The 56,836-nt window shown below is 61.0% G+C and carries 48 protein-coding genes (1 of these 48 only partly in view); 25 read left to right on the forward strand and 23 right to left on the reverse strand.

What is annotated here, in order from left to right; all coding sequences use genetic code 11:
• On the reverse strand, positions 1–216 hold the beginning of the coding sequence (uvrD, locus tag J2Y39_RS15690) for a DNA helicase II (protein WP_095181201.1). Its footprint begins 1,968 nt before the window's first position; the window shows 216 of its 2,184 coding nt (coding positions 1–216); its start codon is at positions 214–216; the stop codon falls past the left edge of the window.
• Positions 217–472: 256 nt separating this feature from the next.
• Between uvrD and J2Y39_RS15695 the strand changes: the two genes are divergently transcribed.
• The 3 genes from J2Y39_RS15695 (at position 473) to J2Y39_RS15705 (ending at position 4,777) form a co-directional block, all read left to right on the forward strand.
• Positions 473–3,346 (forward strand): GGDEF domain-containing phosphodiesterase, encoded by a 2,874-nt coding sequence (locus J2Y39_RS15695; RefSeq protein WP_056790975.1) that lies wholly within the window; start codon positions 473–475, stop codon positions 3,344–3,346.
• A gap of 127 nt (positions 3,347–3,473) precedes the next feature.
• Positions 3,474–4,340, forward strand: coding sequence for a transcriptional regulator HexR (gene hexR, locus J2Y39_RS15700; protein ID WP_007962240.1), 867 nt, complete (start codon positions 3,474–3,476; stop codon positions 4,338–4,340).
• Positions 4,341–4,573: 233 nt separating this feature from the next.
• Entirely contained in the window at positions 4,574–4,777 is a 204-nt protein-coding gene (locus J2Y39_RS15705; protein WP_080902479.1) for a PA3496 family putative envelope integrity protein, read from the forward strand.
• Here the strand turns inward: J2Y39_RS15705 and J2Y39_RS15710 are convergent.
• Positions 4,719–5,681 (reverse strand): LysR family transcriptional regulator, encoded by a 963-nt coding sequence (locus J2Y39_RS15710; RefSeq protein ID WP_252868494.1) that lies wholly within the window; start codon positions 5,679–5,681, stop codon positions 4,719–4,721. The genes J2Y39_RS15705 and J2Y39_RS15710 overlap by 59 nt on opposite strands.
• Positions 5,682–5,871: 190 nt before the next feature.
• Here J2Y39_RS15710 and J2Y39_RS15715 point away from each other — a divergent pair, with 190 nt between their 5' ends.
• Positions 5,872–7,287: an acetyl-CoA carboxylase biotin carboxylase subunit gene (locus J2Y39_RS15715; protein WP_024014853.1), complete on the forward strand. Its 1,416-nt coding sequence runs from the start codon at positions 5,872–5,874 to the stop codon at positions 7,285–7,287.
• Positions 7,288–7,298: 11 nt separating this feature from the next.
• Positions 7,299–9,107 carry a sodium-extruding oxaloacetate decarboxylase subunit alpha gene (oadA, locus tag J2Y39_RS15720; protein ID WP_310218668.1) on the forward strand — a complete coding sequence of 603 codons (1,809 nt, stop codon included), beginning with the start codon at positions 7,299–7,301 and terminating at the stop codon, positions 9,105–9,107.
• Between the two features lie 211 nt (positions 9,108–9,318).
• On the opposite strand, the gene J2Y39_RS15725 is transcribed toward oadA, so the two are convergent.
• A complete protein-coding gene (locus tag J2Y39_RS15725; protein ID WP_310218670.1) occupies positions 9,319–11,508 on the reverse strand; it encodes an autotransporter domain-containing protein in 2,190 nt (729 codons plus the stop codon).
• The gene (locus J2Y39_RS15730) at positions 11,411–11,698 is read right to left on the reverse strand and encodes a hypothetical protein (RefSeq protein ID WP_252878200.1); all 288 of its coding nucleotides are present in this window, start codon (positions 11,696–11,698) and stop codon (positions 11,411–11,413) included. Before J2Y39_RS15730 ends, J2Y39_RS15725 begins: the two co-directional genes overlap by 98 nt.
• A 179-nt stretch (positions 11,699–11,877) precedes the next feature.
• Here J2Y39_RS15730 and J2Y39_RS15735 point away from each other — a divergent pair, with 179 nt between their 5' ends.
• Complete coding sequence (locus J2Y39_RS15735) at positions 11,878–13,227, forward strand: HipA domain-containing protein (protein WP_256807556.1); 1,350 nt, start codon at positions 11,878–11,880, stop codon at positions 13,225–13,227.
• The gene (locus J2Y39_RS15740; RefSeq protein WP_041476582.1) at positions 13,224–13,502 is read left to right on the forward strand and encodes a helix-turn-helix domain-containing protein; all 279 of its coding nucleotides are present in this window, start codon (positions 13,224–13,226) and stop codon (positions 13,500–13,502) included. Before J2Y39_RS15735 ends, J2Y39_RS15740 begins: the two co-directional genes overlap by 4 nt.
• 7 nt (positions 13,503–13,509) lie before the next feature.
• Here the strand turns inward: J2Y39_RS15740 and J2Y39_RS15745 are convergent, their stop codons facing one another.
• Together J2Y39_RS15745 and J2Y39_RS15750 are read right to left on the reverse strand one after the other, a co-directional pair.
• Complete coding sequence (locus J2Y39_RS15745) at positions 13,510–14,346, reverse strand: amino acid ABC transporter permease (protein ID WP_256807559.1); 837 nt, start codon at positions 14,344–14,346, stop codon at positions 13,510–13,512.
• Positions 14,343–15,161 carry an ABC transporter substrate-binding protein gene (locus J2Y39_RS15750; RefSeq protein ID WP_252877138.1) on the reverse strand — a complete coding sequence of 273 codons (819 nt, stop codon included), beginning with the start codon at positions 15,159–15,161 and terminating at the stop codon, positions 14,343–14,345. The genes J2Y39_RS15745 and J2Y39_RS15750 overlap by 4 nt, the downstream gene beginning before the upstream one ends.
• Positions 15,162–15,274: 113 nt before the next feature.
• On the opposite strand from J2Y39_RS15750, the gene J2Y39_RS15755 reads away from it, so the two are divergent.
• Positions 15,275–16,177, forward strand: a complete 903-nt coding sequence (locus tag J2Y39_RS15755) for a homocysteine S-methyltransferase family protein (protein ID WP_310218676.1) — start codon at positions 15,275–15,277, stop codon at positions 16,175–16,177.
• 122 nt (positions 16,178–16,299) lie between these two features.
• Here the strand turns inward: J2Y39_RS15755 and J2Y39_RS15760 are convergent, their stop codons facing one another.
• From J2Y39_RS15760 to J2Y39_RS15770, 3 genes are read right to left on the reverse strand one after another with little or no spacing between them, the layout of a single operon-like run.
• Positions 16,300–16,971 carry a GNAT family protein gene (locus tag J2Y39_RS15760; protein ID WP_310218678.1) on the reverse strand — a complete coding sequence of 224 codons (672 nt, stop codon included), beginning with the start codon at positions 16,969–16,971 and terminating at the stop codon, positions 16,300–16,302.
• A 12-nt stretch (positions 16,972–16,983) separates the two neighbouring features.
• A complete protein-coding gene (locus J2Y39_RS15765; RefSeq protein WP_310218681.1) occupies positions 16,984–17,430 on the reverse strand; it encodes a GNAT family N-acetyltransferase in 447 nt (148 codons plus the stop codon).
• A gap of 10 nt (positions 17,431–17,440) precedes the next feature.
• On the reverse strand, positions 17,441–18,064 hold the full coding sequence (locus tag J2Y39_RS15770; protein ID WP_056791331.1) for an FMN-binding negative transcriptional regulator: 624 nt from the start codon (positions 18,062–18,064) through the stop codon (positions 17,441–17,443).
• 93 nt (positions 18,065–18,157) lie between these two features.
• Between J2Y39_RS15770 and J2Y39_RS15775 the strand changes: the two genes are divergently transcribed.
• Positions 18,158–19,708 carry a PLP-dependent aminotransferase family protein gene (locus J2Y39_RS15775; RefSeq protein WP_310218685.1) on the forward strand — a complete coding sequence of 517 codons (1,551 nt, stop codon included), beginning with the start codon at positions 18,158–18,160 and terminating at the stop codon, positions 19,706–19,708.
• On the opposite strand, the gene J2Y39_RS15780 is transcribed toward J2Y39_RS15775, so the two are convergent.
• The 7 genes from J2Y39_RS15780 to aspA form a co-directional block, all read right to left on the reverse strand.
• On the reverse strand, positions 19,665–24,269 hold the full coding sequence (locus J2Y39_RS15780; RefSeq protein ID WP_310218687.1) for a dermonecrotic toxin domain-containing protein: 4,605 nt from the start codon (positions 24,267–24,269) through the stop codon (positions 19,665–19,667). The genes J2Y39_RS15775 and J2Y39_RS15780 overlap by 44 nt on opposite strands.
• A gap of 142 nt (positions 24,270–24,411) precedes the next feature.
• Complete coding sequence (locus J2Y39_RS15785; protein WP_150637189.1) at positions 24,412–25,506, reverse strand: polyamine ABC transporter substrate-binding protein; 1,095 nt, start codon at positions 25,504–25,506, stop codon at positions 24,412–24,414.
• Complete coding sequence (locus J2Y39_RS15790; RefSeq protein ID WP_150637187.1) at positions 25,503–26,528, reverse strand: histone deacetylase family protein; 1,026 nt, start codon at positions 26,526–26,528, stop codon at positions 25,503–25,505. Before J2Y39_RS15790 ends, J2Y39_RS15785 begins: the two co-directional genes overlap by 4 nt.
• Positions 26,529–26,727: 199 nt before the next feature.
• Positions 26,728–27,720 carry an AraC family transcriptional regulator gene (locus J2Y39_RS15795; protein WP_095181211.1) on the reverse strand — a complete coding sequence of 331 codons (993 nt, stop codon included), beginning with the start codon at positions 27,718–27,720 and terminating at the stop codon, positions 26,728–26,730.
• Between the two features lie 245 nt (positions 27,721–27,965).
• Positions 27,966–28,970 (reverse strand): asparaginase, encoded by a 1,005-nt coding sequence (locus tag J2Y39_RS15800; RefSeq protein WP_252868484.1) that lies wholly within the window; start codon positions 28,968–28,970, stop codon positions 27,966–27,968.
• Positions 28,971–29,141: 171 nt separating this feature from the next.
• Positions 29,142–30,590 (reverse strand): sodium:alanine symporter family protein, encoded by a 1,449-nt coding sequence (locus J2Y39_RS15805; protein ID WP_016772471.1) that lies wholly within the window; start codon positions 30,588–30,590, stop codon positions 29,142–29,144.
• A 557-nt stretch (positions 30,591–31,147) separates the two neighbouring features.
• On the reverse strand, positions 31,148–32,572 hold the full coding sequence (gene aspA, locus J2Y39_RS15810) for an aspartate ammonia-lyase (protein ID WP_016772472.1): 1,425 nt from the start codon (positions 32,570–32,572) through the stop codon (positions 31,148–31,150).
• A gap of 180 nt (positions 32,573–32,752) precedes the next feature.
• On the opposite strand from aspA, the gene J2Y39_RS15815 reads away from it, so the two are divergent.
• The 5 genes from J2Y39_RS15815 (at position 32,753) to J2Y39_RS15835 (ending at position 36,569) form a co-directional block, all read left to right on the forward strand.
• Positions 32,753–33,661 (forward strand): LysR substrate-binding domain-containing protein, encoded by a 909-nt coding sequence (locus J2Y39_RS15815; RefSeq protein WP_024014837.1) that lies wholly within the window; start codon positions 32,753–32,755, stop codon positions 33,659–33,661.
• 335 nt (positions 33,662–33,996) lie between these two features.
• The gene (gene purE, locus J2Y39_RS15820) at positions 33,997–34,488 is read left to right on the forward strand and encodes a 5-(carboxyamino)imidazole ribonucleotide mutase (RefSeq protein ID WP_007920220.1); all 492 of its coding nucleotides are present in this window, start codon (positions 33,997–33,999) and stop codon (positions 34,486–34,488) included.
• 10 nt (positions 34,489–34,498) lie between these two features.
• Positions 34,499–35,581 carry a 5-(carboxyamino)imidazole ribonucleotide synthase gene (locus J2Y39_RS15825; protein WP_041476593.1) on the forward strand — a complete coding sequence of 361 codons (1,083 nt, stop codon included), beginning with the start codon at positions 34,499–34,501 and terminating at the stop codon, positions 35,579–35,581.
• Positions 35,582–35,693: 112 nt separating this feature from the next.
• On the forward strand, positions 35,694–35,939 hold the full coding sequence (locus J2Y39_RS15830) for a GlsB/YeaQ/YmgE family stress response membrane protein (protein WP_016772475.1): 246 nt from the start codon (positions 35,694–35,696) through the stop codon (positions 35,937–35,939).
• 93 nt (positions 35,940–36,032) lie between these two features.
• Entirely contained in the window at positions 36,033–36,569 is a 537-nt protein-coding gene (locus J2Y39_RS15835; RefSeq protein ID WP_056790934.1) for a DUF3299 domain-containing protein, read from the forward strand.
• 213 nt (positions 36,570–36,782) lie between these two features.
• On the opposite strand, the gene J2Y39_RS15840 is transcribed toward J2Y39_RS15835, so the two are convergent.
• Both J2Y39_RS15840 and J2Y39_RS15845 read right to left on the reverse strand, forming a co-directional pair.
• Positions 36,783–37,682: a D-hexose-6-phosphate mutarotase gene (locus J2Y39_RS15840; protein ID WP_305381793.1), complete on the reverse strand. Its 900-nt coding sequence runs from the start codon at positions 37,680–37,682 to the stop codon at positions 36,783–36,785.
• Between the two features lie 57 nt (positions 37,683–37,739).
• Positions 37,740–38,144, reverse strand: coding sequence for an acyl-CoA thioesterase (locus J2Y39_RS15845; RefSeq protein ID WP_003229628.1), 405 nt, complete (start codon positions 38,142–38,144; stop codon positions 37,740–37,742).
• Between the two features lie 377 nt (positions 38,145–38,521).
• On the opposite strand from J2Y39_RS15845, the gene J2Y39_RS15850 reads away from it, so the two are divergent.
• The 8 genes from J2Y39_RS15850 (at position 38,522) to J2Y39_RS15885 (ending at position 49,292) form a co-directional block, all read left to right on the forward strand.
• Positions 38,522–39,820: an MFS transporter gene (locus J2Y39_RS15850; protein ID WP_073470879.1), complete on the forward strand. Its 1,299-nt coding sequence runs from the start codon at positions 38,522–38,524 to the stop codon at positions 39,818–39,820.
• A gap of 240 nt (positions 39,821–40,060) precedes the next feature.
• Entirely contained in the window at positions 40,061–41,059 is a 999-nt protein-coding gene (locus J2Y39_RS15855) for a phosphate ABC transporter substrate-binding protein PstS (RefSeq protein ID WP_016772480.1), read from the forward strand.
• A gap of 220 nt (positions 41,060–41,279) precedes the next feature.
• Entirely contained in the window at positions 41,280–43,565 is a 2,286-nt protein-coding gene (locus J2Y39_RS15860) for an ABC transporter permease subunit (protein ID WP_310218704.1), read from the forward strand.
• Positions 43,566–43,581: 16 nt separating this feature from the next.
• On the forward strand, positions 43,582–45,252 hold the full coding sequence (pstA, locus tag J2Y39_RS15865) for a phosphate ABC transporter permease PstA (RefSeq protein WP_016772481.1): 1,671 nt from the start codon (positions 43,582–43,584) through the stop codon (positions 45,250–45,252).
• Between the two features lie 93 nt (positions 45,253–45,345).
• The gene (gene pstB, locus J2Y39_RS15870; protein WP_041476597.1) at positions 45,346–46,179 is read left to right on the forward strand and encodes a phosphate ABC transporter ATP-binding protein PstB; all 834 of its coding nucleotides are present in this window, start codon (positions 45,346–45,348) and stop codon (positions 46,177–46,179) included.
• Between the two features lie 119 nt (positions 46,180–46,298).
• Positions 46,299–47,060, forward strand: coding sequence for a phosphate signaling complex protein PhoU (gene phoU / locus J2Y39_RS15875; protein ID WP_016772483.1), 762 nt, complete (start codon positions 46,299–46,301; stop codon positions 47,058–47,060).
• Positions 47,061–47,249: 189 nt separating this feature from the next.
• Positions 47,250–48,188 carry a response regulator gene (locus J2Y39_RS15880; protein WP_310218707.1) on the forward strand — a complete coding sequence of 313 codons (939 nt, stop codon included), beginning with the start codon at positions 47,250–47,252 and terminating at the stop codon, positions 48,186–48,188.
• 207 nt (positions 48,189–48,395) lie between these two features.
• Positions 48,396–49,292, forward strand: a complete 897-nt coding sequence (locus J2Y39_RS15885) for a M23 family metallopeptidase (protein WP_041476599.1) — start codon at positions 48,396–48,398, stop codon at positions 49,290–49,292.
• Positions 49,293–49,464: 172 nt separating this feature from the next.
• Here J2Y39_RS15885 and J2Y39_RS15890 read toward each other — a convergent pair whose 3' ends face one another.
• From J2Y39_RS15890 to phoB, 3 genes are all read right to left on the reverse strand, one after another.
• On the reverse strand, positions 49,465–50,805 hold the full coding sequence (locus J2Y39_RS15890) for a hemolysin family protein (RefSeq protein ID WP_016772486.1): 1,341 nt from the start codon (positions 50,803–50,805) through the stop codon (positions 49,465–49,467).
• Positions 50,806–50,928: 123 nt separating this feature from the next.
• Positions 50,929–52,215, reverse strand: a complete 1,287-nt coding sequence (gene phoR, locus J2Y39_RS15895) for a phosphate regulon sensor histidine kinase PhoR (protein ID WP_264082210.1) — start codon at positions 52,213–52,215, stop codon at positions 50,929–50,931.
• A gap of 138 nt (positions 52,216–52,353) precedes the next feature.
• Complete coding sequence (phoB, locus tag J2Y39_RS15900; protein ID WP_007896474.1) at positions 52,354–53,043, reverse strand: phosphate regulon transcriptional regulator PhoB; 690 nt, start codon at positions 53,041–53,043, stop codon at positions 52,354–52,356.
• A 151-nt stretch (positions 53,044–53,194) separates the two neighbouring features.
• Here phoB and J2Y39_RS15905 point away from each other — a divergent pair, with 151 nt between their 5' ends.
• Positions 53,195–53,578 carry a hypothetical protein gene (locus J2Y39_RS15905; RefSeq protein ID WP_133335608.1) on the forward strand — a complete coding sequence of 128 codons (384 nt, stop codon included), beginning with the start codon at positions 53,195–53,197 and terminating at the stop codon, positions 53,576–53,578.
• A 115-nt stretch (positions 53,579–53,693) separates the two neighbouring features.
• Here the strand turns inward: J2Y39_RS15905 and ubiA are convergent, their stop codons facing one another.
• Entirely contained in the window at positions 53,694–54,584 is an 891-nt protein-coding gene (gene ubiA, locus J2Y39_RS15910) for a 4-hydroxybenzoate octaprenyltransferase (protein WP_122506247.1), read from the reverse strand.
• Positions 54,584–55,144, reverse strand: a complete 561-nt coding sequence (locus J2Y39_RS15915) for a chorismate lyase (protein WP_310218715.1) — start codon at positions 55,142–55,144, stop codon at positions 54,584–54,586. Before J2Y39_RS15915 ends, ubiA begins: the two co-directional genes overlap by 1 nt.
• A gap of 201 nt (positions 55,145–55,345) precedes the next feature.
• On the opposite strand from J2Y39_RS15915, the gene J2Y39_RS15920 reads away from it, so the two are divergent.
• Entirely contained in the window at positions 55,346–55,513 is a 168-nt protein-coding gene (locus J2Y39_RS15920; protein WP_305381791.1) for a rubredoxin, read from the forward strand.
• A gap of 19 nt (positions 55,514–55,532) precedes the next feature.
• Positions 55,533–56,681 carry an FAD-dependent oxidoreductase gene (locus tag J2Y39_RS15925; RefSeq protein ID WP_310218717.1) on the forward strand — a complete coding sequence of 383 codons (1,149 nt, stop codon included), beginning with the start codon at positions 55,533–55,535 and terminating at the stop codon, positions 56,679–56,681.
• The last annotated feature ends 155 nt before the right edge of the window (positions 56,682–56,836 follow it).

Here is a 56,836-nt window from a genome sequence, read left to right on the forward strand (position 1 = left end):
CATCTCGGCAGCGGCCTTGTTGGTGAAGGTCACCGACAGGATGGAGTGAGGTGAGGCGTTTTCGACCTGGATCAACCAGGCGATACGGTGCACCAGCACTCGGGTTTTACCGGAACCGGCGCCGGCCAGGACCAACTGACGGCCAACGGGGGCTGCTACGGCCTGGCGTTGGGCATCGTTGAGGGAGTTCAGCAGAAGGGAGAGATCATCGCGCATCGGGGCATTCTAGGGTGCGCCGCAGGCCCGGGCAAACCGCGCGTTGCATTAGCCGATGAAAGTGCTGCCGATGACGACCGGTCGGTCACTGGCTGCAGGCTTCGGCCCGTCTCGCCTGAGGGGTTGCAGCGGTGCGCAAGCGGCGGAAAATTTCCCCGCAATTGTGATCGGCAGCAGTTTGGCATCGGGATCGGCTTGTGTATGCTCCGTCCACGTTTCGGGCGCACGCCCTCCTATAAGAACAAGAACGTTGCCCATGATCCTCAGCGCCGAACTGTCGGGGCCCTCCGTGGACCCCCGGGTGATCCGCAAGCACTATGCCGTCGAAATGGCGGTGGAGCGCACGCGTCTGCTGTATCAGGGCTCGTTGTTGCCCACGCTGTTCATGTTGATCAATGGTCTGGTCTGCGCCGCTTTGCTCTGGAGCCCGCAGCGCTACTTCGTGGTCAGCGTCTGGCTGGTGTGGCTGCTGTCGCTGGTCGCGCTGCGGGTGATTCAGGTGGCCGCGTTCGATTCGGCGATTCCCGATCGTCAGGCCCAGCCAATCTGGTTCCGCATGTTCCTGCTCGGTTCGACCATGACCGGCCTGACCCTGGCCGGAGCCGGCATCGCTCTGGTGCCCGCTGACAACTTCATGCAGCAAGCCTGGGTGTTCGGCCTGATCGGCGCGGCAACGCTGTCGGCCAGCGTCGCCTACGCGGTGAGCCTGCCGGCGTTCCTGTCGTTTACCTTGCCGTGCCTGCTGCCAGCGATCGGCTACCTGTTCTGGGGCGGCGACGATCAGGCGCGGGGCTGGGGCTGGCTGGGGCTGATCCTGCTCGGTTCGCTGAGCGTGGTGGCATGGCAGGTCAATCGGCTGATCGACCGTGGATTGCTGCGGCGTTTCCAGAATCAGCACCTGATCGAGCATTTGCAGCAAGCGCAGACGCGCAGCGAACAACTCAATCATGAGCTTGGCAAAGAGATCGAACAGCGCCGCTGTGCCGAGGCGCAATTGCGTGAAGCGCAGGTCGATCTGGAAGATCGCGTGGCCCAGCGCAGCCGCGAACTGGATGCCGCCAATCAGGCCCTGAGCAAAAGCGAAGCGCGCCTGGCGCTTGCGCTCAAGGCCAGTGAGCTCGGATTGTGGGACTGGAACCTGCAGACCGACGAAGTCCATCACACACAGATTCAGGAACTGTTTGGCCTCGCCCCGGAGTACGTCACCGCGCTGCTGCGCGACCTCAAGCCACGACTGCACCCCGAAGACGTGCCGTCACTCAAGTTCGCCCTGGTCGAGCATTTGAAGGGGCGCACCGAGGATTATCAGGTTGAGTATCGCCTGCGCCACGGCGACGGCCACTGGGTGTGGATCGAGGACCGTGGCCGCGCCGTAGAGCGCAGCGCCAGCGGCCGGGTGATCCGCATGGTCGGCACTCGCCGCGATATCAGCGCCAGCAAAAGCCTTGAAGAGCAGCAGCGGCTGGCGGCCACGGTGTTCGAAGCGGCCAGCGAAGGCATCGTGATTCTCGACCCGAACTACGCGCTGATTGCGATCAACCAGGCGTTCAGCCGGGTCACCGGTTACGAGATCGACGACATGCTCGGGCGCAACGTCGTCGAGTTGCCCTGCAGCCGCGATGCCCATCGCCACTATGTGGCGATCCGGCATGCACTGGAGCAGCACGGCAGTTGGCAGGGTGAACTCGTGGAAACCCGCAAGAACGGCGAATTGTATCCGCAGTGGCTGCAGCTCAACGCGGTGCGCGACAGCCGGGGCAATGTCAGCCATATTGTCGGCTTCTTCGCCGATCTCTCGGCACGGCGTGCGTCGGAAGAACGCCTGCGTTATCTGACCCATTACGATGAGCTCACCGGCCTGGCCAACCGTTCACTGTTCCGCGAACGCCTGCACGAAGCCCATCAGCGGGTGCGGCAGGGCGGGCGCCGCAGTCTCGCATTGCTGCACATCAATCTGGATCGCTTCAAATTGCTCAATGACAGCCTCGGCCATGAAGTCGCCGATCAGCTGCTGCAAAAAATGGCGCGGCGGCTGGTCAATGCCTTGCCTGAGGCCGACACCATTGCGCGCTTGTCCGGAGACGAGTTTGCCGTGCTATTCGATGCCTACGGCAATCTGTCGAGCCTGGCGCGGGTGGCGACGCGGTTGTCGGCCAAGCTGCGTTTGCCGCTGAGTGTCGACGGGCATGAATTGGTAGTCAGCGCTTCGATGGGCATCAGCCTGTTGCCGGACAACGCGCGTGAGATCTCCGCGCTGGTCAGCCAGTCGAACATGGCCATGCAGCATGCCAAACATCTGGGTGGCAACAATTTCCAGTTCTTCACCGACAGCCTGCAAGCCAGCACACTCGAACGCTTGCAGCTGGAAAACCACTTGCGCCGAGCCATTGAAGAACAGCAACTGACAGTGTTCTACCAACCGAAACTGTGCCTGCAAACCGGCCGCATGAATGCCGCTGAAGCGCTGGTGCGCTGGGATCATCCGAGCATGGGCCAGGTGCCGCCGGCGGATTTCATTGGCCTGGCCGAAGAGACCGGTCTGATCGGGCCGATCGGCGAATTCGTTTTGCGTCAGGCGTGCTGGCAGGCGTGCGAATGGCAACGGCAGGGCCTGGCGCCGATCCGCGTGTCGGTGAACCTGTCGGTGCATCAGCTGCGCCAGGGCAAACTGGTCAGTCTGGTCCGGCAAGTGCTGGAAGAAACCGGGCTGGCGCCGCACTACCTCGAGCTGGAGCTGACCGAAAGTCATTTGCTCGACAGCGTCGAACACATCATTGCCACGTTCCAGCAACTGCGCGATCTGGGAGTGAAACTGGCGATCGATGATTTCGGTACCGGGTATTCGTCGTTGAGTTACCTCAAGCGCATTCCGGTGGATTACGTGAAGATTGATCAGGCGTTCATTCGCGGCTTGAGCGAGGGCAGTGCGGACGCGGCGATCACTCGCGCGATCATCGCCATGGCCCACGGACTGGCCCTCAAAGTCGTCGCCGAGGGTGTCGAGCGTGAGGATCAGCTGGCATTTCTGCGCGCCGAACGCTGCGACGAAGTGCAAGGTTATCTGATCAGCCGGCCGGTGGACGCTGCCCGTCTGGCCGGGCTTCTGCGTGATCAGGCAAATCCGCAGTAAGGGCTACATGCACCTCAGCGCGCCTGATGCCGGGACATCGAGTTACGCATTGAGCAGGCAAAATGCCCATTCATGTAGTATAACTACAAGCTTGCTACATCCTTGCCCACAAGAAGAGTCCAGCCCCTTGAATCTGCTGCAACACATCGCCCAGTCACGTCACCTGTTACGCAAGTCGGAGCTCAAGGTCGCCGACCACGTGCTGCTTGACCCTGCGGCAGTGATGCACAGCTCCATGGCCGACCTGGCTCACAGCGTCGGCATCAGCGAGCCGACCATCGTGCGCTTCTGCCGCGCCATCGGTTGTTCCGGCTTTCAGGATCTCAAGCTGAAACTGGCGCAAAGCCTGGCCGCCGGCGCCAGCTTCGGCCAGTTCGCGATCCACGAAGATGACTCCGTCGCCGACTACAGCCTGAAGATTTTCGACACCACGCTGCACACCCTGATGGAAGTGCGCGAGAAGCTCGACCCGGTGGAGTTACAGCGCGCGGTGACGCTGATGTCCCAGGCGCAGCGTGTCGAGTTCTATGGCTTCGGTGCTTCCGGAGCGGTGGCCGCGGATGCACAGCACAAGTTTTTCCGTTTGCTGCTGACCGCGGCGGCGTACTCCGACCCGCACATGCAGGCCATGTCAGCCGTTACCTTGAAACCGACCGATGTGGCGATCTGTATTTCCCAGTCAGGGCGCTCCAAGGATTTGCTGATCACCGCTAACCTCGTTCGCGAAAGCGGGGCATCGCTGATCACCCTGTGCCCGAGCCAGACGCCCTTGGCCGAACTGTCGACCGTCAATCTGGCGATCGATGTGCATGAAGACACCGAGATCTACACGCCGCTGACCTCGCGAATCGCCCACCTGGTCGTGATCGACGTGCTGGCGATGGGCGTGGCCATGGCGCGCGGGCCGAGCCTGGTCAATCACCTCAAGAGCGTGAAGCGCAGTCTGCGCAGTTTGCGTTTGTCGCCCAAGGCCGTGAAAGCGCTGGACGATTGAGCAAGGTCGTTCCGACCTTGTTCGCGAGCAGGCTCGCTCCCACAGGGGGGCTTCTGAGAACATAAATTCTGGGTCATAACGGGATCAAATGTGGGAGCGAGCCTGCTCGCGAAAGCGTCCTCAACAACAGCACATCCCTGCGCACATTTCATCACATTGTCATCCCCGCGCAGCCAAACCGTCATCCCCCACGCCTATCGTAAAACTCCCGTACTCGCCCTGGGAGACTCGAAATGGCTCAGCCCTACGAAGAACGCAACAGCGCCGCGAAAACCCGTCGTCAGCAGGAAGATCAGCGCCGCATGGAATTTCGCCGCGCAATCGAGGATCGCTTCGAACTTCGCCAGCTTCAGGCCGAGATCGGCGATTTTCCCGAGATCACGCACTGGCAGGCAGCGCCCGCCGCTTCCCGTCGAAACGCTCAACCAGCGCAATAATCTGCGCCCGCTCGCTGCGGATGAACGCCAGGAAGGCGTGCGCCACCGGTGACAGCCGTTTGGCTTTGGCTTGCACCAGACACCAGCTGCGCATCAGCGGCAACTCCTCGACCGGCAGCTCGATCAGGCCGCCGGTCGCCAGCTCCAGGTTCAGGGCGTGGCGCGTCAACAGCGCCAGGCCCAGACCCGCCAGCACGCATTCACGCTGAGCTTCGGCGGACGCCACCTCCTGGGTCTGAGTGAAGTGCACGCGCTTTTCCTTGAAGTATTCCTCGCAGGCCAGACGCGTGCCCGAGCCCGGCTCGCGTATCAGCAGCGTGTAAGGCTCCAGATCCTGCAAGCGCAACGGGCCCATGTGTGCCAGCGGATGATCCGGGCGCGCCACGGCGACAATCGGATTATTGAGAAACGGCAGGAATTCCAGGCCCATGTCCTGCGGCACCATCGACATGATCACCAGATCATCACGGTTGTCCGAGAGGCGGCGGATGACCTGGCCACGGTTGACCACGGTCAGCTGCAAATTGACTTCCGGATGCTGGCGCTTGAATGCAGCAAACAGATGCGGCACGAAATATTTGGCGCTCGATTCCACCGCCAGTTTCAGCTGACCCTGCAGTGAACCCTGCATGTCCGACAGTTGCATGTCGAGGTTTTCCAGGCGCCCGAAAATGTCGCGGCTGGCGCGCTGAAGCGCTTCCGCCGCCTCGGTCATGTAGAGTTTTTTGCCGACATAGTCGAACAGCGGCTGGCCAATCAGCTCTTCCAGCTGACGAATCTGTAGGCTCACGGCCGGTTGTGTGAGGGACATTTCCTCGGCGGCGCGGCTGTACGAGCGTAAATCACACACCTCATTGAAGATCTGCAATTGACGCAATGTCATACGCATCAATGACTTACGCATATTTTTCAGGCTCGGTCAGCGGTCAGTTGCTTCAACTATAAGTGTTTGCTTATGCCTGACCCAATTTTTATTCATTTTTGTTAATCCCTCAGCAGCGCTAGTGTGGACCTGCGACTGAATTGAAACATTTGGTCACGCGTCGACCTGGGTCTAGCAGGTCGTGGTGCCACCGGCTCAAGGGAACCTCCAAGTGATAAAAAAGATCCTGATCGCCAACCGTGGTGAGATTGCCGTACGCATCGTACGAGCCTGCGCCGAAATGGGCATTCGCTCGGTTGCGATTTTCTCCGACGCCGATCGCCATGCCTTGCATGTGAAGCGTGCGGACGAGGCCCACAGCGTGGGTGCCGAGCCACTGGCCGGCTATCTGAACCCGCGCAAGCTGGTGAACCTGGCGGTGGAAACCGGCTGCGATGCGCTGCACCCCGGCTACGGCTTCCTTTCGGAAAACGCCGAGCTGGCGGAAATCTGCGCTGAGCGCGGCATCAAATTCATCGGCCCGTCGGCGGAAGTCATCCGGCGCATGGGCGACAAGACCGAAGCGCGCCGCAGCATGATCAAGGCCGGCGTACCGGTGACGCCCGGTACCGAGGGCAACGTCTCCGGCATCGAAGAAGCCTTGGTCGAAGGCGATCGCATCGGTTACCCGGTAATGCTCAAGGCCACCTCCGGTGGTGGCGGTCGCGGTATCCGTCGCTGCAACAGCCGCGAAGAACTCGAACAGAACTTCCCCCGGGTCATCTCCGAAGCCACCAAGGCGTTCGGTTCGGCGGAAGTGTTCCTGGAAAAATGCATCGTCAATCCCAAGCACATTGAAGCGCAGATCCTTGGCGACAGCTTCGGCAATGTCGTGCACCTGTTCGAGCGTGACTGCTCGATCCAGCGCCGCAACCAGAAGCTGATCGAGATCGCGCCGAGCCCGCAGCTGACCCCGGAACAGCGCGCCTACATCGGCGACCTGTCGGTTCGTGCAGCCAAGGCTGTGGGCTACGAGAACGCCGGCACCGTGGAGTTCCTGCTCGCCGAGGGCGAGGTGTACTTCATGGAAATGAACACGCGGGTGCAGGTGGAACACACCATCACCGAAGAAATCACCGGCATCGACATCGTCCGCGAACAGATTCGCATCGCTTCCGGCCTGCCGCTATCGGTGAAGCAGGAAGACATTCAGCACCGTGGCTTTGCGTTGCAGTTCCGTATCAACGCCGAGGATCCGAAGAACAACTTCCTGCCGAGTTTCGGCAAGATCACCCGTTACTACGCCCCCGGCGGCCCGGGCGTGCGCACCGACACGGCGATCTATACCGGCTACACCATTCCACCGTTCTACGACTCGATGTGCCTGAAACTGGTGGTCTGGGCGCTGACCTGGGAAGAGGCGATGGACCGTGGCCTGCGCGCCCTCGACGACATGCGTCTGCAGGGCGTGAAGACCACCGCCGCCTACTACCAGGAAATCCTGCGCAACCCGGAATTCCGTAGCGGCCAGTTCAACACCAGCTTCGTTGAAAGCCACCCGGAACTGACCAACTACTCGATCAAGCGCAAACCCGAAGAGCTGGCCCTGGCCATCGCCGCCGCCATCGCCGCCCACGCAGGCCTGTGAGGAATACAAGAATGAGCAAGAAAATCTTCGTAACAGACACCATCCTGCGCGACGCTCACCAATCGCTGCTCGCCACCCGCATGCGCACCGAAGACATGCTGCCGATCTGCGACAAGCTCGACAAGGTCGGCTACTGGTCGCTGGAATGCTGGGGCGGCGCGACGTTCGACGCCTGCGTGCGCTTTCTCAAGGAAGACCCGTGGGAGCGCCTGCGCCAACTGCGTGCGGCGCTGCCCAACACCCGCTTGCAAATGCTCCTGCGCGGGCAGAATCTGCTCGGCTATCGCCACTACAGCGATGACGTGGTCAAAGCTTTCGTCGCCAAAGCAGCGGTGAACGGCATCGACGTGTTCCGCATCTTCGATGCGATGAACGATGTGCGTAACCTGCGCGTTGCCATTGAAGCAGTGAACGCTGCCGGCAAACATGCGCAAGGCACCATCGCCTACACCACCAGCCCGGTGCACACCATCGACGCTTTCGTCACCCAGGCCAAGCAAATGGAATCCATGGGCTGCGACTCGGTAGCGATCAAGGACATGGCCGGTCTGCTGACCCCGTATGCCACTGGTGAACTGGTGCGTGCTCTGAAAGCCGAGCAGTCGTTGCCGGTGTTCATCCACTCCCACGACACCGCCGGCCTGGCCGCCATGTGCCAGCTCAAGGCGATCGAAAACGGCGCCGATCACATCGACACCGCGATCTCCAGCTTCGCCTCGGGCACCAGCCACCCGGGCACCGAATCAATGGTCGCCGCGCTCAAGGGCACCGAGTACGACACCGGCCTGAATCTGGAGCTGCTCCAGGAAATCGGCCTGTACTTCTATGCCGTGCGCAAGAAGTACCACCAGTTCGAAAGCGAATTCACCGCCGTCGATACCCGTGTGCAGGTCAACCAGGTGCCGGGCGGGATGATTTCCAACCTCGCCAACCAGTTGAAAGAGCAGGGCGCTCTGAACCGCATGAGCGAAGTGCTCGCAGAAATCCCGCGCGTGCGTGAAGACCTCGGCTTCCCGCCGCTGGTGACCCCAACCTCGCAAATCGTCGGCACCCAGGCGTTTTTCAACGTACTGGCCGGCGAGCGCTACAAGACCATCACCAACGAAGTGAAGCTGTATCTGCAGGGCGGCTACGGCAAGGCACCGGGCGTGGTCAATGAAAAGCTGCGGCGCCAGGCGATCGGCAGCGAAGACGTCATCGACGTGCGCCCGGCCGATCTGCTCAAACCGGAAATGACCAAGCTGCGTGCCGATATCGGCGCACTGGCCAAATCCGAAGAAGACGTACTGACCTTCGCCATGTTCCCGGACATCGGCCGCAAGTTCCTTGAAGAACGCGCCGCCGGCACTCTTACGCCGGAAGTGCTTTTGCCGATCCCGGAAGCGGGCGCCGTTGCCTCGGCGAGCGGCGAAGGCGTGCCGACCGAGTTCGTCATCGACGTCCACGGCGAGACTTACCGCGTCGACATCACCGGTGTCGGCGTCAAGGCCGAAGGCAAGCGCCACTTCTATCTGTCCATCGACGGCATGCCGGAAGAAGTGGTGTTCGAACCGCTCAACGAATTTGTCGGTGGTGGCAGCAGCAAACGCAAACAGGCCTCGGCACCAGGCCACGTGAGCACCACCATGCCGGGCAACATCGTTGATGTGCTGGTCAAGGAGGGCGATACCGTCAAGGCAGGCCAGGCGGTACTGATCACCGAAGCGATGAAGATGGAGACCGAAGTCCAGGCTGCCATCGGCGGCAAGGTCACGGCGATTCATGTGGCCAAGGGCGACCGGGTCAACCCGGGCGAAATCCTCATCGAGATCGAAGGCTGAGATAACAGTCGCGATCCAATGCTTTAAACCTCGGGGGGGCATGTGCTCCCCTTTTTTTTGCCTGTGATTTTCCGACCTGTCAGGTCATTGTCAGGGACCGCATGTGGGAGCGAGCCTGCTCGCGAATGCGCCAGGTCAGCCAATAGCATCTTTTGTATGATGCACCGCTTTCGCGAGCAGGCTCGCTCCCACAGGAGGCGTGCTTAATCCATCAGAACGCCATGCGCCATTGACCCGCCACGCCATACGTTCGGCTGTCATTACCCAGCTCACCCGTCAAGCCCACGCCCAGTGTGTGCGCCGCCGAAAGACCAAGATCGAGCCCCGCATCCAGCGACAGACTGTTCCGATCCAGTGCCGCGCCGGTCACTTCGAAGCGCTTGCCGCCCTTGCGCAGTTGCTGGCGGGTGTCACTGTCGATGTCGCCGTAGGTATGTTTCCAGCCTGCGCTCAATCGCGGGGTCAAATGCATGCCGTTATCCAGCGTATTGACCAGCGCAACACGCAGACCGAAGGTGCTGCTGAAGTTGTCGCGGGTCTGGCCGTAGACTTTCAACGCCGCGTCGCCGCCCTTTTCGTTGTAGCTGTCGCGCTGATAGCGCTGATAGCCGAGGCTGGCGAAGGGTTCGAGGGTCACGTTGTTGCGGCCCAGGTTGAACCCGGCCTCGGCAAATGCTTGCTGAGTATTGGCGTCGTAATTGCCTTTGAGACGATCGCTGAAACCCTTGAACGCGACCCGCCGTGTGCTGCTGCCGTCATGGCTGGCGTAGGTCGCACCTAGGCGCAAAGACAGCGGGCCATCCTGACGCACGGCGTAGGCACCGAGGTGCCAGCTGTCGAGGTCGCCGTCGTACTGGCGGGCATCGAGTTTGGTCTGCGATTTGCCGCCAAGCAGGCCGACATGCCAGTGCTCGTCGAGTCGCCAGTCAGCGCCCACGACCAGCCCTTGCGTGGCATGTTGGAGGATGCCGTCAGCGTCGCGGTCAACCTTGCCGCCGTGGCCCAGCGCCTGAACCCACACCCGTCCGGAGTCTTCGTTGCCTGCGGCCTGACGCGGTGAACTGCGCGAGCCGTCAGTAGAGCCGGAACGGTTGTCCAGTTGGCGCATCGCCGAGAGCATGCTCGTACTGACCGGCGTGATACTGCTCAGCGTGGCTTTGGCGAGGTTGGCATTGCTGCCTGCGGCAAGTTGATCGAGGGCGATTGGCGCGGTGGTTTTATCGCTGGTCAGCAGTGCGGCGACGGCGGTGTTAATGGGCTTTGCAGGCTCCGACGCGGGCTGTGCGGTGGTTTGTGCAGTTACGATTTCGTCGGGCATCGATGATTCCACCGATGCGGAGTCTTCAATCAAGGTCGCAACTGAGGTCAGGGCGGGGGCTGGAGCTGCGATCACCGCTGTCATTGAAGCTGGAGCGGGCGTTGTCGCGATCGGTACAGCGGGAGAAGTCGGCTGCTCTGGCTCGATAATACTTCCTGCAAGTGCGCCTGCATTTTCTGTAGGAGCGAGGCTTTCAAGCGGTTCACCATTGCGAGCGTAAGTCAGCCCAACCGATTTCTTGTTGTATTGAGCCGTGGCCGTCATATACGCCAGATCGTTCTCGATCCGGCCAAACTCGCCTTTCACCTCACGGGCTTCGATGATTTTGTATTGGCTGCTCTGCGGATATTCTCCGGGAGCCGAAACAATCTTCAGGGTGGCACCTTCGAGTTGGGCGGTGCCATCGACCTTGATCGTCTGACCACCAGCGGGAGTGACCTCGTAAGCCAATTCGGCGCCAGGCGCCAAGTGCAAATTACCCTTCACTCGTGGTGCGCCAAGCGCTGCATTGACGGTGAGCAGCCCACCCACCTCAAGATTTCCCACCGTGCCTTTACCGGCGAAACTGCCGCCATTCTGGACATACACATCACCCTTGATGCTGCCGAGGTTGGTCAACGCTCCACCGCTGTCGACCAGAACACCTTCATGGAAATCGCCTTTGGAGCTCAATGTCCAGTCGCCTTGGGCGACGAATAACCCATTGAAGTTGCGCGTGTCGTTCAACGTGCCGCCATCCGCAGCATTCAGGAACAACACGTTATCGCCCTTGCCGCCATCCAGCCGGCCAGTGAAGCTTGCCCCGTCTGCAAGGGTGATCAAGTCGTTGACTTCAGTCCCTTTGAACACGGCTTCCGGTGTCGTAAAGGTAATCGGCACTGTGCTCGCGTCGTTGAGAAAACCCTGGAGCCGTTCCAAAGCCTGTTGCTTGGGGTTGGCTTCGGGCTGTTCCGTCGTTTCCATGCTTGGGGGCTGCTCGATTGCTTCAGTGGATTGCTCGGCGTTCGCCAGCGCTACGCAACCCATTGCCAATGAAATAGCCAGAGCCAGGTGTTTTGGTGCGAATAGGTGTTGAGTGGGCATCAGGTTCGATTTCCGTATCGAGAAAATCCAACTCTATTGCTGCCTGAAAAAAACCGATGTCGGCCGCTTCCCACATCCACGCAGGCGACATCGGATCGTTCTGTGGAAAATCCTCACTGGATTTCGCAAACAATTCTTTTGCGCGGCGCCACTTGTTCTTTTTCCTACAGCTTTCGCTTGAAGACGGCATTTTTATCAGCGTGAAGTTAAATGCTTGTCTGCATTATTTTGCATTTGGTAAGTCAGTGGCGAGCGCTAATGTGCATTTAGTTGCAGATTTGGGGCGTCTTTGGCTGCCAGAATGCACTATATTGCAATTGTCGAAGATTTCTCTTTCTTGAAACGCATTAAAATGCACACGGAATCAACATGTACAACCTGACACTCCAGATCTTCACCGCTGGGCAATGGCACGACGCGATGATTCTTGACTTCGATGATCCGGAAAAAGGCTTCGAAAGCCGCTGCAGTTTTGGCTATGAAGCGGACTATCTGGTGGAAAACATCGAGTTGATCGGGTCGCCTTTTTCCCAAGCCGTGAGTGCCCTGTATCCGCTGGATTGGGAAGGTCGGCGCGCGAAGACGCCGGCCTTTGTCCACGACATCGCACCGGCAGGCGCAGCCAAGCGGTTTCTACTCGCCCGCCTGGGTCAGGAAAGACCCGCCGAGATCAGCGCCGATCTCTTTCTGCTGGGTCGCAGTACACCGGCACCCATTGGCAACATGCGAATAAAGGAATCGGCGGAAGCAGTCGATGACAGGAAGCCGATCGGATTCAAGCGCGAGGAGGTCATTAGCCGCGACAACCGCTTTCTTGAATATGCCTACGAGCTGGGCGCGGCCATCGGTGGCGCGACGGGGGCAGGTGGGGAAGCTCCGAAGCTCTTACTGGCAGAGAACAGCGCCGGGCTTCTGTATCCCGATGCGGTATTGGACGATGAAGAAGTGCGACAGCACTGGTTCGTGAAATTCGCCAGAAACAGGGGCGGGCAGACCGACCAGGACATCCTGCGCAGCGAATTCCATTACTACAAAGCGCTGCAGACATTGGGCATCGCAACCGTCGCGGCAGAAGGCCTGGCCTTGGAAGAGGCGACCAAACCGAGTTTGTGGATGCGGCGTTTTGATCGACAAGTGAAAGATGGGGCGGTGTCGCGTTTCGCCGTCGAATCGATTTATTCGCTGGCTGAAGTGACGACGCCAGGCAGCGCCATGAATCATCTGGAAGTGATCCGCATGCTCGCCGGGCTCTGGAGCAAAGCGGGTCAGGCCAGCCAGATTCCCGGCCTCGTCGCCGATTATCTGCGTCGCGACCTGATCAATAAAATCCTCGGAAACTCCGATAACCACGGTCGTAACACGGCGATCATCCGGCAAGAGAATGCTTTCCAACTCGCGCCGATCTATGACCTCGCCCCGATGGTCATGGATGACGAAGGCGTGACTCGTACGACCAAGTGGCCAAAAGAGTTGGAGCGGGCGGGAGATGTCGATTGGCGAGGTGTCTGCCGCGTATTGGCAGATAGCGCAGATCCGCACGAATCTTTGACGGGGCTGGATGCCTCGGCGCTGTTCGAAGGCCTGCGCGCGGATGCCCGCCGTCTGGCCGCACTGCCGGATATTCTTGCGGCCAGCGGTTTGCCCGCCAGAACCATGAATCACCCGAGCGTTCATCTGAAAAACCTCGAGCAACGTTTGAAAGAGTGGGACCTGCAATGAGTCTGACCGTCCTCGAGCGCACGGCGCTCATCGAAAGCATTCAGCAATCACTGGCCGAAGGCACTCTGGAAATCGGTGACGCCGTGCGCCGTTTACGGGTCGAAGTCACCGGTCTGCATCAGACCCAGTTCGCGAAGATGTGCAAGATTTCAGTGCGCACGCTGGTGCATATCGAACATGGCGAAGGCAATCAGACCCTGAAGTCGCTGAACGCGGTGTTCCGCCCCTTCGGCATGAAAATGGGCGTAGTGCGGATTCGCCGGGACACCATTTGAATGCACCTCAACTACGGCGCACATACGCCTTGCCGAAATGCCGCTCCATCCGTGCCTGAATCAGCTCCAGCCCGATCGACATCAGCCAGTAGATGATCGCCGCCGTGGTGAGCATTTCGATGTAGCGATAGCTTGAGCGCCCGTAGGACTGGGCGAGAAACATCACTTCCCAGACGCCCATTACCGAGATCAGCGACGAGTCCTTGAGCATCGAGATGAACTGGTTGGTGGTCGGCGGAATAATCGTGCGCATGGCCTGGGGCAGGGTGATGCGCCAGAAGATCACGCTTTCGCGCAGGCCCAGCGCCAGGGATGCTTCGCGTTGGCCGTGATCGACGCCGAGGATGCCGGCGCGGAAGATTTCGCTCAGGTAGGCGCCATAGTTCAGCGACAGGGCAATGATGCCGGCGACGATGGCGCCGGGGACGATGCCCAGTTGCGGCAGGCCGAGGTAGATCAGCAGGATCTGGATCAGCAATGGCGTGCCGCGAAAGAACGAGGTGTAGAAACTGGCGATGCCAAACGCCACGGCGCTGCTCGACAGGCGCGCCAGCGCGGTGATGAAACCCAGCAGCGACGAGGCGATGATCGAGCAGGCGCAGAGAAACAGCGTCAGCGCTGCGCCTTGCAGGAAGCCGTTTGGCGCCAGCTTCAGGCCAACGAGGTTGGGCAGTTTGTCGAGGATGATCGCGAACTTCAGGTCGAAGCTGAGGAAGAATCCGGCGAACAGGCAGAACAGCGCCACCCACGTCAGGTACAGGCGCGTGCGGAAACCAAAGAGCTTTTGCAGGCGTGTTTCAGCCACCGGTTGCGGTGGCTGTGGCGGGGTCGGAAAAGAAGTCATTGGCTGATATCGGCGCCGATCCATTTCTGCGACAGCTTGCTCAGGGTGCCGTCCTGTTTCAGCTGGGCAAACACCTCGCGCACCTTGGCGTCCCACTGCGGGTCACCCTTTTCGATGGCCACCGAGTTCGGTTCCGAGTACAGCGGTTCGCCGGCCAATTTGAAGCGCTGGTCCTGATTCAGACGCGGCTGTGCGGTGACCAGATTGGTAAGGATTGCATCCAGGCGCACGCCGGCGCCCAGGCCCAGATCCTGGAAGGCGACGTTGTCGGTGTCATAAGGAGCGATCTGCACATCCTCGAACGGATACTGCAACTGCGTATCCTCGGCGCCTTCGATCACCAGATTTTTGTTCAGATAACTTTCGTAGCTGGAGGCGCTGGTCAGGCCGACTTTTTTGCCGCTCAGATCCTTGGCGCTGTGGATGCGATCGTCCTTGGCATTGACCACGATTACCGCTGGCGAGGCGTAGTACTCGACCGGGAAGTCGAACACTTCTGCGCGGGCCTTGCTCGGGGTCATCGAGCAGATGCAGATGTCGTAGCGCCCGCTCCAGCGGCCGGCGGCGATCACGTCCCAGGACGGCGTTTCCAGACGCAGTTTTACGCCAAGCTTGTCCGCCACCGCGTTGGCAACGTCGACATCGAAACCGTCGAGTTGATTCTGCTCATTGAGAAACGAGAAGGGCGGATAGCTTTCCATGAGCACGCCGACCAGCTCTTTTTTCTGTTCGACACGGTCCAGCGTCGCGCCGCCGAAGGCTTGGGTGGAGGCCAGAATGGTCAGGCCCAGGGCCAATAGCGGTTGGAATTTCACAGTCGCTTCCTGTTGAAAAAAGAGGTTGTTATTAACCGAGTGGTGCGTATTAAATAGTTATAAGAACGACTCTGATAGTGAGTTATTTTCATAAGCATATGAGTGAAAAGCATATGGGCGCAGCAAGTACGGTCATTCTCGATGGCGGCATGGGCCGTGAACTGCAACGCGCCGGGGCGCCATTTCGCCAGCCCGAGTGGTCGGCACTGGCGCTGAGCGAAGCGCCGCAGGCGGTCGAGGCGGTGCATGCCGCTTACATCAACAGCGGCGCCGACGTGATCACCAGCAACAGTTACGCGGTGGTGCCATTTCACATTGGCGAGGCGCGCTTTGCGGCTGAAGGCCAGGCGCTTGCGGCACTGGCGGGGGAGTTGGCGCGGCGGGCGGTGCAGGCATCCGGCAAGCCAGTGCGTGTTGCCGGTTCGTTGCCGCCGCTGTTTGGTTCGTACCGTCCGGATCTGTTCGAGGCTGGTCGCGTGACCGAACTGTTGACGCCTTTGGTTAACGGTCTGGCGCCACATGTGGACCTGTGGCTGGCAGAAACGCAAAGCTCGATCGTCGAGGCGCGGGCCATTCACGCCGGGCTGCCGAAGGATGGCAAACCGTTCTGGCTGTCATTCACGCTCAAGGATGAAGACACCGATGAAGTGCCGCGCCTGCGCTCTGGCGAGCCAGTGGCCGAAGCGGCTGCGGTGGCGGCTGAACTCTGCGTCGAAACCCTGCTGTTCAACTGCAGTCAGCCTGAAGTGATTGGCGCAGCAATCGACGCGGCGCGCGCAACCTTTGAGCGTCTCGGTGTGGATATCCACATCGGCGCGTATGCCAACGCGTTTCCTCCGCAACCGAAAGAAGCCACGGCCAACGACGGCCTCGACCCGTTGCGTGACGATCTCGATCCGCCGGGGTATCTGCACTGGGCGCTGGACTGGCAACAGCGCGGCGCCAGTCATCTGGGTGGCTGCTGCGGGATCGGGCCAGAGCACATTGCGGTGCTGGCGCAAGAACTGCGTCGTTAAGAAAGACCCCGCCAATTGTGGGAGCGAGCCTGCTCGCGAAAGCGGTCAGTCAGGCCACATTTGCAGTGACTGACACAGCGCCTTCGCGAGCAGGCTCGCTCCCACAGGGGTATCCGTGAAGTTCAGCTACGGCATTCGGCCAGACCTTTGAGTTGGCCAGCAGGCGTCTGGTTTTCATCGCTCAGCCAGCGCTCGAACCCTGCACCAATCGCCGGCCATTCCGCATCCAGAATCGAATACCACGCGGTATCGCGGTTCTGCCCCTTGACCACCATGTGCTGGCGAAACACGCCTTCGAAGCTGAAGCCCAGACGCTCGGCCGCGTATTTGGAGCGGGCGTTGCCGTTGTTGCATTTCCATTCCAGGCGCCGGTAACCCAGCTCGAACGAATATTTGGCCAGCAGGTACACCGCCTCGGTGCTTTTCGGCGAGCGCTGCATTGGCGCACCGAAAGTGACGTGGCCGATTTCGATGCGGCCCTGCACCGGGACGATCGACATCAGGCTGAGGATGCCTTGCACCTGACCAGTCGCACGGTCGATGACGCTGAAGAAGTACGGGTCGCTGTTGGCCGCATGATTGTTCAGCCAGTCGTTGAACGCGCTGCGCTCGGGAAACGGACCGTAAGGCAAGTAATCCCAAAGCTTCGGATCGGCACCCGGCCCTTCGAGGGCGGCGTAAAGCTCATCGCCATGACGCGCCGGGTCGAGTTTTTCCAGACGAATGAAACGGCCCTCGAGCAGGGTGGCGGAGGGGGCGGGGACGCCTTTCCAGTCAGCGAGTGAAGCAGTCATGTGCGCGTCTCCTTAAAGGGCTTTACGAAACTGGATGAAGCCCGGGCGTTCGGCAATGCGCTCGTAGAGCCGGATCGCCGTGGCGTTGGTTTCATGGGTCAGCCAGTGGACTTTGCAGCAACCATCGGCCTTGGCGGTAGCGTAGACATGCTCGATCAACAGCCGACCGACACCGGTGCCACGGGCTTCCGGCACCACCAGCAGATCCTGCAAATAGCAGGAATTTTCGATGCTCCAGTTCGAGCGATGATAGATGTAATGCACCATGCCCAGCGCTTTGCCTCCAGCCCAGGCGAGTGCGGCGTGGGTCGGTTCATTCGGGTCGAGCAAGCGTTGCCAGGTGCTCTGGGTGACGGCGTCCGGCAGTTCCGTGTTGTAAAAGCGCAGGTACGCCTGCCACAGCGGCAGCCAAGCGGCATGGTCATTGGCGCTGACCGGGCGAATGTCGATCTGGGTCATGGGTAGATCCTTAGCGCATCAGGCTGGCAAGGGTTTGGTCGTTGGCGTCGGGGCTGGCGGCGAGGCCTTCGCGCACGCCGGCAATGTCTTCAGCGCTGCGGTTCTGGCTGAGCTTGCGTTTGCCTTCGAGGCGGTCGATGGGAATGGCAAACCCGACGATGGCCTTGAGCATGCCGTCGATGTATTCGGCTGGCGCATCGTCCACCGACCACGGCTGCGCGCGGCCCGCTTCATGACGGTCGGTCAGGGTGCTGACAATGTCGAGCAGGCGCCCGCCGTCGCTGAAAGTCTCGGCATGACCGTAGGCGTGCACGGCGATGTAGTTCCAGGTCGGCACGACCTTGCCGTGCTCGGCCTTGCTCGGATAGAAGCCTGGGCTGACGTAGGCGTCTGGTCCGGCGAAGATCAACATCGCCTCGGCGCCGTCACGCAGGTCTTTCCATTGCGGATTGGCCTTGGCCAGATGCCCGTAGAGCGTGCCGTATTCGCCCTGTTCGCGATGCAGCAGCACCGGCACGTGGCTGGCTTGCAATCCGCTGTCACCGTGGCTGACCAGAATGGCCAGGCGCGTGGCGAGGATCAGTTCGTGCAGTTGGGACAAGTCTTCGATGGCAAAGGCGCGTGGCGTGTACATGGACAGATTTTCCTTGGCGAATGCCTGCATCCTAGGCAGGCTATTGGTCCGTTGTAAGAGCCATTGCCGAGCCATTTCATAGGTCCATTCGCCATGCCTGATCTGCCACCCTTGTCGATGCCTTTCAATCCGGCCGGAATCGAACTCGATCGCCGTCAGGGCCTGAGTCGCCAGCTCTATCAGTCTTTGCGCCTGCGGGTGCTTGATGGACGTCTGGCCAGTGGCACGCGATTGCCGGCCAGCCGTGACCTGGCCTCGGCGCTGGGCATTTCCCGTAACAGCGTGGTGCGCGCCTACGATCAGTTGTATGCCGAGGGCTTTATCGAAGGGCGCGTTGGCGACGGCACTTACGTGGCGCAATTGGCTCAGGCATCCACGCCTGAGAAAAAACTATCCACAAATTCATCCACAGGCTTGTCAACAGGCTTACCCACAGCCTTATCCACAAACTGGCTGGATTTACCTGTGAATCCATCCAGCAAAGTTATCCACAGTGGTGGCTTTTCTCGCATTGAAAAGCACCATTTACCTCGACCACCGAGCGGTCCGCCGCGCGCTTTTCGGGTGGGTGTGCCTGCATTTGATCTGTTCCCGTTCGAGGTCTGGGCCAAGCTGAACGCGGCTTTCTGGCGTAAACCGGATCTGCAGCAGCTGTGTTACGGCGACCCAGCCGGTGACGCGCGGCTGCGCGGCATGATTGCTGCGTATTTGCGCAGCTCGCGCGGCATGCAGTGCACGGCTGAGCAAATTGTGATCACCAGTGGCGCACAGCAGGGCATCAGCCTTTGTGCACAGTTGCTGGTCGAGCCGGGGGACGGGGTGGCGATCGAGAATCCGGGCTATCGCGCCGCCGGGCATGCCTTCGCTGTGGCGGGGGCGAAATTGCATGGGGTGGCGGTAGATAGCGACGGCATCGATTGCAGCGCCATGGCCCGGCTCATCGATTGTCGGGTGGCTTATGTCACGCCGTCTCATCAGTACCCGACCGGAGTGGTGATGAGTCTGGCCCGGCGTCTGGAATTGCTCGCCTGGGCCGAGCGTGTCGGCGGCTGGATCGTCGAGGATGATTACGACGGCGAGTACCGCTACACCGGCGCACCGCTGGCGCCGTTGGCCGCACTTGATCGTGAGGGGCGTGTGCTCTACGTCGGCACCTTCGGCAAGGTCGCTTTTCCGGCGTTGCGCCTTGGTTATCTGGTGCTGCCGCCAGCGCTGGTCGACGCGTTTGCGCAACGCCGCGCCGTCGATGTGCGGCACTCGGAGGTCAGCACCCAAGCGGTGATGGCCGAATTCATGGCTGCCGGGCATTTCCAGCGGCATATCCGCCGCATGCGCCGGGCTGCGCTGAGCCGACGCAACTGCCTGCTCGAAGGCTGGCCGATGATCGCCGGTGTCGGTCAGTTGCCCGCCGTGTCGGCCGGGCTGCACCTGACCGTCGCCGTGGACAGCATCGAGCGCGAGCAGCAATTGATCGCTCAGGCCGCTGATGTCGATGTCGAAATCAACGGCCTGAGCAGCTACTGGTTACCCGACTCGACTACGCCCATGGATCAGCGCGCCGGCCTGGTGCTGGGTTTTGCCGCCGTACCTGAGCCTGCGATCAAAGCGGCGCTGTCGCGTCTGCGGCAGGCTTGGAGAGATTGAAGAACAGCGTTTCGGCGCTGCGAGTGGAAATTTCGCTGCGATGGATTTCTATCAGCCTCTGATTATCCACACCCGTTATTTCGGCGACGCCCCCCATGCGGTGCTGAGCAAGCGTTTTCATATGTCCACGCACAAATGCACCAACGGGCGCGTCGACGCTGCTGTAATGGAAATGCGCATAGCAGAGGACCTTGTCGGTATGCGCATCACGAATCTGATACTCGTCGAGAAAATCGTTCTGATGGCGCCTCAGACGCCGTCGGGTCAGGGTTTTCGAGATGTTCACTTCGCCCTTGTCCTTGAGCCACTCGACCCCGGCAGCTGTTGGCAGTTGTTGCTTGACCAGGCGGATTCGCGTGCTGGTGCCTTTTTGCTCCAGTGTCGTAGCCGCAGCGTCGAGCTTGTGGTTGAGCTCTTCGGACGGTTCATGCAGAGCAGCGGTGAGGTTACTCGCCGTCAGCGCTTCATCGATCGCCGCACCGGCTTTGCGCAACAGGGCGGCGTGGTTGTGGTATTCCTCTTCGACCTCCACGGGGATGCGCGAGCCGCGTTTGAGACGCGCCTCGATGCGCCGATGAAACGCCGCCAGCCCGTCGATCAATGCCTGCCCTTCGCTGATGCTCTTGTTGAGGTTGGGCCGGGCTTTAGGCAACGGTGCAGGCCGTGCACTCTGTTCGACCCAGATACCTGGCGACTCCTCTTTGAATGTCGCGATCACTCTCGTCAGTGCCGTACCGACTTCGACCAGATCGGTGTTCTTGCCGTCGAGGCTTTTTTTCCGCTGGCCGACCAGGGTGCCCTTGTTGCGTGTCCTGATGATCTGCCGATTCGAGGCTGACGTTGCGGGTCTCGACGGACCGGCTTGCGGCACCAGTAAGTGCCGGTAGCGCAACAGATCGGCGAGTCGGTTGTCGGCGCTATCCTTGAATGCGGCCACGCGCGCCTGCAATTGCCTGAGTCGTTCCGTGTGTATGTGTTCGGAATATTCACTCGCCAGGTCATCGAAACGCTTGTCCACGGAAGCGAACTGTTCGCTCACCTGACTCAGGGCGTCGATGCGTATGCGCAGATCACTGAGGCTTTCATCGGCGCTCAGGTCCCGGGAACTCTGAACGTTCAGCGCAGCATCTTCGAACAGACTGGCCAGCGCTTGTTGCGCCTCGACATGAGCGGTGGAATCGCCGGGCTTGATGCAGGTGTACTGGCCGAGACTGATCTGCAGAGTCTTCAGATCATCCAGCGGGTAGGGCGCCAGGCTGATGTTGTATTTCTGCTTTATCTCCAGGCCATCAGGTCCCAGCCTGGTCAGTTCATCCAGGCAGGCTTCAGCCGACTCCATTTTCTCGATAATGGTTTGAGTGGCATCGTTCAACTGTTCGAACGCAGAGGTGACCGCCTGCGATTCGCCGCGCAGTTCGTCGTCCAGTATCGCCTGCACCCTCAGTACGCGTTGCTGGTAATCCGAAGCGTTATTACTGAGCCACTCCTGCCCCAGAAACAACTGCATGTCCAACCGCTCCGGCATGACCGTGCGGTAGTTGGGAATCGATTGCTTGCAGTTGAGTGTCTTGATCAGCTGAATGTTCGCGGCATATTCGTTGTGCTGTGAATCGAGCGTGGCGAGGTACTGCGCAAGCGCTTGTTCGCGTGCCTGCGCAGGGGCATCGCGCAGGCTGTTGCGTTCGGTATCGAGAAGGCTGCCTTTGCTCTCCATCGTCAAATCGAACGCGGTGATCTGCTCGGACAATACGGCCACCTCCTGGTTTTTTTTGCCTTGCGCCACCTTGCGACCGTCCTCCAGCCCGCCTCCGCGCAGGCGCAAACGCAGATCTATCACCCATTGGCCATTGGCGGTATAGGCAAGCCTGGGCCCGGCTGGTCGGGTGGGCTGACGCGTATCGACGATGTGCACATCGCCATGCACGTTGCGCGCGACTTCGAACCAGCGCTCACCGACCCGGGCGTACCATTTGTCTGCCTGGGCGTAGAGGTCTCGGTACGCGCCTTCCCGGGTGGCTGCGCCAAGGGCTTTGGGCTTGCCGACCTTGAACCCGTCCAACAGCGTGGCGAGTGCCGTCGGGGATCGTTTCAGCGCCGTGATGCTGTCGATCGATGTGCCATGGAATTGGGTTAACTGCGGGCCGGTGATATCGGGCTGGCGCAGCGCTTTGACGATTCTGGCGGCAGGTCTGGTCGTCGCTGGGTCCTCTTCGAGCTCCGTGGCCACGGGTGTCGATGGCGCATCGCCCACCGCCGCACGGTGGGCGAGCACCATGCCCAGCGCCAGGAGAATATCGGCGATGGCCGTCCAGGCGATCTTCCCCGATTGCTCGTTGGCGCCGTCGGTGATTTCCTGCAGATCATCCATGATCTGCCAGATCCACGCCGCTGTGCCTACGCTGCGGCCCAGGAACGGCAGCGCGGCATTAAGCATCACCCAACCGCCCTGTTTCAGCGAGGCCCAGCGTGCTTCGGCATCGGAGACCGACTGCCGGTCGGCTTGAGTGACAAGCGCCTTGACGTTGCGTTCGTGCAGGGTTGCGAGGACATCGCTGGCGATCACCTGAGTGCCCAGCGCGACCGCGCCTGACATATCCAGCGCAGTGGTCGGATTGATCATCAGTTGCGGGATCGTCCACACCGACGGCAGCCTGGCGGTGAAGACGAACTGGCTGTAATTGAAGCGCACATCGTCCGGCAACCAGGCCAGTACCGAGTCACGCAAATGTCGCGAATGCTGGATCGCAAAAAGCAGATTCGCGGGCCCCGGATATTGCAGCAGAGTCTTGTCGAACAGCGGTCGATACAGCACGCACGGTCCTTTGTCGGCATCGCGCGGGCCTATGACATACATGTTGTCGACAGTGTCTGCGGTGGAGCGGCTGCGATGAGCGACGAAGGCCAAAGGGCGAATGACGATTTCCTCGCCATCGACGTAGCGTTCCGCGCCAGTCGTGGCGAATGCGGCGACCACGTATCGATAACCCGATTCATCGAGGCCGGCTCTACCCCGGATCTTGTGCTGCAACGCCAGCAATGGCAGCTCAATGCGCAACTGACTGGTGTAGAGCCCTTGCAACAGCGGCGCTTGCACGGGGTCGTCTAGCAGCATGGCCTTGAGATGCGCCGGGTAGGTCTTGCCGATGTCGACCGTGCTGACCAGTTTTTCCAGAAAAGTCGCGCTCATCCACTCGGGTACCGGGCTGCCATCCTTGTACCGCACAGTCTTGTTGCCCAACGGCAGGCCTGCGAGGTTTTGCAGGGCAAGCTCGGTCAGCGTCCATGTCTGAGCCTGAGTATTTCCCGGCAATACAAACGTGCCCCAGACCACGAGACTGGTGATGGTGATTTCGATGTTGTCGATGTTCACGTCTTTGGCGCCGGGCTGCTCCTTGAGAATCTGTTTGATCAGCGCTGCACGAGTGAACGCCTGCAGGCTGGTGATTTCGCTTTGAAAGGATTTGCCGTTGTTCTCGTGCTGCAGCGTTGTCAGATCCAGCAGGTGCCGGCTGTAACGCGCCTGATCCATGGGCAGTGCGTCGTTCAGCCAGTCCGGAAGCATCGGCTGCAAACGCTCGAAGTGCGCTTCGAGGCGCGGTGTCGGTTGAGCCGGTTTGCCGGCCGTGCCGGTATGCGGATAGACGCGTTTACCAGGGGAATCCTGAAAAAAACTGATTTCGCCCAAGGCATCCGCTTCCATGGAAATCAGCGTGCACGCCTGCTGGTCGAAGAAATTGCCCTGGGGTTCGACCAGCCGCCACTTGAGATCTTCGCCCGAGGCGCTTGCGCCATATATCCGCAGCAGAGCCTCGCCGAGCTCCTCCAGTGAATCGAAACGCTGAAAGCCCTGGGTGACCGCGTGGGTGAGAATCAACTTGCGGTCTGCGATTGTGCCGATCACTACTGCGGCATCGACCAGGGTCAAGTGCGATGACTTGTCGGAGCTACCGCGATCGAGGTCAATCAGATATGCCTTTGCCGAGTACGGGGCGGGGGCCAGGCGTTGTTGCGGGTCGGGCTGTTTGAAAATCGCCCGGGCCATGGCGATCTCGTCAGCGTCCCAGCCGACGCTGGCATCGACGTTCCACAGGTTGCGCAGTGCCTCGGACAACTGCTGCCAGCGCGGTTGCCCGGGGTAGGTGAACTCGTCCCAGTATTCGACGTGCTGCTCCTTGTAGGCGATGAACAGCAGTGGCGCCAGTTCGTTGAGCAACAGGCCGATGGCATCGATCTTTACCGGCAGATGCGCGGGTGCGGGCATGCCGGGTTGCAGGGTCAGATAATGCTCGCCATCAAGGTACGTCACCGTGGTGCCGGACAGGCCGAGCCGCACCAGGGCGTTGGTCAGCGATCCAGCCTGATACCCGTCGGGTACGACTCGACCATCCACAATAGCCCAGGTGGGTTGCACGACCATCGCCAGACGCGGGTCTATGTCGAGATTCGGATACAGCGTCTTGAGGGCATCGCGCAGCGTTTTTGAAGCGACTTCCTGCAGTGAGGGGCCAGTAACCAGCTGAGTCACGATATCGACGGCGCTGGCTTTGGGAATGGCGGTCATGGTGGTTTCCTGCTCTGTCGGGACGCCGCAAGGGCGGCGGAGCAGGGCAAGTTAAAAGGCGCAACAGCGACCCGTGCGGTAGATAAAGCTGCCAGGCAAAAAAAAGACCCGCCGAGGCGGGTCTTGAGCAAACGAGCCGGTTTCAGGTCCCGGACTTGATTTTCGTCCACGCTCGCGTGCGTGCGCGTTCGGCATCCCGAGGCAGCGGCTGCAAGGTGTAGAGCGTGCTCATTGCCGCGTCGGTCGGGTACAGGTTCGGGTTGTTGCGAATGGCTGGATCGACCAGGCCGGTGGCGTCCTTGTTCGGGTTCGGATAGCCGACAAAATCGCTGACCGGGGCAATCACCGCCGGTTGCAGCAGATAGTTGATGAAGGTGTAGGCGTCCTCGGTGTTCTTCGCGCCCTTGGGAATGGCGAGCATGTCGAACCAGATCGGCGCGCCTTCTTTGGGCAAGCGCATTTCCACCACCACGCCGTTTTTCGCTTCCTTGGCGCGGTTGGCCGCTTGCGAGAAGCTGCCGGAATAACCGACGGCCACGCAGATGTCGCCGTTGGCGATGTCGGCCATGTACTTGGACGAATGGAAGTAGGTCACGTAAGGACGAATCTTCATCAGCAGCGCTTCGGCCTTGGCGTAATCCGCCGGCTTCTTGCTGTTGGGGTCCAGGCCCAGGTGTTGCAGAGCCAGCGGCAGAATCTCCGACGGTGAGTCGAGCAGGGCGACGCCGCACTGCTTGAGCTTGCTGATGTTCTCTTCCTTGAAGATCAGGTCCCAACTGTCTACCGGCGCGTTATCGCCCAGGGCTGCTTTGATCTTGGCGGGGTTGAAGCCGATCAGAATGGTGCCGTACATGTACGGCACGGCAAATTTGTTTCCAGGATCATTGGCTTCGATCAGCTTCATCAGCTTCGGATCGAGATGATTCCAGTTCGGCAACTTGCTGCGATCAAGCGGCTGGAACACTCCGGCCTCGATCTGCTTGGCGAGGAACACGTTGGACGGCACTACCACGTCATAGCCGGAGTTGCCGGTGAGCAGCTTGGCCTCGAGCGCTTCGTTGGTGTCGAAGATGTCGTAGATCAGTTTGGTCTGGCTGTTCTGTGCCTTGAAGTCGTCCAGCGCCTTGGGCGTGATGTAGTCGAACCAGTTATAAACGCGCAGCGTGCGTTCTTCGGCGTGGGCGCCAGCGCTCAGCATGGCTGCGCACAGCGCCGAGGCGATCAGTCGCTTTTTCATTGTTCGAAACCTTCCAGCACGTTCACTGCGTTGATGCCGATTTCTTCCACCGCGTAGCCACCTTCCATGACGAACAGGGTCGGCTTGCCGAGGGCGGCGATGCGCTTGCCCATGGCCAGGTAATCCGGGCTGTCGAGTTTGAACTGCGAGATCGGATCGTCCTTGAACGTATCGACGCCGAGGGAGACGACAACGATGTCCGCTCCGTAGCGATCAATCTCGTCGCAGGCCTGATCCAGCGCTGCACTCCAGACATCCCAGCCGGAACCGGCCGGCAGCGGATAGTTGAAATTGAACCCTTCACCGGCGCCTTCGCCACGCTCGTCGTCATAGCCGAGGAAGAACGGAAACTCCGCTTCCGGGTGACCGTGGATCGAAGTGAACAGGACGTCGCTGCGTTCATAGAAAATCGACTGAGTGCCGTTGCCGTGGTGGTAGTCGACGTCAAGGATCGCGACTTTCTTGTGGCCCTGATCGAGGAAGGCCTGAGCGGCGATGGCGGCATTGTTGAGGTAGCAATAACCGCCCATCAAGTCGCTGGCGGCGTGATGTCCCGGCGGACGGCACAGGGCGAAGGCCGCGCGTGCGCCACGCTGGATTTCAGCCTGCGCGGTAAGCGCCACTTGCGCCGCGCTGTAGGCCGCTTGCCAGGTGCCGGCGGTAATCGGCGCGCCGCCGTCGAAGCTGTAATAACCGAGCTGGCCGTGCAGGCTGGTCGGTTTGATCGCACGCAAGGTCCGCGCCGGCCAGGTGTAGGGCAGCAGGTCGCCGTCGGTGTTGAACTCGGTCCAGCGTTGCCATGCACCTTTGAAAAATTCCAGATAGTCGCGGCTGTGAATGCGCGCGATCGGCTCCAGGCCGAAATCCTTCGGCGCTTCGACCGCACCGAGGTTTTGCTTCTGCACGCGTTGCAGCACATGGTCGGCACGCGACGGCATCTCGAAGCACGGCTTGAGCTGGCCATCGATGAGTTCGCAGCGGCCATGGTGCAAGTGGTGATCGTCTGAGTAGATCGTCAGCATTTGTTGTTCTCCGCAAGGCTGATTCGGTGGTCTTCAGTGTTGCGGCGCAACTTGAATCGGAGAACGTCGGGAGCGGCCAAAAGGGGATCGATATGGCCAAAACCTCTGACCGCAATTCGCCCCTCACAACCAAAGATCGCAGCCTTCGGCAGCTCACCGATCCCTGTAGGAGCTGCCGAAGGCTGCGATCTTTTGATCTTCAGGATCTGAACTGACTCGGCGCCACGCCACTCCAGCGCACAAATGCATGACGGAAACTCGCGGTCTCGCTGAAGCCCAGCGTCTCGGCGATCCGATAGATTGGTAACTGGTCCTCACACAGCATCTGCTTGGCCCGTTCGAAGCGCAGTTCATCGAGCAGTTCCTGATAGCTGCTGCCCATGTCTTTCAAATGCCGGCGCAGGGTGCGCGGTGAGCACTTCATTTGCTGCGCGAGCCCCTCGAGCCCCGGCGCGGCATTCAATTGTGCGCTGAGCAACTGACGAATCCGCCCCAGCCAGGCCTGACGTCCGGTGAACTCAAGATTCTGCTTGCGGCAACGTTCGGCCATGGCCTGATGAGTGATCGCGTCGGCCAGCGGCAGCGGCTGATCGAGCCAATGGCGGTCGAAGGCGAAGGCGTTGTCTTTGGCCGAGAAGTGCAGTGGCGAGTTAAAGGGTTCGGCATAGCTGTCGCGGTAGTCCGGCGCTGCATGTTCGAAGCGCGTGGCGCGCAGCGGCAAGGAATGGCCGAGCAAGTCGTCGCAGATGACTTTCAGGGACACCAGACAGAATTCGGCGTTGAACACCGCCATCGCCGCGCTTTCACGGTAATCAGCAGCGACGAACCAGACCTGCTCGCCATCGTCTTCCAGGCTCAGTTCGAACAACGTGCCCAACAGCGCCGGATAACGGATTGCCAGACGCAAAGCGTCACCGAAGGTGGCACAGGTCAGCAGGGCGTAACCGAGCATGCCGTAACAGGACACGTGCATGCGCCGGCCCAATTCGAGACCGATGTCACGCTTGAGCGCGACCGCGTTGGTGCAGACCTGCATCTCTTGATGGGTGGTGATGCGCGTATCGGCCCGCTGCAGATCCGCCGCCACGATGCCGCTGCCGGCCAGTAACGCCTCGCTCGACAGGCCTTCGGCCTTGAACGTGTTGAGGATCAGCGAGACCGCGTTGAGGGTGGTGAGGTGGGAGTGGAGCATTGGATCTTCCAGCCTGGAGGTGGCTGGAACGCAGCAAGTTGCATGCCGCAGGCCCTCACCCCAGCCCTCTCCCAGAGGGAGAGGGGGCCGAACGGGGGATATTGCAGAACTACACCGACGTGAGACACCGCCGCCGAATCCATAATCGACACTGTTTATAAGGTCGGTGTATAGCGCAAGACACTACGGTCAGTTCCCTCTCCCTCTGGGAGAGGGTTAGGGTGAGGGGCAATCCAGCGCCGAGCTCAGTTCAACTCACCACACAAATCCAGTTCGATCAATCGGCGCACTTCAGCCGTTTCCAGCCCGGCCCCCAGCAAGCCATGCAACTTGCCGAACGCCGCCTCGCGGGTCATGCCGCCACCGGACAACACGCCCACCCCACGCAAGCGGCTGCCAGCCTCGTAGACATCCAGCTCTACCCCGCCTTCATGGCATTGCGTCACTGCCACCACCACCACGCCGTTATCCCGTGCACGGCCAAGGCTGGCGAGGAACTTGGGGTTATCGCTCGGCCCGGTCCCGCTGCCGTAGCATTCCAGCACCAGACCTTGAATGCCGCTGTCGAGCAGGCCGTCGAGGACTTCGGCACTGATGCCGGGAAACAGCGGCAACACCGCGACTTTCGCCAGTTGCTTCGGCTGGTTGTAGTTCAGCGCGCCTGGAATCGAAGGCGCCTTCACACCACCGCCCTGACGCTCCAGGCGTTTGAACGGATGGCGGCCGAAGCTGCGCACTTTCGCGCAGCGGGTCGGTGCCAGCAGTTCGCCGTGGAAGTACAGGTGCACGCCTGGCGCCAGGCCCTGGCCGAGGGCGACCAGCGCGCCGCCGAGGTTTTCCCAGGCATCACTGTCGGTCACGCCCGCCGGCAGCATCGAACCGGTGAAACACACGCGGGCATGCAGGCCGAGCAACTGAAAACTCATCGCCGCCGCGCTGTAGGCCAGGGTGTCGGTGCCGTGCAGGATCAGCACGCTGTCGCAACCTTGCACATCCACGGCATCGACCACCGCTTCGCGCAGTTGCTGCCAGTAGGCCGGGGTCATGTTGGCGCTGTCGATCAGCGGCGACATTTCCCGAAATTGCCACTGCGGCACTACCAGCTCAGGCTGACTGTGCAGGTAGTCGCGCATCCGCGCTTCGAAACCGGACGCCGGGGCCAGACCGTTGGCGCTGGCCTGCATGCCGATGGTGCCACCGGTGTAGAGCACCATGACGTGTTGAGCGGCGGGATAGGTCGACGAGCTCATAGGATTCTCCGAAACGATGAGGGCCCTGTGGGAGCGAGCCTGCTCGCGAAAGCAGTGTGTCATTCAACAATGATGTTGGCTGAAAGTCCGCCATCGCGAGCAGGCTCACTCCTACAAGTTATTGCATCACAATAACTGACGGGCGCAGGGGATGCGCCCGTCATTCACCTGTCAGCGTTGCGCTGCAGGTACGCCTTGCGGCGCAGTTTCAGTCTGGCCCGCCGCTGCTGGCGGGTTCACCGGCCAGGCGTTGCGATCCAGATCCAGATCGGCGAATTTGCTCGAATCAAACACTGGCTGTTTGACGCCGGCGCGACGCTGCTCATCGTAGTCGCGCATCACCCGCAGGCCGACCTTGAACAGCATGGCCAGGGCCACCAGGTTGACGAAGGCCAGGCAGGTCATGGTGATGTCGGCAAAGGCGAACACCGTCGTCAGGTCCTGCATCGAACCCCATACCACCAGCGCCAGCACCAGGCCGCGGAACAGCATCAGCAGGGCGCGGTTGCGGCTGAGGAACTGCAAGCTGTTCTCGCCCAGGTAGTAGTTGTAGAGGATGCAGGTGAAGACGAACAGCGACAGCGCGACGCTGACGAACATGCGGCCCCAGTCACCGACCACGGCCGCCAGCGAGTTCTGGGTCAGGACGATGCCGTCACCTTCGAAGCCCGGGGTGTAGAAGCCCGACAGCAGGATCAGCAGCGCGGTGCAGGTGCAGATCACGAAGGTGTCGAGGAATACGCTGAAAGCCTGGACCACGCCCTGCGCGCCCGGGTGCTTGACGGCGGCCACGGCGGCAACGTTCGGCGCACTGCCCAGGCCCGCTTCGTTGGCGAACACGCCACGCTTCACGCCCATGACAATGGCGCTGCCGAGCAGACCGGCAAAGGCCGGGTCGAGGCCGAAGGCGCTCTTGAAGATGGTTTCCAGCATGGCCGGTACGTGTTCGATCTGGGTGCCGATCACGTACAGGGTCACGCCGATGTAGGCCAGGGTCTTGATCGGTACCAGCAGGTCGGACACCGAAGCGATGCGCTTGATCCCGCCGATAAAGGTGATGGCCAGCAGCACCGCGAGGACGATACCGGTGTGTTGCGGGTTGAAGTCAAAGGCGTTCTGCAGCGAGTGGGTCACGGTGTAGGACTGCAGGCCGATGAAGGCGAAGCCGTAGGTGACCAGCAGCAGAACGGAGAAGACTATCGCCATGCCTTTGAGCTTGAGCCCGTGCTGGATGTAATAGGCCGGACCGCCACGGTACAGGCCGTCGCCATCCGCGCGCTTGTAGACCTGGGCCAGGGTGCACTCGAAGAAGCTGCTGGACATGCCGACCAGTGCGGTCACCCACATCCAGAACACCGCACCCGGACCACCGAGAGTCACGGCGATGCCGACACCGGCGATGTTGCCTGCACCGACGCGGCCGGCGAGGCTGAGCATCAAGGCCTGGAACGAGCTGAGTTGCCCGGCGCTGCCTTTGAGGCTGTCGCGGAACACCGCGAACATGTGGAAGAAATGACGCAGTTGAACGAAACGCGAGCGAATCGTGAAGTAACTACCGAGCCCGACAATGAGCACGATCAGTACTTTCCCTGAGAGGAAGTCGTTGATGACTTCGAGCATGGATTTATCCTCGCTGTTTTTTGTGGGTGCAAATGCTGGATCGGAGAAACATCGTGTTACACCGGTCTGCGCGCGGCACGACGGGTGAGGCGAAGGTTTCGTCCCGGATCCATATCGCGGGTTTTGTTATTAGTTCGGGTTTCGCATGGGTTATGGCCTCGTTACCGACGACCGCTCACGCGAAGAGGGGCGGCACTATACCGATCAGTGGCGCGCCCGTCTGCACGGTAGTGGTGCAAGCGACGAAACGAAGCTTTGAAACACTTGGCGTTTGTGGCGAGGGGATTTATCCCCGTTCGGCTGCGAAGCAGTCGTAAACCATTGAACGCGGTGTTTCTGGTACATCTTTATTGTTGGTATCGGGGCCGCTTCGCAGCCCAACGGGGATAAATCCCCTCGCCACAAAGGCTCACCTCCATATTGTTCAGTCCTCTACGTTCGGGTCTCAGGATAAAGAGTTAAAAAAAAGGGCTCGGGGACAAAATCCCCAAGCCCTCAAAAGGTGAGAGGTGTCTAGTCCCTCGACCTGGTGAGCGGTGCTACAAGTTCGCGTCGGCTCAGGCTTTGAGCGGAACCAGACGCGGGGCAATCATGTTTTCCGGGCGCAGGATGTCGGCGAGCATAGCTTCGTCGAGCAGACCTTCTTCGCGCACCAGTTCCAGCACGCCGCGGCCGCTTTCGAGAGCGATACGGGCGATGCGGGTGGCGTTTTTGTAGCCGATGTACGGGTTCAGTGCGGTGACCAGACCGATCGAGTGCTCGACCAGTTCACGGCAGCGCGCTTCGTTGGCGGTGATGCCGACGATGCAGTGCTCGCGCAGCATGTCCATGGCACGTTGCAGCAGGCGGATCGAGTCAAGGATCTTGAAGGCGATCAGCGGCTCCATCACGTTCAGTTGCAGCTGGCCGCCTTCGGCTGCCATGGTCAGCGCCAGATCGTTACCGATGACCTGGAACGCGACTTGGTTCACGGCTTCCGGGATCACCGGGTTGACCTTGCCGGGCATGATCGAGCTGCCTGGCTGACGCGCTGGCAGGTTGATTTCATTGATGCCGGTGCGTGGGCCGCTGGACAGCAGACGCAGGTCGTTGCAGATCTTCGACAGCTTGACCGCGGTGCGCTTGAGCATGCCGGAAAACAGCACGAAGGCGCCCATGTCGGAGGTCGCTTCGATCAGGTCGGCGGCCGGTACCAGCGGTTGGCCGCTGATCAATGCCAGGCGTTGAACAGCCAGTGCCTGATAACGCGGGTCGGCGTTGATGCCGGTGCCGATCGCGGTGCCGCCGAGGTTGACTTCGGTCAGCAGTTCCGGGGCCAGCGTCTTCAGGCGCGCGAGGTCTTCGCCCATAGTGGTGGCGAAGGCGCGGAATTCCTGGCCGAGGGTCATCGGCACGGCGTCTTGCAGCTGGGTACGGCCCATTTTCAGGACGTGGTCGAACTCTTTGCCCTTGGCCGCGAAGGCCTGAATCAGGCTGTCGAGACTGGCCAGCAGCGCGTCGTGACCCAGCAGCAGACCCAGGCGGATCGCCGTCGGGTAGGCGTCGTTGGTCGACTGCGCCATGTTCACGTCGTCGTTCGGGTGCAGGTACTGGTACTCGCCTTTCTCGTGGCCCATCGCTTCCAGAGCAATGTTGGCGATCACTTCGTTGGCGTTCATGTTGGTGGAGGTGCCGGCGCCACCTTGAATCATGTCGACCACGAACTCTTCGTGGTAATCGCCGCGGATCAATCGCGCACAGGCTTCGCTGATGGCAGCGTGCTTGGCTTCGCTCAGGTGACCCAGCTCGCGGTTGGCGTCAGCGGCGGCCTGTTTGACCATCGCCAGGCCCACAACCAGTTTCGGGTAATGCGAAATCGGAACGCCCGAGAGGCGGAAGTTATTCACCGCTCGCAGGGTCTGGATGCCGTAATACGCATGGGCCGGTACTTCGAGGGCGCCAAGCAGGTCGGTTTCTGTGCGGAAAGATGCAGCGGAGGACATGATAGAAATCATCTCGATAAGGACCCGGTCTGTGCCGGAACGCTGCGAATGCTAGGCTTGTGGGGATTTTTGGGCCAATGCTGTTCAGCACTGCCCTATGCACATTCGGCATAATGCCCGTGTGACGCCGCCTGTGCGGCAGACGTGTGACCTATTTTGGTGCGTGTCCGGGAGGACGTGATGAATCTGGAAAGCAAATGGCTTGAGGACTTCAGTGCCCTGGCCGCCACCCGCAGCTTCTCGCAGGCGGCCGAACGGCGCTTCGTGACCCAGCCGGCGTTCAGTCGGCGGATCCGCAGCCTCGAAGCGGCGCTGGGGCTGACCCTGGTCAATCGCTCGCGCACGCCGGTCGAACTGACGGCGGCGGGGCAGTTGTTTCTGGTGACTGCGCGCACCGTGGTCGAACAACTCGGTGAAGTGCTGCGCCATCTGCATCATCTGGAAGGCGGGCAGGGCGAGGTCATGCAAGTCGCAGCGGCGCACTCGCTGGCGCTAGGCTTTTTCCCGCGCTGGATCGCCCAGTTGCGCAACGAAGGGCTGAACATCGCCACACGGCTGGTGGCGACCAACGTTGGCGACGCCGTGCACGCTTTGCGTGAAGGTGGCTGCGATCTGATGCTGGCGTTCTACGACCCGGATTCGGCGATGCAGATGGACCCGGAGATTTTCCCGTCGCTGCACTTGGGCCAGACCGAAATGCTGCCGGTGTGCGCGGCGGATCTGGATGGCAAACCGCTGTTCGATCTGGAAGGCGAGGCGAGTGTGCCGTTGCTGGCGTACAGCGCCGGAGCGTTTCTCGGCCGTTCGGTGAACGGCTTGCTGCGCCAGCGCCAGTTGCGCTTCACCACGATCTACGAAACCGCGATGGCCGACAGCCTGAAAAGCATGGCCCTGGAAGGCCTCGGCATTGCCTGGGTGCCGCAACTGAGCGTACGCGCCGAACTGGCTCGCGGTGAACTGGTGGTGTGCGGCGGCCCGCAGTGGCATGTGCCGCTGGAGATCCGCCTGTACCGCTGCGCCCTGGTGCGCAAGGCCAACGTGCGGTTGCTGTGGCGAAAACTAGAAGGTGGCGCCGCACAAAGCGCTTGAAGCTGATGAAGATCGAATGTGGGAGCGAGCCTGCTCGCGAATGCGGAGTTTCAGGCGCTGAGGTATCGTCTGACGCAACGCTTTCGCGAGCAGGCTCGCTCCCACAGGGGGATTTTTGCGGTGTTCTTTCGCTGACCTCAAGGTCAATAAAACCGGGCGTTTCGCTCATTTGACAGATGGTCGTTTCGGGGGCTGTTTATTGCTTTCTTTGCGGTATACTGCGCGGCCTTCGGCCGGCACGTCCGGCCATTTTTCGTACAATCAAGCCACGCAACCTGCGTGGCTTGTTGTTTTATGACGCGCCTGCGGGCGCTCCAGAGAGAAGAGGCGCGACGATGAGTGCACTGGTTGGCGTGATCATGGGCTCCAAGTCCGATTGGTCCACCCTTAGCCACACCGCCGATATGCTGGAAAAGCTCGGCATCCCGTACGAGGTCAAGGTGGTTTCCGCCCACCGCACCCCGGATCTGCTGTTCCAGTACGCCGAAGAGGCTGAAAGCCGCGGCATTGAGGTGATCATCGCCGGTGCCGGTGGCGCAGCCCACTTGCCAGGCATGTGTGCGGCCAAGACCCACCTGCCGGTGCTGGGCGTGCCGGTGCAGTCGGCCATGCTCTCGGGCGTCGATTCGCTGCTGTCGATCGTGCAGATGCCAGCGGGCATTCCGGTTGCCACCCTGGCCATCGGCAAGGCTGGCGCAATCAACGCCGCCCTGCTCTCGGCGAGCATCCTCGGCGCCAAGCACCCGCAATTTCACGCGGTACTGAAAACCTTCCGTGCCGAGCAGACAGACAGCGTCCTGGACAATCCAGACCCACGTATTGCCTGAGGTTGTTGAGATGAAGATCGGTGTAATCGGTGGCGGCCAGTTGGGTCGCATGTTGGCCCTGGCGGGCACTCCGCTGGGCATGAACTTCGCTTTCCTCGACCCTGCGCCGGACGCCTGTGCGGCCGCGCTGGGCGAACACCTGCGGGCCGACTACGGCGATCAGGATCATCTGCGCCAACTGGCCGATGAAGTCGATCTGGTGACCTTCGAATTCGAAAGCGTCCCGGCCGAAACCGTGGCGTTTCTTTCGCAATTCGTGCCGGTCTACCCGAGCGCCGAAGCCCTGCGCATTGCTCGTGACCGCTGGTTCGAAAAGAGCATGTTCAAAGACCTCGGCATTCCGACCCCGGCCTTCGCCGACATCCAGTCGCAAGCCGACCTGGATGCCGCCGTCGCTTCCATCGGTCTGCCGGCCGTGCTGAAAACCCGCACCCTGGGTTATGACGGCAAGGGCCAGAAAGTCCTGCGCAAACCGGAAGACGTGGCGGGTACGTTCGCCGAACTGGGCAGCGTTGCCTGCTTGCTGGAAGGCTTCGTGCCATTCACCGGCGAAGTGTCGCTGATCGCCGTGCGTGCCCGCGATGGCGAAACGAAGTTCTATCCACTGGTGCACAACACCCACGACAGCGGCATTCTCAAGCTGTCGGTGGCCAGCACCGATCACCCGTTGCAGGCGCTGGCGGAAGATTATTCCAGTCGCGTGCTCAAACACCTCGACTACGTCGGCGTGATGGCTTTCGAGTTTTTCGAAGTCGACGGTGGCCTCAAAGCCAACGAAATCGCCCCGCGCGTGCACAACTCCGGGCACTGGACCACCGAAGGTGCCGAGTGCAGCCAGTTCGAAAACCACCTGCGTGCCGTGGCCGGCCTGCCGCTGGGTTCGACCGCCAAGGTCGGCGAGAGCGCGATGCTCAACTTCATCGGCGTAGTGCCGCCGGTGGAGAAAGTCATCGCCATCGAAGACTGCCATCTGCATCACTACGGCAAAGCTTTCAAGGCCGGACGCAAGGTCGGCCACGCCAATCTGCGCTGCGCCGACATGGCCACGCTGCAAGCGCAGATCATCAAGGTCGAAGCGCTGATCGCCGAGTAAAAACGCTTTCATGTGGCAGCGGCGGAACCATTCAGGGGCCGCTGTTCTCTCATGGCAGGATGCGAAACACTGGCTAGTCTTTCGCATATCTTCCAAATCAGAGGGAAATGCCATGGGAATTATCGGAACCATCTTTATCGGCTTGATCGTCGGCCTGCTGGCTCGGTTCCTGAAACCGGGCGATGACAGCATGGGCTGGATCATGACCATCCTGCTCGGTATCGGCGGTTCGCTGGCGGCCACCTACGGCGGCCAGGCTCTGGGCATCTATCAGGCGGGCGAGGGCGCGGGTTTCCTCGGCGCACTGGTCGGCGCTGTCGTGTTGCTGGTGATCTACGGTCTGATCAAAAAGAACTGATCGAAAGCGACCAAGCCCTCTCGGCCCGCGCGGCCGGGAGGGCTAGAATGCGCGGCGACTCACCGTCCATTCCTTTGCCTGCCGAGCACCTTCATGCGCCGTCTTCTGTTGACTCTCCTCTTGCTGGGCAGCTATCTCGCCCACGCCGGCGAACTGCCGGAAACCGACTGGCTGGAACTGATGCCCAAGTCGGATCAAAAGGCCCTCGAGGCCATGCCGGAAATCGACCACAACTCCCCCGAAGCCACCGGCACCTTCACCGAGAAGGGCGGGATGAAGCAGGCCAAGGGTCTGCCAGCGGTGATGTATTCGACGAAAACCGTGGCGTCAATGAACGACAAGCACATCCGCATCGGTGGTTACCCGGTGCCGCTTGAGTCGGATGCCAAGGGCCGCAGCACGCTGTTCTTCCTTGTGCCGTATCCGGGCGCCTGCATCCACGTGCCGCCACCACCGCCGAATCAACTGGTGCTGGTGCGATATCCGAAAGGGTTGAAGCTGGAGGACATCTACACACCGCTGTGGGTGACCGGCACGCTTAAAATCGAAAAGGTCAGCAATGACCTGGCGGATGCGGCGTATGCGCTGGAGGCGGAGAAGGTGCGGGTGGTGCAGGAGGCTGACCTCTAAAGCGCGCCGTACATAAATTTGGGAGTGAGCCTTTGTGGTGAGGGGATTTATCTGTGGTGAAGGGATTTATCTGTGGCGAGGGGATTTATCCCCGCTGGACTGCGCAGCAGGCCCCAGCTTTTGATTTAAAAAAAAGCGGGGGCCGCTTCGCGACCCAGCGGGGATAAATCCCCTCGCCACGGGGCTCTTTGCCCTTTTGTATTGCGCTAGAGCTTAGAGCGGCGTAGCGGCTACGCTAACACCCATCGTATGGCGCGCACCCGGCGCCAGGGTCACCAGATCATCCATCACATTCGCCGTTTCGATGCACAGCATGCGCTGCCAGCCATCGTTGTCCATGTCCGGCAGTGCGGCGGCGCGGTCGATCCACGGGTTCCAGATCACCGCAGTGCGCGAGCCGGTAGAGGTCAGCACGATGCGTCGTTCCCAGGTCGGATCAACGATGCTCAATTGCGGCGGAGCATTGAGGTAGATGCGGTCGGTCTCGCCGGCGAAATGCAGATCGCCGCTCTGGCTGGCCGTGTTCCAGTCGTCCAGGGTCTCGATGTAGTTGAGCCCGGCCACGCCGTCGACATGCACATTACGCACGTCACTCACGGCGAAATAGGTGTGCAGCGCCTGACTCAGCGTGACGCTGTCAGTCCCCCGGTTATGGCTGGTCAGACTGTAATGCAGTTGATCCGCCAGATGCAGGGTCAGGGTCAGATCGACTTCGTGGGGCCAGCCCGGCAGGCCACCTTCCGGGTAGGGCAGCTTGAATTCGACCTTGATGCCGTCAGCCTCTGATTCGATGTTGCCCAACTCCCAGTCCATCGCCCGCACCAGACCGTGCGCGGGGGCCGGCTGCTCGCCGGTATACATGGCCTGCACGCTGCTCGGGTTGCGTTCGAATTTGCCAAACCACGGCCAGCACACCGGCACGCCGGCGCGGATGCTCTTGCCGGTCTTGAACTCGGCCTTGTCGTTGAGCCAGATGATCGGCGGCTGGCCGTCGATCTGATAACTGAGGATGTGCGCGCCTTGCTGGGCCACCAGCACTTCGGCCTTGCCGTGGCGGATGCGCCAGCAGTTCAGTTCATCCTGTTTCACGGCTTCAACGTTGGGCGTGTTCATGGGCAACTCTCGATCTGACACTGGGGACGACTATCGACCGCAAAACGGTCGCGAGGTTTAACGCGCGCGTGGCGGCACCGAACGAGTGCGACCGCTGCCGTCGATGGCGACGAAAACGAAGACCGCTTCGGTGACCTTGCGCCATTCGCTGGAGAGTGGGTCATCGCTCCACACTTCGACCATCATCTGGATCGAGCTGCGTCCGATTTCCAGGGTCTGGGTATAAAAGGACAACTGCGCGCCGACCGCGACCGGGACGAGGAACGCCATGCGGTCGATGGCGACAGTGGCAACGCGGCCACCGGCCACCCGGCTGGCCATGGCGGTGCCGGCCAGATCCATCTGCGCGACCAGCCAGCCGCCGAAAATATCGCCAAAGCCGTTGGTTTCGCGGGGAAGTGCGGTGATTTGCAGGGCCAGGTCGCCCTGTGGGATCGGATCTTCTTGTTCGAGCTCTATCATGCCGAGGGGCCTCTGACCCATGACTCTTCGTGGGTATTGCGAGTGGTAGCCGTCTTCAAGAAAAACGATTCAACACCGAACACACTGCGTTCGTCACGTTTTCCATCAGGCGCCTAAAGGGAAACTCTGCGAAAAAGGCTAAATCCCGAGCAAAGGACGGGCCAACAACGTTTTCGCACAGCAACCTCTTACAAATCCTGCGCAGGTGGCGAGTATATCGGTCGATAGACCCCGCGACGACCACCCGGTTCTGATTTCGACCGTCAATTACGCGCCTCTATGTGCTTTTTCGAACAATTTGCTATGGTGCCGAACCTGTCCAAGCCACCGCCAGCGTTGTTGTGGCGACAGATTCGACTATAAGAGAAGCCCTTGCCATGACCACAGCGCCTTCGAGCCTCGCGCAGCCCGAGCAACCCGCACGACCGTTGACCCGCAATGACTACAAGACTCTGTCGCTGTCCGCCCTCGGCGGGGCGCTGGAGTTCTACGATTTCATCATCTTCGTTTTCTTCGCCACCGTCGTCGGCAAGCTGTTCTTCCCGGCCGACATGCCTGAGTGGCTGCGGTTGATGCAGACCTTCGGCATCTTCGCCGCCGGCTATCTGGCGCGTCCTTTGGGCGGCATCGTCATGGCGCACTTCGGTGACCTGCTGGGGCGCAAGAAGATGTTCACCCTGAGCATTTTCATGATGGCCGTGCCGACGCTGATCATGGGGCTGCTGCCGACCTACGCGCAGATCGGCATCTGGGCACCGATCCTGTTGCTGCTGATGCGGGTGATCCAGGGCGCCGCTATTGGCGGTGAGGTGCCGGGGGCGTGGGTCTTCGTTTCCGAACACGTACCGCAAAAGCACATCGGTTATGCCTGCGGCACGCTCACCAGCGGGCTGACTGCCGGCATCCTCCTCGGCTCGCTGGTCGCCACTGCGATCAACAGCATTTATACGCCAGCCGAAGTGTCGGATTACGCCTGGCGGATTCCGTTCCTGCTCGGCGGCGTGTTCGGCCTGTTCTCTGTGTACCTGCGCCGCTGGCTGCACGAAACTCCGGTGTTCGCCGAACTGCAATTGCGCAAGGCACTGGCCGAAGAAGTGCCGTTGCGCGCGGTGCTGCGTGACCATCGCGGCGCCATCGCGATTTCGATGCTGCTGACCTGGCTGCTCTCGGCTGGCGTCGTCGTAGTGATCCTGATGACCCCGACCGTGCTGCAAACGGTCTACCACTTCTCGCCAACCACGGCGCTGCAGGCCAACAGCCTGGCCATCGTCTTCCTCAGCCTCGGCTGCATTGGCGCTGGCGCGCTGGCCGATCGCTTCGGCGCCGGTCGCGTCTTCGTCTTTGGCTGCCTCGGTCTGCTGATCAGCTCCTGGACCTTCTACCACAGCCTCGCCGACCACCCGGACTGGTTGTTCCCGCTGTACGCATTGACCGGTTTGCTGGTCGGCACCATCGGCGCGGTGCCGTACGTGATGGTCAAAGCGTTCCCGCCGGTGGTTCGCTTCAGTGGCCTGTCGTTCTCGTACAACGTCGCGTACGCGATCTTCGGTGGCTTGACGCCGATGGTGGTGAGCCTGCTGCTGAAGGAAAGCGCAATGGGGCCTGCTTACTATGTGGCAGTGCTGTGCGGAATGGGGATTGTGGTAGGTGCGTGGCTCTGGAAGAAGGGGCGTTGATTTTCTCTCCCGCCTGATCGTTCCCACGCTCTGCGTGGGAATGCATCCTGTGACGCTCCGCGTCACGTCTCAAATGCGGACGCAGAGCGTCCATGGCGGCGTTCCCACGCAGAGCGTGGGAACGATATGTCGCGACATGCTGGCCTTTCATCCAATTGTCATATTTCAGCCATAGAGTGTTCACATGGCCTGCTGATACTTGGCCCCGACTTAACACACCCTATCTGCTAGGAGTAAGGCATGAAACTGAAGCGTTTGATGGCGGCAATGACTTTTGTCGCTGCTGGCGTTGCGACTGCCAACGCGTTCGCCGCTGTTGACCCTGCTATCCCGAGCTACACCAAGACCACTGGTGTGTCGGGCAACCTGTCCAGCGTCGGTTCCGATACCCTGGCCAACCTCATGACCCTGTGGGCCGAGAACTACAAAAAAGAATACCCGAACGTCAACATCCAGATTCAGGCTGCCGGTTCTTCCACCGCGCCACCTGCACTCACCGAAGGCACCGCCAACCTGGGCCCGATGAGCCGCAAGATGAAGGACAACGAGCTGCAGGCTTTCGAGCAGAAGTACGGCTACAAGCCGACGGCGATCCCGGTTGCCGTGGATGCCCTGGCCGTGTTCGTGCACAAGGACAACCCGATCAAGCACCTGACCATGGCTCAGGTCGATGCGATTTTCTCCTCGACGCGCCTGTGCGGTGCCAAAGCTGACGTCAAGACCTGGGGTGACCTGGGCGTGACCGGTGACCTGGCCAACAAGCCGGTCCAGCTGTTCGGCCGTAACTCGGTGTCCGGCACTTACGGCTACTTCAAGGAAGAAGCCCTGTGCAAAGGCGACTACAAGCCTAACGTCAACGAACAACCAGGTTCGGCTTCGGTAGTGCAGTCGATCAGCAGCTCGCTTAACGGCGTCGGCTACTCGGGCATCGGCTACAAAACTGCCAGCGTGAAAACTGTAGCCCTGGCCAAGAAAGAAGGCGGCGAGTTCATCGAAGACACCGAAGAAAACGCCCTGAACGGCAAGTATCCGCTGTCGCGCTTTCTCTACGTTTACGTCAACAAAGCCCCGAACAAGCCTCTGGCCCCGCTGGAAGCCGAGTTCGTGAAGCTGGTGCTGTCGAAGCAGGGCCAGGAAGTGGTAGTGAAAGACGGCTACATCCCGCTGCCAGCCAAGGTTGCTGCCAAAGCACTGGCTGACCTCGGTCTGCAAGAAGGCGGCGCTGTCGCCAAGAAGTAATACCCTGAGGCCGGCCTGAAGCCGGACTCCTGTGGGAGCGAGCCTGCTCGCGAAGGGGTGGTCACATGCAGCATCGATGTGACTGACCCGACGCCTTGGCGAGCAGAAGCGCTCCTGCAACCACCAAATTTTCGACTCCGCTGCCGGACTTCCGGCTGGCGGATTTGCTGCGTCACTGCACTGTCATCTTTCTGTCATACAGGATCGCTAGGGTGTGCGCATGAATGATCTGGCCAATTCCCCAATGACTACGTCTTCCCCTCCCAAGCGCATTGACTTCAATACGCCTGAGCTGCAACGCAAGCGCCGCATCCGCGCGCTCAAGGATCGCTTCACCCGTTGGTACGTCCTCGTCGGCGGCCTGGCGGTGCTGGCGGCCATCACCCTGATCTTCTTCTTCCTCGCCTACGTCGTTGCGCCACTGTTTCAAGGCGCCGACCTGACCGCGAAAGACTCGATCACCCCGGCCTGGATGCAGGACGCGGGCAAGCCGCTGATGATCTCGCTCGAAGAGCAGAATCAGGTGGCCATGCGTGTATCCGACAAGGGCCAGGCGCTGTTCTTCGATCTCGACAGTGGCGCTGAATTGAGGCGTGTCGATCTACCGCTGCCTGCGGGCGCTACCGTGACGTCTATTGGCGAAGACCAGCCGGGTCATCCGCTGGTGGCCGTGGGTCTGTCCAACGGTCAGGCGCTGGTGTTCCGTCATACCTATAAAGTCAGCTACCCCGATGGCAAGAAAACCATCAGCCCGGCCATCGAATATCCCTATGGTGAGGCGCCAATTGCGCTGAACGAAAGCGGCGGCGCGCTGGAGCATGTCAGCCTCAACGCCACCGACTCGACGCTGATGCTGGTCGGCTCCACTGGCTCGCAACTCAATGTGCTGTCGCTGACCAGCGAAGAAAACATGATGACCGGCGAAGTCACCAGCGAGCAGACGCGCATCGATCTGCCGCAGATGACCGAGCCGGTGAAAAACATCTTCGTCGACCCGCGCCAGCAGTGGCTGTACGTGGTCAACGGTCGTGCTCAGGCCGACGTGTTCAGCCTGCGCGACAAGAGCCTCAACGGGCGCTACAAACTGCTGGAAAACGCTGACGCCCAAGTCACTGCCACCGCGCAGCTGGTCGGCGGTATCTCGCTGATCGTCGGCGATTCCAAGGGCGGTCTGGCCCAGTGGTTCATGGCTCGCGATACCGATGGCGAGCAGCGTCTGAAGCAGATCCGCACCTTCCAGATGGGCACCACGCCGATCGTTGAAATCGCTGCCGAAGAACGCCGCAAAGGCTTCCTCGCCCTTGATGCCAGCGGCAAGCTCGGCGTGTTCCACAGCACCGCACACCGCACGTTGCTGGTCGATCAGGTGGTTGAAGGCCAGGGCCTGTTTGGTCTGTCGCCGCGCGCCAACCGGGTGATCGTCGAAGCCGGCGGCAAGCTGCAACCGCTGCTGCTCGACAACCCGCACCCGGAAGTATCGTGGAGCGCGCTGTGGAGCAAGGTCTGGTACGAGAACTACGACGAGCCTAAATACGTCTGGCAATCGACCGCCGCCAACACCGATTTCGAACCGAAACTGAGCCTGTCGCCGCTGACCTTCGGCACCCTGAAAGCCGCGTTCTACGCCATGCTGCTGGCCGCGCCACTGGCCGTCGCTGCGGCGATCTACACCGCGTACTTCATGGCGCCGGGCATGCGCCGCAAGGTCAAACCGGTGATCGAGCTGATGGAAGCGATGCCGACGGTGATCCTCGGTTTCTTTGCCGGCCTGTTCCTCGCGCCGTACGTAGAAGGCCATCTGCCGGGCATCTTCAGCCTGCTGATGTTGCTGCCGATCGGCATTCTGGTCGCCGGTTTCACCTTCAGCCGCCTGCCCGAGTCGATCCGCCTGAAAGTCCCGGACGGTTGGGAAAGTGCGCTGCTGATTCCGGTGATCCTGTTTGTGGGCTGGCTCTCGCTGTACATGAGCCCGTTCATGGAGAACTGGTTCTTCGGCGGCGACATGCGCATGTGGATCTCCCATGACCTGGGCATCACCTACGACCAGCGCAACGCCCTGGTGGTCGGTCTGGCCATGGGTTTTGCGGTGATTCCGAACATCTACTCGATCGCCGAAGACGCCGTGTTCAGTGTGCCGCGCGGCCTGACCCTGGGTTCGCTGGCCTTGGGTGCGACGCCGTGGCAGACCATGACCCGCGTGGTGATCCTGACCGCCAGCCCGGGCATTTTCTCGGCGCTGATGATCGGCATGGGCCGTGCGGTCGGCGAAACCATGATCGTGCTGATGGCCACCGGCAACACCCCGGTCATGGAGATGAACCTGTTCGAAGGCCTGCGCACCCTGGCCGCCAACGTCGCGGTGGAAATGCCCGAGTCGGAAGTCGGCGGCAGCCACTACCGCGTGCTGTTCCTCTCGGCGCTGGTGCTGCTGCTGTTCACCTTCGTCATGAACACCCTGGCAGAACTGATTCGTCAGCGTCTGCGCAAGAAATACTCGTCGCTTTAAGCAAAGGTAGAAGTCTGTGAAACAGAACTCCCTGAAAGGATGGTTCAAGAGCGGCGCCCCGGGCGTCTGGATCAGCGGTGGCGCGGTGTCCATCGCGGTCATCATGACCATTGGCCTGTTGGCGGTGATTGCCGTGCGCGGTCTCGGTCACTTCTGGCCGGCGGACCTGATCCACGCGCATTACGACGTACCGGGCCAGGCCAATCACCTGGTGATCGGCGAAGTGGTGCAGAAAGAAGAAGTGCCGCGCGCACGTCTGAAGAGCGCCGGTCTGCCGGTGCCGGACGAAGGTCCGGAATTCATGACCCGCGAGCTGATCAAGGTCGGCAACCGTGACCTGAACGGCAACGACTTCACCTGGATCGTCGGCGAGTGGTTGACCAAGCAGACCACGCCGCCCGAGCTGATGGCGATCGAGCGTCGCGAGTGGGGCAACTTCTACGGCTACCTGGTCAACGTCAAGCAGGATGGCAAGGTCATCGCCGAGGGCGAGGCCGCATGGCCCGAACTGCAAGCGCGCATCGACCGTGTGAACGATCTTGCTGCTCAGCTGAAAACGCTGGAAAAAACCGACATCGGCGCAATCAATGCCGGCCTCGAGCGAATCCGTCTGCACGGGCGCAAACTCGAGCTGGAAGGCAAACTCGACGCCACCGCACAAGCGGACATGGAATCCGAGCGCGCCGAGCTGGACGCGCGCTACAAGGACATCGAAGCACGTCTGTCTGATTTGCATGCTCAGTTCAACCGCGACGCCTTGACCGCCCGTGACGCCAACGGCAAGGAAATCGAAATCGGTCTGGGCAAAGTCGTGCATGCCTACCAGCCAAACGGCATGAGCACCTTGACCAAGGTTGGTTTCTACTTCAGCAAGATCTGGGAATTCCTCTCCGACGACCCGCGTGAAGCGAACACCGAAGGCGGGATCTTCCCGGCGATCTTCGGCACCGTGATGATGACCCTGATCATGGCGATGATCGTTACACCGTTCGGCGTGCTGGCAGCGGTGTACCTGCGCGAATATGCCAAGCAGAACACCCTGACTCGCGTCATTCGTATCGCGGTGAACAACCTCGCCGGCGTACCGGCGATCGTTTACGGCGTGTTCGGCCTGGGCTTTTTCGTTTACGTGCTGGGTGGCTCGGTCGACCGCTTGTTCTTCCCTGAAGCACTGCCGGCACCGACCTTCGGCACGCCGGGCCTGCTCTGGGCCTCGCTGACCCTGGCACTGCTGGCGGTGCCGGTGGTGATTGTGGCGACCGAAGAAGGTCTGGCGCGGATTCCTCGTACCGTGCGTGAAGGCTCGTTGGCCCTCGGCGCGACCAAAGCGGAAACGCTGTGGAAAATCGTTATCCCGATGGCCAGCCCGGCCATGATGACCGGGATGATCCTCGCCGTGGCCCGCGCCGCCGGTGAAGTGGCGCCGCTGATGCTGGTGGGTGTGGTGAAACTGGCGCCGTCGCTGCCGGTGGACGGCAACTACCCGTACCTGCACCTGGACCAGAAGATCATGCACCTGGGCTTCCACATCTATGACGTCGGCTTCCAGAGCCCCAACGTCGAAGCAGCCCGCCCGCTGGTGTACGCCACCGCGCTGCTGCTGGTGCTGGTGATCGCGACGCTGAACCTGTCGGCGGTGTATATCCGCAACCACCTGCGCGAAAAATACAAAGCACTGGATAGCTAAAGCCATTAGCCACAAGCGGCAAGCTACAAGCCGCTTTTGCTCAAACTTGCAGCTTGCAGCCAGAAGCTTGCAGCTACGAACGGAGTGAGACCCATGCAGCACGAAACACACAGCCACGGCATCAACATGTCTGCCCTGGGCCGCGACAAGCAGAGCCTCAACCTGGCGCAGGAAACCGTCGCCATCGAAGTGCCGGGCCTGAGCCTGTACTACGGCGACAAACAGGCACTGTTCGACGTCAGCATGAACATCCCGAAGCAGCGTGTGACCGCGTTCATCGGCCCGTCCGGCTGCGGTAAGTCGACGCTGCTGCGTACCTTCAACCGGATGAACGATCTGGTCGACGGCTGCCGCGTCGAGGGCGCGATCAACCTGTACGGCAACAACATCTATCGCAAGGGCGAAGATGTTGCCGAGCTGCGTCGTCGCGTCGGCATGGTGTTCCAGAAGCCCAACCCGTTTCCGAAGACCATCTACGAGAACGTCGTCTACGGTCTGCGCATCCAGGGCATCAACAAGAAGCGCATTCTCGACGAAGCCGTTGAATGGGCGTTGAAAGGCGCGGCATTGTGGGACGAGGTCAAAGACCGTCTGCACGACTCGGCCCTCGGCCTGTCCGGTGGTCAGCAACAGCGTCTGGTGATCGCGCGCACCATCGCGGTCGAGCCGGAAGTGCTGCTGCTCGACGAACCGTGCTCGGCTCTCGACCCGATCTCGACGCTGAAAGTCGAAGAGCTGATCTACGAGCTGAAGTCCAAGTTCACCATCGTCATCGTGACCCACAACATGCAACAGGCGGCACGGGTGTCCGACTACACCGCGTTCATGTACATGGGCAAACTGGTGGAATTCGGCGACACCGATACTCTGTTCACCAATCCGGCGAAGAAGCAGACCGAAGACTACATCACCGGTCGCTATGGCTGATTGGGGCAGCTGCACGCCGCAAGCTTCAAGCGGCAAGAAAGAATTGGTGCGATATCAGGACTTATACATAACTGCTTGAAGCTTGCAGCTTGAAGCTTGCAACTTTCGCGGAGCGAACAATGATTTCCAAAGAAGGCCTTACCCATCACATTTCCGCGCAGTTCAACGCTGAACTGGAGGAAGTGCGCAGCCACCTCCTTGCCATGGGCGGGCTGGTCGAGAAGCAGGTCAACGACGCGGTCACGGCGCTGATCGAGGCCGACTCCGGCCTGGCTCAGCAGGTGCGTGAGATCGACGACCAGATCAACCAGATGGAACGCAACATCGACGAAGAATGCCTGCGCATTCTCGCCCGTCGTCAGCCGGCAGCCTCCGACCTGCGTTTGATCATCAGCATTTCCAAGTCGGTGATCGACCTTGAGCGTATCGGCGACGAAGCCACCAAGATCGCCCGTCGTGCCATCCAGTTGTGCGAAGAAGGCGAAGCGCCGCGCGGTTACGTCGAGGTTCGTCACATTGGCGACCAGGTACGCAACATGGTGCGCGATGCGCTGGACGCCTTCGCCCGTTTCGACGCCGATCTGGCCTTGTCGGTGGCGCAGTACGACAAAATCATCGACCGCGAATACAAAACCGCTTTGCGTGAGCTGGCCACCTACATGATGGAAGACCCGCGCTCTATCTCGCGGGTGCTGAGCATCATCTGGGTCCTGCGTTCGCTGGAGCGCATCGGCGATCATGCGCGCAACATCTCCGAACTGGTGATCTACCTCGTGCGCGGCACCGACGTGCGTCACATGGGCCTCAAGCGCATGAAAGAAGAAGTTGAAGGCACAAGCGCTGAAACCGCTAATGTTCCGGGCGAAGCTGACGATAAGTAAGATTGCCTGAGAAAAGCGCCCGGCCCTCTGGCCGGGCGTTTTTGTTTCTGCTTTTCGGAAGCAGATACGGATCGGAAAGCGCATTAAAAAGCAGCACCCGCGAACGAAAAGTCCCGGCGTGACTGAAGAGTTTTGGCAATGTGCCATCAGCCAGCGTTATGCTTGCCGGGATTTTAATAGGGGTGTTGGATGAGCAAGATCAGTGTGTTGGTCGTGGACGATGCTTCGTTCATTCGTGACCTGGTGAAAAAGTGCCTGCGTAATTACTTCCCGGGGATCCGCACCGAGGACGCCATCAACGGCAAAAAGGCCCAGGCGATGCTGGCCAAAGAGGCTTTCGACCTGGTGCTGTGTGACTGGGAAATGCCGGAAATGTCCGGCCTCGAACTGCTGACCTGGTGCCGCGAGCAGGACAACCTCAAGACCATGCCGTTCGTCATGGTCACCAGCCGTGGCGACAAGGAAAACGTCGTGCAGGCGATTCAGGCCGGCGTATCCGGTTACGTCAGCAAGCCGTTCACCAACGAGCAACTGCTGACCAAGGTCAAGCAGGCACTGAACAAGGTCGGCAAGCTCGACACCTTGATGAACAGCGCGCCGACCAAGATGAATTCGGCGTTCGGCAACGATTCTCTGAGCGCACTGACCGGCGGCAAGCCTGCCGTGGTTGGCGGCGCTGCGGCCAGGCCTGCCGCTGCCGCTACTGCACCCGCTCCATCCGTTGCGCCGTCGCGCGGTTTGCTCAACAGCCCGCCAGTTCAGGCGCCCGGTGCATCCAAGGCGCCGGTCGGCGGTCGTGGTCAGGGCCAGTTGCGCCTGCCGAGCGGTACTCAGCAATGCGTGATCAAGGCCCTGAGCATCAAGGAAGCGCTGCTGGTAGTGAAGCGCACCGAAACCCTGCCGCAGATCCTCGACAGCGCCGTGCTTGATCTGGAGCAGGGCGATAACGCCGAGATCGCGCGCCTCAATGGTTACCTGCACGCGATCGTCGCCCACGAGCAGAAAGCCGACAGCGACTGGCTGCAACTGACCTTCCGCTTTGTCGACCAGGATGCGCAGAAGCTCGACTACATCTCGCGCCTGATCGCCCGTGGCACGGCGCAGAAGCATTTCGTACCCGGCGCGTAAGCTTCGTCGCCCGATAGGCCGCCTTCGCGAGCAGGCTCGCTCCCACCCTGGAACGCATTCCAAATGTAGGAGCGAGCCTGCTCGCGAAGGGGCCAGCCAAAACACCACCCATGCCCCCGCTGGCCATTTTGAAACATCTGTCGACTAGCCTGGTCTGTCTCAGCTGCTAGGCTGATTCCCAGGCCTTCCTTCGACAGACTCTTGCCCATGCTCGCGCGCCTGCTGTTTTTCTGCGGTCTCTGCCTGGCCTCCCAGCTGGCGATGGCCATGACCATTTACAAATCCACCGATGCCAACGGCGTGGTCTCGTACAGCGACCGCCCGAGCAAAGGCGCGAAAGTGTTCGTGTTTCAGGACCGTATGGTCGAGCGCCTCGACCGCCAGGTGTATCTGGACATCAAGAAGCAGAAGGGCGTCGACGTAGTGTTTGCGCGCAACGATCTGTACGCGCCGGTTGAGGTTGCCCTGGCCTTCATCGGCACGAGCAATGTGCGCGGCGTGCCTGCGCGGGCGATCCGTCGCGTGCTGCCACCGCGCAGCAACACTCGGCTGGCGCTGCTGACGGCGATCAGCCGTGACCAGCCGCTGGTGTATTCGCCGCAGTTCCAGTATTCGCTGGGCGACCCCGCAGGCACCGCGCAGAGCTATCGCTATCCGCTGCCCTGGCGTGGCGGGCCGTTTCGCCTGAGTCAGGGCGCCAACGGTCAATACAGCCACTACGGGCCGAAGAACCGCTACGCCATGGACATCGCCATGCCGGTGGGCACGCCGATCATCGCCGCGCGAGCGGGAGTAGTAGTCAAGACCGAGAACTCACAGAGCGGGCGCGGTACCGATGCCTCCGGCAATTTCGTCCGGGTGCTGCACGACGACGGCACGATGGGCGTGTACCTGCATCTGAAACAGGGGTCGGTGAGTGTGCGCGAAGGACAACGGGTGAAGGTCGGCAGCCCGCTGGCGCTGTCCGGCAACACCGGCAACAGCAGCGGCCCGCACCTGCATTTCGTGGTGCAGCGCAATACCGGCGAAGGGCTGGTATCGATTCCCTATCAGTTCAACCAGCCGCTGGGGGCGTTGCCCAACTTTGCGTTGGGCAAGCAGTAGGCGCGATAGGGTGTTGAGGGTTTTTGTGGCGAGGGGATTTATCCCCGTTGGGCCGCGAAGCGGCCCCAAATATTGCAACTCTGTACTAACTGACTGCATTCAATGGTTTTGGGACGGCTGCGCCGTCCAACGGGGATAAATCCCCTCGCCACAACAGCCCCCCAAACTCCCATCAATCGAGCATCAACACCTTGGCCAGGACAATCTTCGGCCCTTTCATCTTCTTGATGATGATGCGCAGGCCTTCGACTTCCAGCACTTCTTCCTCTTCCGGCACCCGTTTCAGGGTTTCGTAAACCAGCCCGGCAAGGGTTTCCGCTTCGATGTGATCAAGATCGATGCCCAGCAGACGCTCGACCTTGAACAACGGCGTATCGCCACGCACCAGCAACTTGCCCGGCTGATAGGCAAGGATGCCGCGCTCTGCCTTGCGGTGTTCGTCCTGAATATCGCCGACCAGCACTTCCAGCACGTCTTCCATGGTCAGGTAGCCGATGATGTTGCCGTCAGCCTCCTCGACCACGGCGAAGTGCGAGCCGCCCTTGCGGAACTGCTCCAGCAGTTGCGACAGCGGCATGTGCCGCGATACGCGCTCCAGCGGGCGGGTCAGCTCGGCCAGGTTGAACGACTCGGGAATGTGGTCCAGCGCGGCCAGTTCCAGCAGCAGATCCTTGATGTGCAGCAGGCCGACGAACTCCTGGCGCTCGCTGTCGTACACCGGATAACGGCTGAACTTGTGGCGACGGAACATCGCCAGGATTTCCTTCAGCGGCGCGTTGAATTCGAGGGTGATCAGGTCTTCGCGGGAATTGGCCCAGTCGACCACTTCCAGCTCGCCCATTTCTACGGCCGAGGCCAATACGCGCATGCCCTGATCGCTGGGATCCTGGCCACGGCTGGAGTGCAGGATCAATTTCAGTTCTTCGCGGCTGTAATGGTGTTCATGGTGCGGGCCGGGTTCACCTTGCCCGGCGATACGCAAAATCGCGTTGGCGCTGGCGTTGAGCAGGTAGATCGCCGGGTACATCGCCCAGTAGAACAGGTACAGCGGCACCGCCGTCCACAGCGACAGCAGCTCGGGTTTGCGGATCGCCCACGACTTGGGCGCCAGCTCGCCGACCACGATGTGCAGGTACGAAATGATGAAGAACGCGGTGAAGAACGACACGCCTTTGATGATCTCGGGCGAGTCGACGCCGACTGCGCTCAGCAGCGGCTCGAGAATATGCGCGAACGCCGGTTCACCGACCCAGCCCAGACCGAGAGAGGCGAGGGTGATGCCGAGCTGACACGCCGACAGGTAGGCATCGAGCTGACTGTGCACGGTGCGCAGGATGTGCCCGCGCCAGCCGTGTTGTTCAGCGATGGCCTCGACCCGGGTCGAGCGCAGTTTGACCATGGCGAATTCCGCCGCAACGAAAAATCCGTTGAGCAAAACCAGGATCAGAGCAAAAAGAATCATGCCGAAGTCGGCAAAAATGGTAGCGAGGGACAAGCCAGGGGAAGGGTCCATGATGGAGTTTTGCGGGTTCCGTGTGATTCGAAAGTAGGGAGAAACAGCGCCTGAAAAGCAGGCACAAGTCAGCCAATGTAGCGGCTGACCGTGCGATTGCCTAGTGGCGTGTGCCGGGCGGCATCACTCGGTGGCGCTGATCGCCCGTGCGCTGGCCACTTGGGCCGGGGCGAAATGGCAGGTGAACGTGCTGCCGTGGCCGGGCACGCTGCTTATCTCCATCCGCGCGCGGTGGCGCAGCAGCACGTGCTTGACGATGGCCAGGCCGAGGCCGGTGCCGCCGGTGTTGGAGTTGCGGCTCGAGTCGACGCGGTAGAAACGTTCAGTCAGGCGCGGCAGGTGTTTGCTGTCGATGCCGATGCCGGAATCCTGCACGCTCAGGTGCGCGCCCTGATCGTCGCCCCACCAGCGAATGCGGATGTTGCCTTCGGCCGGGGTGTACTTGACCGCGTTGAACACCAGATTGGAGAACGCGCTGCGCAACTCCGCTTCGCTGCCCTTGAGCAGCACTGCGGCATTGGCCTCGAGGCTGATGCGCTGGTTCTTCGATCCCGACAACTGCTGCGCATCGCTGGTGATCGATTGCAGCAGCGTGTCGATCTGCACCGGTTGGTTGTCCGACGGGTAGTCGGTGGCTTCCAGTTTCGCCAGCAGCAACAGGTCGTTGAGCAGCGTCTGCATGCGCCCGCCCTGTTGCTGCATTTGTTGCAGAGCACGGCTCCAGCGCGGGTTCACTTCTTCGACATTGTCCAGCAGGGTTTCCAGATAGCCGCAGATCACCGTCAACGGTGTGCGCAGCTCGTGGGAGACGTTGGCGATGAAGTCCTTGCGCATCTGTTCCAGCTGATGGATGCGCGTCACGTCGCGGACCAGCATCAGGTGTTCATTGTTGCCGTAGCGCGTCAGGTACAGCTGAATGCGCACGCGATCGTTGGTCGGCGAAGGGATTTCCAGTGGCTCGGCGAAGCTGTCCTGCTCGAAGTATTCCTTGAAGCGCGGATGGCGCACCAGGTTCGTCACCGGTTGGCCGCTGTCCTGCGGAGTTTTCAGCCCGAGCAGGGTTTCCGCGGCGCGGTTCCACCATTCGAGGTTGCCGTCGCTGTCGAGCATGATCACCGCGTCTTTCAGCGCGGCGGTGGATTCCTGCACCCGGTCGATCACCGCTTGCAGACGCCCGCGCACCCGTTGGTCGCGGCGTTGCAGGTGATAGATGCTGTCGAACACCTCGCCCCACAGACCATAGCCATCGGGCGGTGCTTCGTCGGGTTGATGCTGGCGCAGCCATTCGTGCAGACGCAGCAGTTGCTTGAGCGTCCAGGCCAGATAAAGCCCCAGGCCCGCCGCGAGGCTCCAGCCGTAATAGCCGGTGATCAGGCCGATCACCAGGCAGGCGGTGACCAGCAACAGCATGTGGCGAATCAGGGTGCCATGCCAGTTTTGATTCACAGAGGCGTCCTTAGCCGCAGCTTCAAGTTTCAAGCCGCAAGCTCCAAGCTAAAGCGGATCGGCTGTTACTTGCCGCTTGTAGCTAAAAGCTTGCAGCTGCTTTTATGCTTTTGTAGAGAACCGATAACCGGTGCCGCGCACGGTTTGTACCAGATTTTCGTAAGCGTCGCCGAGGGCCTTGCGCAGGCGGCGGATGTGCACGTCGACGGTGCGTTCTTCGACGTAGACGTTGCCACCCCAGACCTGGTCAAGCAACTGGCCACGGGTGTACGCGCGTTCCTGATGGGTCATGAAGAATTGCAGCAGGCGGTATTCGGTCGGGCCCATCTCGGCGGGTTTGCCGTCGATGGTCACGCGGTGGCTGATCGGGTCGAGCAGCAGGCCGCCGACTTCGATCGGCGCTTCGCCATCGGTCGGTCCGGCGCGGCGCAGCACAGCCTTGAGGCGGGCGACCAGTTCACGCGGGGAAAACGGTTTGGTGATGTAGTCGTCGGCGCCGACTTCCAGGCCCTGGATCTTGTTGTCCTCTTCGCCCTTGGCGGTGAGCATGATGATCGGGATGTCCCCGGTCAGCTCGTCACGCTTGAGGCGCCGGGCCAGTTCGATGCCCGAGGTGCCGGGCAGCATCCAATCGAGCAGGATCAGGTCCGGTTTGCGGTCGACGATGATGGCGTGAGCCTGCTGCGAGTTCTCTGCCTCTAGGCAGTCATAGCCGGCCATTTCCAACGCCACGGCGATCATTTCGCGAATGGGCGCTTCGTCGTCGACGATCAGAATGCTCCTGCCAACCATGCCTTAATCCTCTTGTCATTTAACTGTCTTGCGCCGCATTAGATAACGGAATTATTGCAGTCGTGTGACAGTATTTCAGGCCGGCAACATTTGCACCCATCCTCGACTAAGCTCTAAGTCCGAATCCTGACAACCACAAAAGAAGGTTTCCATGACTCAGATGACTGCTTCTTTCAAAGCCCTGCTGATGGCCGCCGCCCTGACATTGCCGGGGCTGGCCATGGCGGCCGATCCGGCGATGGAGAAGGACGGCATGTACACCGACCACAAGGGCATGACCCTGTACACCTTCGCCAAGGACTCCGCTGGCAAGTCCGCGTGCAACGACAAGTGCGCGGCAAACTGGCCGCCGCTAATGGCGACAGCGAATGACAAGTCGATGGGGGACTGGACGGTAATCACTCGTGATGATGGCAGCAAGCAATGGGCCTACCAGGGCATGCCGCTGTACACCTTTGTGATGGACAAGAAGGCCGGCGACATGACCGGCGACGGCAAAATGGACGGCGCGTGGAAAGTCGCCAAGGCCAAATAACTACGGTCCAAAACCCTGTGGGAGCGAGCCTGCTCGCGAAGCGGTGTATCAGTTATCGCAGAGGTGACTGCCATGACGCCTTCGCGAGCAGGCTCGCTCCCACGGGTGTCATGCATCAGCGCAATGCGTAATCGAGCACGATCCCGACAAAGATCGCCAAGCCTGCCCAGTGGTTATGCAAGAACGCCTGGAAGCAGCGCATGCGGTCCTTGCTGCGCGTGTACCAGAACTCCCACGCATAACATCCCGCAGCCACCAGCAAACCGAGGTGGAACCAGATCCCCAGCTCGAACTTCGACCCGGCCAGAATCAGGCAGCCCAATGACAGCGCCTGCAAGCTGAGGATGATCACCCGATCCGCCTCGCCAAACAGAATCGCCGTGGATTTCACGCCGATCTTCAGGTCGTCATCACGATCGGTCATCGCGTAATAAGTGTCGTAGCCCACCGTCCACAGCAGGTTGGCGATCCACAGCAGCCACGCCGCCGCTGGCAACTCGCCGGTCTCAGCGGTAAAGGCCATCGGCATGCCCCAAGAGAACGCCGCGCCCAGCACCACTTGCGGGTAATAGGTGTAGCGCTTCATGAACGGATAAGTGAACGCCAGCGCCAGACCGCCGAGCGACAGCCAGATCGTCGGCGCATTGGTGCACAGCACCAGCAGAAAACTGATGCCCATCAGCACGGCAAAGAACACCAGCGCTTCCTTCGAGCTGATCCGGCCAGCAGCAAGCGGCCGTTGCGCGGTGCGTTTGACGTGGCCGTCGACCTTGCGGTCAGCCCAGTCGTTGATCACGCAGCCGCCGGCACGGGTCAGCACTACGCCAAGAACAAAAATCACCACGTTGGCCAGCGACGGCGAGCCCTTGCCGGCAATCCACAATGCCCACAATGTCGGCCACAGCAGCAGGTAAATGCCGATCGGCTTGTCCATGCGCGTCAACTGAACGAAATCCCAGGCGCGCGGGTTCAGACGGTTGAGGGACTTGAGCAGGCTTTGATACATCAGCAGTTCTCCGGATGGGCGCGGGCGGCGTCCCACAGGCTCGGCAGGAAGATTTCCGCGACCAGCACGCTCAGCGCGCCACGGTCGAAACGCGAACGCCGGCCCCACAGTTCAGGGGCTTGCACCGCTGGCGGCAACCATTGTTCAGGGTAGTGGCAGACTTCAATGGCGCGGCGTTGAAATGCGCGATCGCAAAACAGCAGTTCACCCAGCGAGCGGCTGCCCAGTTCATCCATGTGCAAACCATCGCCTTGCAGGGCGGCGCGCGAGGCGACGCTGCGGGCAAACACCCAGGCTTCGCCATGACCACGCAAATACACCTCACGCACCCAGCCTTCGCTGCCCTCGGCCAGATCCAGTGCCGCGCATTCATCAGCGCGCAGGGTGTCCCAGCCTTCGAACAACGGCGACACGCTGAAGCCATCCTCGGACAAACAGGTCAAACGGCGGGTCAGCGAACCTTCGTCGAACAACCAGTCCAGGGTGAACGGATCGGGGCGGGGCGTCAGGCGGTCTTGGGTCAGCCAGAGCGGGGCGGGGCAGGCATTTGAATGTTGCACAATGAGTCATTATTGGCCGCAAATGAGGCGGCGAGCTTACCATGGCAGGCGACAGGATTGAGCGGCGCCGGCCGCCGTTGCGCCGAACAGGCTTGCATCTGCGCGGCACCCTCAGTACAAAACGCCCTGAGCAGGATGGCAGCGCAACACCCATCGACCGTCCGCGCCGGCACTACGCCTGAACCCTGAGGAAGTACCTGAATGAAGAAGTGGCAATGTATCGTCTGTGGCCTGATCTATAACGAAGCCGAGGGTTGGCCGGATGACGACATCGCGCCGGGCACCCGCTGGGAAGACGTACCGGCAGACTGGCTGTGTCCCGACTGCGGCGTCGGCAAAATGGACTTCGAAATGATTGAAATCAACTAAGCAAATAGAGGAGTAAGGCATGAGCGCACCAGTCGTCATCATCGGCACCGGGCTTGCGGGCTACAACCTGGCCCGCGAGTTTCGCAAGCTCGACAGCGAAACCCCGCTGCTGCTGATCACCGCCGATGACGGCCGCTCTTACTCCAAGCCGATGCTCTCCACCGGCTTCGGCAAGAACAAGGACGCCGACGGCCTGAGCATGGCCGAACCCGGCGCCATGGCCGAGCAGTTGAAGGCCGAAGTGCGCACCCACACGCGCATCAGCGGCATCGATGCCGGCCACAAACGCTTGTGGATCGGCGAAGAAGCCGTGCCCTATCGCGACTTGATTCTGGCCTGGGGCGCGGAAACCGTGCGCGTGCCGATCGAAGGCGACGGCGCGGAACTGGTATTCCCGATTAACGATCTGGAAGGCTACGCGCGCTTCCGTGCCGCAGCGACGGGCAAGCGTCGGGTCTTGGTGCTCGGCGCCGGGTTGATCGGCTGCGAATTCGCCAATGACCTGATCCTCGGCGGCTACGAAGTGCAACTGGTCGCGCCATGCGAACAGGTCATGCCGATGCTCTTGCATCCTGCCGCGGCGGCGGCCGTGCAGGCCGGGCTGGAAAGTATCGGGGCGAAGTTTCACCTCGGCCCGGTGCTGACCCGCCTGGAGAAAGTAGTCGATGGCCTCGAAGCGCACCTGTCCGACGGTCAGATCATCCCGTGCGATGTGGTGGTCTCGGCGATCGGTCTGCGCCCGCGCATCGATCTGGCAGCGGCTGCCGGCGTGCAGATCAATCGCGGCGTGATGGTCGATCGTTACCTGAAGACCTCTCACGCCAACATCTACGCCTTGGGCGACTGCGCCGAAGTCGACGGGCTCAATCTGCTCTACGTGATGCCGCTGATGAGCTGCGCGCGCGCGTTGGCGCAAACCCTCGCCGGAAACCCGACCGCGGTCAGCTACGGGCCGATGCCGATCACCGTGAAAACCCCGGTGTGCCCGCTGGTGGTGTCGCCGCCACCACGGGGCAGCGAAGGCGTTTGGAGCGTCGAAGGGCAGGGCGCCGACGTCAAAGCGCTGTGCCACGGTGCCGACGGTCAGTTGCTCGGTTACGCCCTGACCGGCGGGGCGGTCATGGAAAAACTGGCCCTGAACAAACAGCTGCCGCCGCTGCTGGCGTAAATGCCGGTCGTTCTGTCGCAAACACCGCTCTTTTGCCCCGACAAAGGTCTTGGGGAGACTGGCGCCGCCGTTGGCGGCGTGCCATTCTCACTCCCGTCTGCCGCAGAGTAGAGCCTGCGGCGCCTTGGGCGCTGTTCCAACGAGAACAGCACGGA

The sequence above is a fragment of the Pseudomonas sp. 2957 genome (assembly GCF_031456345.1).
Lineage (GTDB): Bacteria > Pseudomonadota > Gammaproteobacteria > Pseudomonadales > Pseudomonadaceae > Aquipseudomonas > Aquipseudomonas siliginis.

Excerpts from the sequence above, each read along its gene's own strand:
- ubiA (WP_122506247.1), bottom strand. The coding sequence starts at position 54,584 with ATGTATCAAAGCCTGCTCAAGTCCCTCAACCGTCTGAACCCGCGCGCC.
- J2Y39_RS15780 (WP_310218687.1), bottom strand. The coding sequence starts at position 24,269 with ATGACCGCCATTCCCAAAGCCAGCGCCGTCGATATCGTGACTCAGCTG.
- phoR (WP_264082210.1), bottom strand. The coding sequence starts at position 52,215 with ATGCTGTTGCTGGTCACCGCCTGCCTGGTGATCGGCCTGATCACCGGC.
- J2Y39_RS15765 (WP_310218681.1), bottom strand. The coding sequence starts at position 17,430 with ATGACCCAGATCGACATTCGCCCGGTCAGCGCCAATGACCATGCCGCT.
- J2Y39_RS15775 (WP_310218685.1), top strand. The coding sequence starts at position 18,158 with ATGCCTGATCTGCCACCCTTGTCGATGCCTTTCAATCCGGCCGGAATC.
- J2Y39_RS15855 (WP_016772480.1), top strand. The coding sequence starts at position 40,061 with ATGAAACTGAAGCGTTTGATGGCGGCAATGACTTTTGTCGCTGCTGGC.
- J2Y39_RS15830 (WP_016772475.1), top strand. The coding sequence starts at position 35,694 with ATGGGAATTATCGGAACCATCTTTATCGGCTTGATCGTCGGCCTGCTG.
- J2Y39_RS15845 (WP_003229628.1), bottom strand. The coding sequence starts at position 38,144 with ATGATAGAGCTCGAACAAGAAGATCCGATCCCACAGGGCGACCTGGCC.
- J2Y39_RS15745 (WP_256807559.1), bottom strand. The coding sequence starts at position 14,346 with ATGACTTCTTTTCCGACCCCGCCACAGCCACCGCAACCGGTGGCTGAA.
- J2Y39_RS15795 (WP_095181211.1), bottom strand. The coding sequence starts at position 27,720 with ATGCTCCACTCCCACCTCACCACCCTCAACGCGGTCTCGCTGATCCTC.
- J2Y39_RS15835 (WP_056790934.1), top strand. The coding sequence starts at position 36,033 with ATGCGCCGTCTTCTGTTGACTCTCCTCTTGCTGGGCAGCTATCTCGCC.
- J2Y39_RS15885 (WP_041476599.1), top strand. The coding sequence starts at position 48,396 with ATGCTCGCGCGCCTGCTGTTTTTCTGCGGTCTCTGCCTGGCCTCCCAG.
- phoB (WP_007896474.1), bottom strand. The coding sequence starts at position 53,043 with ATGGTTGGCAGGAGCATTCTGATCGTCGACGACGAAGCGCCCATTCGC.
- J2Y39_RS15890 (WP_016772486.1), bottom strand. The coding sequence starts at position 50,805 with ATGGACCCTTCCCCTGGCTTGTCCCTCGCTACCATTTTTGCCGACTTC.
- oadA (WP_310218668.1), top strand. The coding sequence starts at position 7,299 with ATGAGCAAGAAAATCTTCGTAACAGACACCATCCTGCGCGACGCTCAC.
- J2Y39_RS15905 (WP_133335608.1), top strand. The coding sequence starts at position 53,195 with ATGACTCAGATGACTGCTTCTTTCAAAGCCCTGCTGATGGCCGCCGCC.
- J2Y39_RS15800 (WP_252868484.1), bottom strand. The coding sequence starts at position 28,970 with ATGAGCTCGTCGACCTATCCCGCCGCTCAACACGTCATGGTGCTCTAC.
- J2Y39_RS15725 (WP_310218670.1), bottom strand. The coding sequence starts at position 11,508 with ATGCCCACTCAACACCTATTCGCACCAAAACACCTGGCTCTGGCTATT.
- J2Y39_RS15705 (WP_080902479.1), top strand. The coding sequence starts at position 4,574 with ATGGCTCAGCCCTACGAAGAACGCAACAGCGCCGCGAAAACCCGTCGT.
- J2Y39_RS15760 (WP_310218678.1), bottom strand. The coding sequence starts at position 16,971 with ATGACTGCTTCACTCGCTGACTGGAAAGGCGTCCCCGCCCCCTCCGCC.
- phoU (WP_016772483.1), top strand. The coding sequence starts at position 46,299 with ATGATTTCCAAAGAAGGCCTTACCCATCACATTTCCGCGCAGTTCAAC.
- purE (WP_007920220.1), top strand. The coding sequence starts at position 33,997 with ATGAGTGCACTGGTTGGCGTGATCATGGGCTCCAAGTCCGATTGGTCC.
- J2Y39_RS15770 (WP_056791331.1), bottom strand. The coding sequence starts at position 18,064 with ATGTACACGCCACGCGCCTTTGCCATCGAAGACTTGTCCCAACTGCAC.
- J2Y39_RS15740 (WP_041476582.1), top strand. The coding sequence starts at position 13,224 with ATGAGTCTGACCGTCCTCGAGCGCACGGCGCTCATCGAAAGCATTCAG.
- J2Y39_RS15920 (WP_305381791.1), top strand. The coding sequence starts at position 55,346 with ATGAAGAAGTGGCAATGTATCGTCTGTGGCCTGATCTATAACGAAGCC.
- J2Y39_RS15825 (WP_041476593.1), top strand. The coding sequence starts at position 34,499 with ATGAAGATCGGTGTAATCGGTGGCGGCCAGTTGGGTCGCATGTTGGCC.
- J2Y39_RS15735 (WP_256807556.1), top strand. The coding sequence starts at position 11,878 with ATGTACAACCTGACACTCCAGATCTTCACCGCTGGGCAATGGCACGAC.
- J2Y39_RS15840 (WP_305381793.1), bottom strand. The coding sequence starts at position 37,682 with ATGAACACGCCCAACGTTGAAGCCGTGAAACAGGATGAACTGAACTGC.
- J2Y39_RS15710 (WP_252868494.1), bottom strand. The coding sequence starts at position 5,681 with ATGCGTAAGTCATTGATGCGTATGACATTGCGTCAATTGCAGATCTTC.
- aspA (WP_016772472.1), bottom strand. The coding sequence starts at position 32,572 with ATGTCCTCCGCTGCATCTTTCCGCACAGAAACCGACCTGCTTGGCGCC.
- J2Y39_RS15880 (WP_310218707.1), top strand. The coding sequence starts at position 47,250 with ATGAGCAAGATCAGTGTGTTGGTCGTGGACGATGCTTCGTTCATTCGT.
- pstB (WP_041476597.1), top strand. The coding sequence starts at position 45,346 with ATGCAGCACGAAACACACAGCCACGGCATCAACATGTCTGCCCTGGGC.
- J2Y39_RS15815 (WP_024014837.1), top strand. The coding sequence starts at position 32,753 with ATGAATCTGGAAAGCAAATGGCTTGAGGACTTCAGTGCCCTGGCCGCC.
- J2Y39_RS15790 (WP_150637187.1), bottom strand. The coding sequence starts at position 26,528 with ATGCTGACGATCTACTCAGACGATCACCACTTGCACCATGGCCGCTGC.
- J2Y39_RS15805 (WP_016772471.1), bottom strand. The coding sequence starts at position 30,590 with ATGCTCGAAGTCATCAACGACTTCCTCTCAGGGAAAGTACTGATCGTG.
- J2Y39_RS15730 (WP_252878200.1), bottom strand. The coding sequence starts at position 11,698 with ATGCCGTCTTCAAGCGAAAGCTGTAGGAAAAAGAACAAGTGGCGCCGC.
- J2Y39_RS15850 (WP_073470879.1), top strand. The coding sequence starts at position 38,522 with ATGACCACAGCGCCTTCGAGCCTCGCGCAGCCCGAGCAACCCGCACGA.
- J2Y39_RS15695 (WP_056790975.1), top strand. The coding sequence starts at position 473 with ATGATCCTCAGCGCCGAACTGTCGGGGCCCTCCGTGGACCCCCGGGTG.
- J2Y39_RS15860 (WP_310218704.1), top strand. The coding sequence starts at position 41,280 with ATGAATGATCTGGCCAATTCCCCAATGACTACGTCTTCCCCTCCCAAG.
- J2Y39_RS15785 (WP_150637189.1), bottom strand. The coding sequence starts at position 25,506 with ATGAAAAAGCGACTGATCGCCTCGGCGCTGTGCGCAGCCATGCTGAGC.
- J2Y39_RS15925 (WP_310218717.1), top strand. The coding sequence starts at position 55,533 with ATGAGCGCACCAGTCGTCATCATCGGCACCGGGCTTGCGGGCTACAAC.
- J2Y39_RS15755 (WP_310218676.1), top strand. The coding sequence starts at position 15,275 with ATGGGCGCAGCAAGTACGGTCATTCTCGATGGCGGCATGGGCCGTGAA.